This window comes from Rhodococcus globerulus NBRC 14531, from assembly GCF_001894805.1.
GTDB lineage: Bacteria > Actinomycetota > Actinomycetes > Mycobacteriales > Mycobacteriaceae > Rhodococcus_F > Rhodococcus_F globerula.
The window spans coordinates 286,899-343,854 of record NZ_BCWX01000001.1; the positions used below are offsets into that span (position 1 = coordinate 286,899).

General features: G+C 60.1%; 56 protein-coding genes and 1 pseudogene (2 of these 57 only partly in view). 24 read left to right on the forward strand and 33 right to left on the reverse strand.

The features are described from left to right. On the reverse strand, window positions 1-411 hold the 5' portion of the coding sequence (locus RG2_RS01195; RefSeq protein WP_033231620.1) for a PrsW family intramembrane metalloprotease. The gene continues 786 nt to the left of window position 1, outside the view; only the first 411 of its 1,197 coding nucleotides appear in the window; the start codon lies at window positions 409-411; its stop codon lies off the left edge, out of view. After that, on the reverse strand, window positions 408-968 hold the full coding sequence (locus RG2_RS01200) for a hypothetical protein (RefSeq protein ID WP_230589998.1): 561 nt from the start codon (window positions 966-968) through the stop codon (window positions 408-410). The genes RG2_RS01195 and RG2_RS01200 overlap by 4 nt, the downstream gene beginning before the upstream one ends. 354 nt (window positions 969-1,322) lie before the next feature. Here RG2_RS01200 and RG2_RS01205 point away from each other — a divergent pair, with 354 nt between their 5' ends. Beyond that, a complete protein-coding gene (locus tag RG2_RS01205) occupies window positions 1,323-2,231 on the forward strand; it encodes a hypothetical protein (RefSeq protein WP_033231813.1) in 909 nt (302 codons plus the stop codon). 33 nt (window positions 2,232-2,264) lie between these two features. On the opposite strand, the gene RG2_RS01210 is transcribed toward RG2_RS01205, so the two are convergent. Continuing rightward, window positions 2,265-2,723, reverse strand: coding sequence for a hypothetical protein (locus RG2_RS01210; protein ID WP_033231619.1), 459 nt, complete (start codon window positions 2,721-2,723; stop codon window positions 2,265-2,267). Window positions 2,724-2,890: 167 nt separating this feature from the next. On the opposite strand from RG2_RS01210, the gene RG2_RS32145 reads away from it, so the two are divergent. Next, entirely contained in the window at window positions 2,891-3,880 is a 990-nt protein-coding gene (locus RG2_RS32145) for an AarF/UbiB family protein (protein ID WP_255285209.1), read from the forward strand. After that, entirely contained in the window at window positions 3,768-4,850 is a 1,083-nt protein-coding gene (locus RG2_RS32150; RefSeq protein WP_255285220.1) for an ABC1 kinase family protein, read from the forward strand. The genes RG2_RS32145 and RG2_RS32150 overlap by 113 nt, the downstream gene beginning before the upstream one ends. 62 nt (window positions 4,851-4,912) lie before the next feature. Here RG2_RS32150 and RG2_RS01220 read toward each other — a convergent pair whose 3' ends face one another. Beyond that, window positions 4,913-5,167, reverse strand: a complete 255-nt coding sequence (locus RG2_RS01220; RefSeq protein WP_116538712.1) for a hypothetical protein — start codon at window positions 5,165-5,167, stop codon at window positions 4,913-4,915. Window positions 5,168-5,430: 263 nt separating this feature from the next. Between RG2_RS01220 and RG2_RS01225 the strand changes: the two genes are divergently transcribed. From RG2_RS01225 to RG2_RS01240, 4 genes are all read left to right on the forward strand, one after another. After that, the gene (locus RG2_RS01225) at window positions 5,431-6,867 is read left to right on the forward strand and encodes an MFS transporter (RefSeq protein WP_095886958.1); all 1,437 of its coding nucleotides are present in this window, start codon (window positions 5,431-5,433) and stop codon (window positions 6,865-6,867) included. 143 nt (window positions 6,868-7,010) lie between these two features. After that, window positions 7,011-8,708, forward strand: a complete 1,698-nt coding sequence (locus RG2_RS01230) for a 3-ketosteroid-delta-1-dehydrogenase (protein WP_033231617.1) — start codon at window positions 7,011-7,013, stop codon at window positions 8,706-8,708. Between the two features lie 325 nt (window positions 8,709-9,033). Beyond that, window positions 9,034-9,486 (forward strand): SPW repeat protein, encoded by a 453-nt coding sequence (locus tag RG2_RS01235; protein ID WP_174557321.1) that lies wholly within the window; start codon window positions 9,034-9,036, stop codon window positions 9,484-9,486. Window positions 9,487-9,691: 205 nt separating this feature from the next. Then, a complete protein-coding gene (locus RG2_RS01240; RefSeq protein ID WP_033231615.1) occupies window positions 9,692-9,883 on the forward strand; it encodes a hypothetical protein in 192 nt (63 codons plus the stop codon). Window positions 9,884-10,163: 280 nt separating this feature from the next. Here RG2_RS01240 and RG2_RS01245 read toward each other — a convergent pair whose 3' ends face one another. Continuing rightward, entirely contained in the window at window positions 10,164-10,370 is a 207-nt protein-coding gene (locus RG2_RS01245; RefSeq protein ID WP_033231614.1) for a hypothetical protein, read from the reverse strand. Window positions 10,371-10,734: 364 nt separating this feature from the next. Here RG2_RS01245 and RG2_RS01250 point away from each other — a divergent pair, with 364 nt between their 5' ends. From RG2_RS01250 to RG2_RS01275, 3 genes are all read left to right on the forward strand, one after another. Further along, window positions 10,735-10,929, forward strand: coding sequence for a CsbD family protein (locus RG2_RS01250; protein ID WP_033231811.1), 195 nt, complete (start codon window positions 10,735-10,737; stop codon window positions 10,927-10,929). Window positions 10,930-11,857: 928 nt separating this feature from the next. Next, window positions 11,858-12,289 carry a MerR family transcriptional regulator gene (locus tag RG2_RS01265; protein WP_371851288.1) on the forward strand — a complete coding sequence of 144 codons (432 nt, stop codon included), beginning with the start codon at window positions 11,858-11,860 and terminating at the stop codon, window positions 12,287-12,289. Window positions 12,290-13,751: 1,462 nt separating this feature from the next. Continuing rightward, on the forward strand, window positions 13,752-14,654 hold the full coding sequence (locus RG2_RS01275) for a peptidoglycan DD-metalloendopeptidase family protein (protein WP_230589997.1): 903 nt from the start codon (window positions 13,752-13,754) through the stop codon (window positions 14,652-14,654). Window positions 14,655-14,778: 124 nt separating this feature from the next. Here the strand turns inward: RG2_RS01275 and RG2_RS01280 are convergent, their stop codons facing one another. Continuing rightward, the gene (locus RG2_RS01280; protein ID WP_033231610.1) at window positions 14,779-15,282 is read right to left on the reverse strand and encodes a hypothetical protein; all 504 of its coding nucleotides are present in this window, start codon (window positions 15,280-15,282) and stop codon (window positions 14,779-14,781) included. 96 nt (window positions 15,283-15,378) lie between these two features. Between RG2_RS01280 and RG2_RS01285 the strand changes: the two genes are divergently transcribed. Further along, window positions 15,379-16,599 (forward strand): DUF6461 domain-containing protein, encoded by a 1,221-nt coding sequence (locus tag RG2_RS01285; protein ID WP_133637937.1) that lies wholly within the window; start codon window positions 15,379-15,381, stop codon window positions 16,597-16,599. 147 nt (window positions 16,600-16,746) lie between these two features. On the opposite strand, the gene RG2_RS01290 is transcribed toward RG2_RS01285, so the two are convergent. After that, window positions 16,747-17,382 carry a cysteine hydrolase family protein gene (locus RG2_RS01290; protein WP_033231608.1) on the reverse strand — a complete coding sequence of 212 codons (636 nt, stop codon included), beginning with the start codon at window positions 17,380-17,382 and terminating at the stop codon, window positions 16,747-16,749. A 146-nt stretch (window positions 17,383-17,528) separates the two neighbouring features. On the opposite strand from RG2_RS01290, the gene RG2_RS01295 reads away from it, so the two are divergent. Then, window positions 17,529-18,527 (forward strand): GlxA family transcriptional regulator, encoded by a 999-nt coding sequence (locus RG2_RS01295; protein ID WP_051730261.1) that lies wholly within the window; start codon window positions 17,529-17,531, stop codon window positions 18,525-18,527. Between the two features lie 507 nt (window positions 18,528-19,034). Here RG2_RS01295 and RG2_RS01300 read toward each other — a convergent pair. The 4 genes from RG2_RS01300 to RG2_RS01315 form a co-directional block, all read right to left on the reverse strand. Continuing rightward, window positions 19,035-19,931: an SDR family oxidoreductase gene (locus RG2_RS01300; RefSeq protein WP_033231606.1), complete on the reverse strand. Its 897-nt coding sequence runs from the start codon at window positions 19,929-19,931 to the stop codon at window positions 19,035-19,037. 87 nt (window positions 19,932-20,018) lie between these two features. Then, window positions 20,019-21,509: an alpha,alpha-trehalose-phosphate synthase (UDP-forming) gene (locus RG2_RS01305; RefSeq protein ID WP_051730260.1), complete on the reverse strand. Its 1,491-nt coding sequence runs from the start codon at window positions 21,507-21,509 to the stop codon at window positions 20,019-20,021. Further along, window positions 21,506-22,018, reverse strand: coding sequence for an STAS domain-containing protein (locus RG2_RS31220; RefSeq protein WP_165826236.1), 513 nt, complete (start codon window positions 22,016-22,018; stop codon window positions 21,506-21,508). Before RG2_RS31220 ends, RG2_RS01305 begins: the two co-directional genes overlap by 4 nt. Window positions 22,019-22,086: 68 nt before the next feature. Further along, entirely contained in the window at window positions 22,087-22,578 is a 492-nt protein-coding gene (locus tag RG2_RS01315) for an SRPBCC family protein (RefSeq protein WP_051730259.1), read from the reverse strand. 442 nt (window positions 22,579-23,020) lie between these two features. Here RG2_RS01315 and RG2_RS01320 point away from each other — a divergent pair, with 442 nt between their 5' ends. Further along, the gene (locus tag RG2_RS01320; RefSeq protein ID WP_033231604.1) at window positions 23,021-24,019 is read left to right on the forward strand and encodes a DoxX family protein; all 999 of its coding nucleotides are present in this window, start codon (window positions 23,021-23,023) and stop codon (window positions 24,017-24,019) included. Between the two features lie 64 nt (window positions 24,020-24,083). Here RG2_RS01320 and gad read toward each other — a convergent pair whose 3' ends face one another. The 4 genes from gad to RG2_RS01340 form a co-directional block, all read right to left on the reverse strand. Beyond that, the gene (gene gad, locus RG2_RS01325) at window positions 24,084-25,463 is read right to left on the reverse strand and encodes a glutamate decarboxylase (RefSeq protein WP_033231603.1); all 1,380 of its coding nucleotides are present in this window, start codon (window positions 25,461-25,463) and stop codon (window positions 24,084-24,086) included. A gap of 84 nt (window positions 25,464-25,547) precedes the next feature. After that, window positions 25,548-27,533: a YhgE/Pip family protein gene (locus RG2_RS01330; RefSeq protein ID WP_033231602.1), complete on the reverse strand. Its 1,986-nt coding sequence runs from the start codon at window positions 27,531-27,533 to the stop codon at window positions 25,548-25,550. A gap of 3 nt (window positions 27,534-27,536) precedes the next feature. After that, entirely contained in the window at window positions 27,537-28,274 is a 738-nt protein-coding gene (locus RG2_RS01335) for a hypothetical protein (RefSeq protein WP_230589996.1), read from the reverse strand. A gap of 100 nt (window positions 28,275-28,374) precedes the next feature. Further along, complete coding sequence (locus tag RG2_RS01340) at window positions 28,375-29,655, reverse strand: metal-dependent hydrolase family protein (RefSeq protein ID WP_033231600.1); 1,281 nt, start codon at window positions 29,653-29,655, stop codon at window positions 28,375-28,377. 178 nt (window positions 29,656-29,833) lie between these two features. Here RG2_RS01340 and RG2_RS01345 point away from each other — a divergent pair, with 178 nt between their 5' ends. Further along, the gene (locus tag RG2_RS01345; protein ID WP_033231599.1) at window positions 29,834-30,475 is read left to right on the forward strand and encodes a hypothetical protein; all 642 of its coding nucleotides are present in this window, start codon (window positions 29,834-29,836) and stop codon (window positions 30,473-30,475) included. 165 nt (window positions 30,476-30,640) lie between these two features. Here the strand turns inward: RG2_RS01345 and RG2_RS01350 are convergent, their stop codons facing one another. Then, window positions 30,641-31,630, reverse strand: a complete 990-nt coding sequence (locus RG2_RS01350) for a linear amide C-N hydrolase (RefSeq protein WP_033231598.1) — start codon at window positions 31,628-31,630, stop codon at window positions 30,641-30,643. Between the two features lie 874 nt (window positions 31,631-32,504). On the opposite strand from RG2_RS01350, the gene RG2_RS01355 reads away from it, so the two are divergent. The 3 genes from RG2_RS01355 to RG2_RS01365 all read left to right on the forward strand — a co-directional run bounded on the left by RG2_RS01355 (window position 32,505) and on the right by RG2_RS01365 (window position 35,507). Further along, on the forward strand, window positions 32,505-32,672 hold the full coding sequence (locus RG2_RS01355) for a LapA family protein (RefSeq protein ID WP_230589995.1): 168 nt from the start codon (window positions 32,505-32,507) through the stop codon (window positions 32,670-32,672). 125 nt (window positions 32,673-32,797) lie between these two features. Further along, window positions 32,798-33,787 (forward strand): linear amide C-N hydrolase, encoded by a 990-nt coding sequence (locus RG2_RS01360; protein WP_033231596.1) that lies wholly within the window; start codon window positions 32,798-32,800, stop codon window positions 33,785-33,787. Between the two features lie 91 nt (window positions 33,788-33,878). Next, entirely contained in the window at window positions 33,879-35,507 is a 1,629-nt protein-coding gene (locus RG2_RS01365) for an MFS transporter (RefSeq protein ID WP_033231595.1), read from the forward strand. Between the two features lie 291 nt (window positions 35,508-35,798). Here the strand turns inward: RG2_RS01365 and RG2_RS01370 are convergent, their stop codons facing one another. Then, window positions 35,799-37,088 (reverse strand): MFS transporter, encoded by a 1,290-nt coding sequence (locus RG2_RS01370; RefSeq protein WP_033231594.1) that lies wholly within the window; start codon window positions 37,086-37,088, stop codon window positions 35,799-35,801. A gap of 39 nt (window positions 37,089-37,127) precedes the next feature. On the opposite strand from RG2_RS01370, the gene RG2_RS01375 reads away from it, so the two are divergent. Continuing rightward, entirely contained in the window at window positions 37,128-37,331 is a 204-nt protein-coding gene (locus tag RG2_RS01375; protein ID WP_033231593.1) for a hypothetical protein, read from the forward strand. Window positions 37,332-37,534: 203 nt separating this feature from the next. Here the strand turns inward: RG2_RS01375 and RG2_RS01380 are convergent, their stop codons facing one another. The 6 genes from RG2_RS01380 to RG2_RS01400 form a co-directional block, all read right to left on the reverse strand. Beyond that, complete coding sequence (locus RG2_RS01380) at window positions 37,535-38,374, reverse strand: MaoC/PaaZ C-terminal domain-containing protein (protein ID WP_033231592.1); 840 nt, start codon at window positions 38,372-38,374, stop codon at window positions 37,535-37,537. A 666-nt stretch (window positions 38,375-39,040) separates the two neighbouring features. Beyond that, window positions 39,041-39,202, reverse strand: coding sequence for a hypothetical protein (locus RG2_RS31675; RefSeq protein WP_155276675.1), 162 nt, complete (start codon window positions 39,200-39,202; stop codon window positions 39,041-39,043). Then, the gene (locus tag RG2_RS01385) at window positions 39,199-39,759 is read right to left on the reverse strand and encodes an HtaA domain-containing protein (RefSeq protein ID WP_080711605.1); all 561 of its coding nucleotides are present in this window, start codon (window positions 39,757-39,759) and stop codon (window positions 39,199-39,201) included. The genes RG2_RS31675 and RG2_RS01385 overlap by 4 nt, the downstream gene beginning before the upstream one ends. A 263-nt stretch (window positions 39,760-40,022) precedes the next feature. Further along, window positions 40,023-40,655, reverse strand: a complete 633-nt coding sequence (locus RG2_RS01390; protein WP_051730258.1) for a TetR/AcrR family transcriptional regulator — start codon at window positions 40,653-40,655, stop codon at window positions 40,023-40,025. A 134-nt stretch (window positions 40,656-40,789) separates the two neighbouring features. Next, window positions 40,790-41,464 (reverse strand): MFS transporter, encoded by a 675-nt coding sequence (locus RG2_RS32645; RefSeq protein ID WP_072782249.1) that lies wholly within the window; start codon window positions 41,462-41,464, stop codon window positions 40,790-40,792. Further along, entirely contained in the window at window positions 41,355-42,263 is a 909-nt protein-coding gene (locus RG2_RS01400) for an MFS transporter (RefSeq protein ID WP_084724314.1), read from the reverse strand. The genes RG2_RS32645 and RG2_RS01400 overlap by 110 nt, the downstream gene beginning before the upstream one ends. A 375-nt stretch (window positions 42,264-42,638) precedes the next feature. Here RG2_RS01400 and RG2_RS01405 point away from each other — a divergent pair, with 375 nt between their 5' ends. Beyond that, window positions 42,639-43,394, forward strand: a complete 756-nt coding sequence (locus RG2_RS01405) for a pentapeptide repeat-containing protein (protein ID WP_033231590.1) — start codon at window positions 42,639-42,641, stop codon at window positions 43,392-43,394. 437 nt (window positions 43,395-43,831) lie between these two features. Here RG2_RS01405 and RG2_RS01410 read toward each other — a convergent pair whose 3' ends face one another. Then, complete coding sequence (locus RG2_RS01410; protein WP_051730255.1) at window positions 43,832-44,458, reverse strand: NAD(P)-dependent oxidoreductase; 627 nt, start codon at window positions 44,456-44,458, stop codon at window positions 43,832-43,834. Between the two features lie 112 nt (window positions 44,459-44,570). Between RG2_RS01410 and RG2_RS01415 the strand changes: the two genes are divergently transcribed. Next, window positions 44,571-44,939 (forward strand): winged helix-turn-helix transcriptional regulator, encoded by a 369-nt coding sequence (locus RG2_RS01415; RefSeq protein WP_033231804.1) that lies wholly within the window; start codon window positions 44,571-44,573, stop codon window positions 44,937-44,939. Window positions 44,940-44,963: 24 nt separating this feature from the next. On the opposite strand, the gene RG2_RS01420 is transcribed toward RG2_RS01415, so the two are convergent. From RG2_RS01420 to RG2_RS01430, 3 genes are all read right to left on the reverse strand, one after another. Continuing rightward, complete coding sequence (locus RG2_RS01420) at window positions 44,964-46,628, reverse strand: hypothetical protein (protein ID WP_230589993.1); 1,665 nt, start codon at window positions 46,626-46,628, stop codon at window positions 44,964-44,966. Window positions 46,629-46,776: 148 nt separating this feature from the next. Then, window positions 46,777-47,388 carry a TetR/AcrR family transcriptional regulator gene (locus RG2_RS01425; RefSeq protein WP_033231589.1) on the reverse strand — a complete coding sequence of 204 codons (612 nt, stop codon included), beginning with the start codon at window positions 47,386-47,388 and terminating at the stop codon, window positions 46,777-46,779. A 143-nt stretch (window positions 47,389-47,531) separates the two neighbouring features. After that, complete coding sequence (locus RG2_RS01430) at window positions 47,532-49,973, reverse strand: glycoside hydrolase family 3 protein (RefSeq protein ID WP_230589992.1); 2,442 nt, start codon at window positions 49,971-49,973, stop codon at window positions 47,532-47,534. 212 nt (window positions 49,974-50,185) lie between these two features. On the opposite strand from RG2_RS01430, the gene RG2_RS01435 reads away from it, so the two are divergent. Further along, window positions 50,186-51,184 (forward strand): poly(ethylene terephthalate) hydrolase family protein, encoded by a 999-nt coding sequence (locus RG2_RS01435; protein WP_116538713.1) that lies wholly within the window; start codon window positions 50,186-50,188, stop codon window positions 51,182-51,184. A 74-nt stretch (window positions 51,185-51,258) separates the two neighbouring features. Here RG2_RS01435 and RG2_RS01440 read toward each other — a convergent pair whose 3' ends face one another. From RG2_RS01440 to RG2_RS32650, 6 genes and pseudogenes are all read right to left on the reverse strand, one after another. Further along, window positions 51,259-51,666 (reverse strand): nuclear transport factor 2 family protein, encoded by a 408-nt coding sequence (locus tag RG2_RS01440; protein WP_230589991.1) that lies wholly within the window; start codon window positions 51,664-51,666, stop codon window positions 51,259-51,261. A gap of 32 nt (window positions 51,667-51,698) precedes the next feature. Then, on the reverse strand, window positions 51,699-52,439 hold the full coding sequence (locus RG2_RS01445; RefSeq protein WP_051730253.1) for a hypothetical protein: 741 nt from the start codon (window positions 52,437-52,439) through the stop codon (window positions 51,699-51,701). Continuing rightward, window positions 52,436-53,371, reverse strand: a complete 936-nt coding sequence (locus RG2_RS01450; protein WP_033231587.1) for an ABC transporter ATP-binding protein — start codon at window positions 53,369-53,371, stop codon at window positions 52,436-52,438. The genes RG2_RS01445 and RG2_RS01450 overlap by 4 nt, the downstream gene beginning before the upstream one ends. Continuing rightward, entirely contained in the window at window positions 53,368-53,730 is a 363-nt protein-coding gene (locus tag RG2_RS01455) for a GntR family transcriptional regulator (protein ID WP_033231586.1), read from the reverse strand. The genes RG2_RS01450 and RG2_RS01455 overlap by 4 nt, the downstream gene beginning before the upstream one ends. A 165-nt stretch (window positions 53,731-53,895) precedes the next feature. Further along, window positions 53,896-54,492, reverse strand: a pseudogene (locus tag RG2_RS01460) (DUF5984 family protein); the annotation flags it as partial. Further along, window positions 54,390-54,731 carry a DUF5984 family protein gene (locus tag RG2_RS32650; RefSeq protein ID WP_371851289.1) on the reverse strand — a complete coding sequence of 114 codons (342 nt, stop codon included), beginning with the start codon at window positions 54,729-54,731 and terminating at the stop codon, window positions 54,390-54,392. The pseudogene RG2_RS01460 and the gene RG2_RS32650, both read right to left, overlap by 103 nt. 337 nt (window positions 54,732-55,068) lie before the next feature. Between RG2_RS32650 and RG2_RS01465 the strand changes: the two genes are divergently transcribed. The 3 genes in view from RG2_RS01465 to RG2_RS01475 are tightly spaced (at most 54 nt apart) and all read left to right on the forward strand, a layout consistent with a single transcriptional unit that may run on beyond the window. After that, window positions 55,069-55,869 carry a carboxymuconolactone decarboxylase family protein gene (locus tag RG2_RS01465; RefSeq protein ID WP_051730252.1) on the forward strand — a complete coding sequence of 267 codons (801 nt, stop codon included), beginning with the start codon at window positions 55,069-55,071 and terminating at the stop codon, window positions 55,867-55,869. A 54-nt stretch (window positions 55,870-55,923) separates the two neighbouring features. Beyond that, window positions 55,924-56,754, forward strand: coding sequence for a mycofactocin-coupled SDR family oxidoreductase (locus RG2_RS01470; RefSeq protein WP_033231584.1), 831 nt, complete (start codon window positions 55,924-55,926; stop codon window positions 56,752-56,754). A gap of 25 nt (window positions 56,755-56,779) precedes the next feature. Next, window positions 56,780-56,956, forward strand: the 5' portion of a protein-coding gene (locus RG2_RS01475; protein ID WP_033231583.1) for an aldehyde dehydrogenase family protein. 1,302 nt of this gene lie beyond the right edge of the window; 177 of the gene's 1,479 nt are visible here — the first part of the coding sequence; the start codon lies at window positions 56,780-56,782; the stop codon falls past the right edge of the window.

The following is a 56,956-nucleotide window of genomic DNA, read 5'->3' on the forward strand; positions in this document are numbered from 1 at the left end:
CGAGAGTCCGGCTTGCCAATCCTCCGCCCAAACCTGTCCGAACAGCTTCGAGTAGAGCGAACCGAGTGCGGAGTTACCGGAGATCGCGATGGTGAACGTCGCCGCGGAGGCTCCCCAGACGAAGCCGGTGAGTACCAATCCCACGGGTTGGCGTTCGTACCGGTCGATGTGCCGGAACCACCATGTCCACACCGCAGCACTGATGACGGAGACGACGCCGGCGACAAGGAGTGCTTGCCCGAAGTATCCCGAATAGGGCGCGAACATCTGCCAGGCTTTGACCACGCCGACGCCGCACATCCACAGGTATATCCAGAACACGACGTTGCGCGGCTGGATAAACCGGAACTTCTCGCCCCACGCCGTCGCCTCTAGTGCTTGGGAGCGTGTCTCGAGCAGGTCGGCGCTCACTTGGTATCTCCCTCAGTGGTGCCGAATGACGCGATCATATCGGCGATTTCTTGACTGTGACTTGCAATCTGGTCGGGCGGACCGACCACTTGCACCCGAATTCCCTTGTCGCCGACGACAAAAGTCGCCATCGAACCCGCGGCGCGGGGCGTATCGAAGCGAATCTGGACGCCGGTCAAGCCACCATCGGTGGTGACTGGCTGCGGTGGGCTGGAGATGGCGAGTACAGAGCTTCCGTTTGTCGCAAGACTTACGGCGTCGACCTGTGAGAGAAGTTCGTCGGCGGTGCCGGTGAAGTCGTCAGCGTCGACGACGAAACTCACGCTGCCACCGGTCAATTCCACCCTCGGCACGGAACCGGACGCACTGCGTTGGTCGATGAGGAAGCCGCTATCGATATTCCAGCCCGCGGGCACAGTGAACGACACCGACTCGGTCACAGCCAGGCGGTCGCCGGCAACTGTCGGATCTTCCGACGACACAGCGGAATCGATGGCCGGAACGATCACAACCCACAGCAGCCACACGGCCAGAATTGCGGCTGCGTGCGGAAACACGCGTGTGTCGAACCCGAGGAAGCGGTGATCGACTGGTGGCCGTCGTCGATGCGTTCTGTGTTCGTGTTTCGACGGGATACTCCCGATAATGCTCAAAATTCCTCGTTCCCATTGTGCCGAATGTGTATTGACTATCCCAGAAATGGGACGAATGGCGGGAACGGAGTGCGTGCCGTCACCTACCGCCCACCGAGAACGGCGGCACAGCGGGCAGTCCGGGTTATGCGATCGCGCATCTTGCGTGAGTCGACGTGCTCCTTGACGACGTGGTCCTTGACACAGCGTCAGTTACGGCGTTTGACTGAGATGCGCGCTCGTGTTGAATCGCCCGACAGTGTTCTGGGAGGTCGCCGCATGTATGGCATAGGTTTGACGAGTTCGGGACATCGATGCGGAGTGCGAGCCCGCCGCAAGGGCGTCTCGGTGCTGGCACTGGTCGGAGCCTGCCTCGTTTCTCTGGCAGTTCCCCAGACTGCCAGCAGCGAACCGGCCGCAGGAACCGTCGACACCGGGTTCGCGATCCCGTTTTCCGGGGCACCTGGCTACGAACACCTGGCGCCGATGCAGCTGACCAGTCCGGATCAGCTCAACCAGCCACTCGGTCAGCAAGCGGCGGACGAGATTGCCGCTCAGATCGGGCTCGACAGCGAGGATGCGTTGTCGGAGCAGCAGTATCGCGACCTCGTCACGGGCGGTGGGGTCGGCGGCAGTCGCGAGGCCGCCGAGATTATCGACGAATGCGCCCGGATCCTCACCAATACAAACGGGCGTCCCCTCTATTCCACAAACGACGGCAACGTCACGTCGTCGGTTCTGGCCAGCTACGGGCTGTACGTGAATTCCATTGGGCTGCTGGAGAGTCCGGCCAACGCGGACGCGCCGACGAGGCAGGTGAACTCCTTGATCGCTCCAGGCGGATTTGTGGGCACATGGATGAGGAACAACGGCGCAACACAAACCCTGGTTGCGCTCTATCAGTCGGCGTACACAGTGCAAGCGGTCTATGGCTTTGCATCGCAACAGATGTCGGGCACAGCGCAACTGGTGACCAACACCAAGGGAGGTGCGAGTTCAGAGGTCGGTATGTCGATGGCGCCGCCGCTCTGGATAGTGAACTTTGCGCTGCTCTACATATTGAAGCCCTCCCTGGCGGCTGCGATGCCTGCCCAGTGGGCTCCCATTCCTTCGGCGGTTGCCGACGCGATAACGTCGAGCCCTACCGGCCAGGTTTCTTTCAGCGACTATGCGTCCTATTTCGAGTGAACGCCAACTTTTTTCCGACGTTCCGAGTCGCCCTCAGGATTCGACAGTTACCTTGACGACGTTGTCGTCGCCGTTGAATCGGACCGCCGGCCAGTATCCGTCCATGAAGTGTGAACCGCACGTATCTGCCAGATCAAGGACGACTTCGTTGTCGGGAAATACCACCACTGCGTCGAGTGCCAGGTCTCGTAGTGCGTCGTCGAGTTCTTCCGTGGAAGGAGGGTCCTCGCTGAACTCGTAGACGACCGCTTCGACGGCCTGGTGATGGAGGCGTTGGAGTTGATCGAAGACGTGGTGCAGGCGGGGGAGCATGCCGCGTACGGCGTCGGAGTCGACGGAGTGGGCGATGAATCCAACGTCCCGCCCGTCGATGTTGCGGGTCAGGCTGAAGTAGTCGTCGTCCAATCGCACGCCGTCGGACAAGATGTGATGCCCGCGGACAAAAGTGCCGAGCGTTTCGTCAACGATTGCGGAGTCGGAGTGTGTCGTCACGAGATCAGCTTAAAGTGCCCGTGTCGCAGTGAGGCCGATCGATTCGGTACCCGAGCCTTCCGGTATTGGCGCGGGTGGAATCGACGCCACCGGCACCTTAATTCAAACTTGGTGGACTCGGGGTTTTCCCGGATGAAACGCAGGTGGTGAACCTCTACGCTACCGCCATGGACTTGATCGTCTGGATTATCGCGACGCCGATTCTTGCCGCAGCACTCGCGGTCGCCATGCGACGAACGCTGGGGGCGAAAGTCGGGTGGCCGCGAACACTGGTGGTCTCGGTGATAGCGCTCTCGGTGGGTGTTTCGCTGGCGAGCTACGTCGCAACGCTCGCCGGAATTGCGAGCCCGGACGGTCAACTACTGGTGAGCGAGGGAATTGCACTCACCTTCTTCGGAGTCGCCGCGCTCTGGGTTTTCGCGGCGTGCCTGGCTGCGTTGGTCTTCCTTGAAGTTGTCATTCCTACGGGGTCCGTACCCGGTGTGCCAGAAACGCTGCGGCGCAGCCGAAAATCGTGGCGCCGAACGAAGCGGTACGTCCAGATCATGAGTATCTTCATGCGAGCGGGAGGCGGGTCAGCTCTCCGCGCCGGACCGTCCGCACCTCAGTTCGGGAACGCGTTGGTGGAGATCGTCAGCCGATGCGGTGTCACTTTCGTCAAGTTGGGACAGATCCTCGGCACACGAGACGACCTGGTACCACCCGAGCTCGCTCGCGCCCTCTCGACACTCCAAAGTTCGGCGCGACCGGCCGATCCCGACCGCATTGCGGAGCTGCTGGCATCGGAACTTGGCGACGTCCCCGAAGCGGTGTTCGCGTCGTTCGAAGTGGAACCATTCGCCGCTGCCTCTGTCGCACAGGTACATTCCGCGCGCACCACTGAAGGCGTCGACGTCGTGGTGAAGGTTCAACGCCCCGATGCGAGCGCACAAGTGAGCGTGGATTGCGATATCTTCCTTCGCGTTTCATCCCTCGCGGAGACCCGTTTTCCCTGGGCACGCGATATCGGCGTTTCACCGACTCGCCGGCGGGCTCGTCACGTCGCTGCTCGAAGAGCTCGACTACCGTACCGAGGCAGCGAATACCGGCGCGATTGCCTCCACCATGGCAAACCGCCCGGATATCGTCGTTCCGCACGTCTACCTCGACCTCAGTAGCGGACGGGTGCTCGTGATGGAACGTCTTCACGGCACACCGCTTTCCGACGGTGAGGCCGCGCTCACCGGCCTCGACCGCGACACCCGCAGCAGAATTGCCACCGAACTGCTTGCGTCACTGCTCGACGGGATCTTTGTCCACGGGGTGTTCCACGCGGACCTGCACCCCGGAAACATCATGATCCTCGATGACGGCCGGGTCGGGCTCCTCGACTTCGGCGCAGTGGGCGTGCTGGACGGGGAGACACGGATACTGTTCGCCGTACTCCTGAACGCTGCCCTGGCCGGAGACCCGGTGGCGACCGTCGACGCGATGTTGATGGCATTCGACGTACCTGCCGATGTGGAACGCGGAGCGCTGCGACACCAGGTGGGCCGCGAGATCACCCTGCTCAGTGTTCAGCCCAATGTTTCCATGGCATCGTTCGCGCGAATGTTCACCGTGCTTCGAGATCATCGAATAGGAGTGCCGGGAGACGTCGCCGCCGCATTCCGTTCACTCGCGTCATTGGAGCGCGCCCTCCGACTCCTGGATCCGCACATCGACCTCGTCGCTGCCGTTCGCGCCGAAGTTCCCCGACTGTTGACCCAGGTCGCCAGTCCGACTGCGGCCGCGCAGGCGATCCTGTCGACGACGGCGGTCACAACCGCGGTAGCCAGGCGTCTTCCTGGTCAGCTCGACCAGATCGCAACCTCCCTCGCGTCGGGAAGTTTCACTCTCCGCACCCGTTCTGTCGCACATCCCGACGACAGGCGATGGCTCCGACGGTCGGCGAACAACGCCCTGGGAATGGCGGCTGGAGTTACCGCGCTGATTGTCGCGGCGATCCTGCTGTTCGTACCTGGCGGACCACAACTCACACCTCAGCTGTCGGGCTACGCACTCGTGAGTGCGGTACTGGGCTTCGTAGGAGTCGTTCTGTGCATGCGGACCGTGTTCCGTTTGTTCACACTCGACGGCAGGCGGTGAAACCTCACCTCCCGGGTTAACGTTGCCCAATTTCCCCGCAGGGCGAATGTGTTGCGGCGAAGTCAGTCCGGTGCCTTGTCGTCGGGATCGGTCCGTGTCGTGTTTTTCCGTTCGGCGGCATTGCCCGGCACCGCCGCCGCCTCGCGCTCGGCGGCGATACGTTCTTCGAGACCGTCCACCAATTCGGACAGTTCACGGTCACGTTTGGTGGGCGTGATTACCTCGCCGGATGAATGTTCGTCAGCGGGATTATGCGACTGTGACTCGTTGTCGGGATTGGTCGTCGTCTCGTCATCGAACTGTGCGCTCAACGTCATCGCCTCCTTGATCTCTGCCCGCGACTCTACGACTCCTACGACGCGTGAGCATCGGTGCTGGTCGGTGCTAGCGCGAAGGGATCGGGTAATGCCGCCGACCGAACTCTGCGACACATCCGAGCGGTTGTTCCGCTGCAGAATGGGTACGTTCGCGCACGAGACGTATACACCTTCGAGGCAGTCTCACTGATCGGAATGGAAAAGTTGTATCAAGAGTCACATTGTTACCGTTTTCGAGCGATATCGACCCAAGAGGAGCATGAATGCGGACAACGGTGAGACCAACTAGGCCGCTGGCAGGCTACGCCGAACGTCGATACGAACGGTCCCGACCGGTTTGGCTCATACTGACCGTGCTGATCACGGTCGAGGTGATCAGCGCATTCGAGACTTCGATGATGTATGCGGCGCTGCCGACTTTCGCCGAGATCTTCGACGCCGACGCTTCGGCTGTGGGATGGTCCGTCACCGCGTTCCTGCTGGTCGCGGCATCCTCTGCCGCAGTATGCGGCAGGCTCGGAGATATGTACGGGCGCGAACGCGTGCTGATGGTCGTACTGGCATTCGCCACAGTCGGCTCGATTGTGAGCATGGCGGTCGGAACGCTCGAGGGCATCATTATCGGGCGTGCCATCCAAGGCGTCGCGGGGGCGATTCTGCCGCTGTGCATCGGTTTGGCCCGCGAACATCTGCCCGTGGAGAAGGTTGCGATGGCTGTTGCGCTGATCGCCGGATCTGCCATTGCCGCCGGTGCGGCATCGCTGGTCGTTGCGGGTGTGATCATCGACCTCGGCGATTGGCGGTACATCTTTGTCGTCACTGCCGCCTACGCCGTCGTCTGCATCATCTTGGTCGAAGTTGTATTGCCGTGGCGCCGTCGGACTTACCATCGACAGCCCGTTGATTTCGCTGGGGCAGTGGCGCTAGCCGTCGCAGTGGCGTCCATCTTGTTGGGGCTCACGCAAGGAAAGTCGTGGGGCTGGGACGATCTTCGGGTACTCAGCCTCCTGGTCGTCGGCGCCGTCATCTTTGCTTGGTGGGTGAGGTGGGAGTTGAACTGCGCATCCCCAATTGTCAACTTGCGCTTGCTTGCTGAACGCAACATCGCTTTGACCATGCTCAGCACGATCGCTCTCGGGCTCGGTCCCATCGGTGTGGTCACCATGCTCATTCCGATCATCATGCAATCTCCGAAAACCTCACCGTTCGGGCTCGGGCTTTCACCCACCACCGCCGGTCTCCTGTCGTTCATCGGCGCGATGGTCGGCATGTTGTTCACACCGCTCGCCGGAAAATTGGCAGCGTCGGTCGGCGCACGCACCGCGTTGCTGATCGGAACCGCATTGTTCCTCGGGGCATGTTCCGGTTTTCTCGTGTTCCACGGTTCAGTGGTCGGAATGACAATGCTGATCGTGGTCGTCTCGATCGCAACGGCCTTTGCATACACGGCGTTGTCGAATCTCCTCGTGGAATTCGTTCCCGAACACAGCACCAGCGAGACCGTCGGTAGTCAGTCGGTTGTGCGAACTGCAGCGATGGCCGTCGGAACGTCGATTACGACAGTTCTACTCGCATCTCTCGTGGTTCCCGGAACGTCGACACCGACGGTTGCCGCGCTCGGTGCTGTCTGCGCGATGCTCGTGGCTATGTGTGTCGTCACGATCATTCTTGCTCTCGGGATCAGGTACGAAAAGCGCTGACATGCAGGTCGTGATTCGGCTGTGACGGCCGCAACGCGCCAACAATCCGCGTAAAAAATCCCGCTGACTGGGCATCCGGACCATCTCGCGCTGCGCCTGCCCTAGCGTTCTACCTCGATAAACCACGTGAAGGGATTTGTTCAATGGCTAAGAATCAGGCACCCCCCGCGACACGGGCCGACGACATCACAGTCGACCTGCTGGTAATCGGGTCCGGTACCGGCATGGCTGCCGCCCTCACCGCAAACGAGCTCGGCTTGTCCACGCTGATCGTGGAGAAGACGCAGTACGTGGGCGGTTCGACGGCGCGGTCCGGTGGGGCGTTCTGGATGCCTGCCAACCCGGTACTTGCAGCTGCCAATGCGGGCGACACCGTTGAGCGCGCGAAGACGTATGTGCGTGCGGTGGTCGGTGATACGGCACCAGCCGAACGTGGCGAGGCATTTGTCGACCATGGTGGCGCCACGATCGACATGCTCTCCCGCACGACGCCCATGAAGTTCTTCTGGGCCAAGGAATACTCCGACTACCACCCCGAACTGCCGGGCGGTAGCGCTGCAGGCCGCACCTGCGAGTGCCAGCCGTTCGACGCTTCGGTGCTGGGAGAGGAACGCGGCCGTCTGCGCCCCGGGTTGATGGAAGCCGGACTGCCGATGCCGGTGACCGGTGCGGACTACAAGTGGATGAACCTGATGGCGAAGAAGCCCACCAAGGCTTTCCCGCGCATCATCCGCCGCTTGTCGCAGGGCGTTTTCGGTAAGTACGTCCTCAAGCGTGAATACATTGCGGGCGGTCAGGCGCTGGCCGCCGGTCTGTTTGCCGGTGTGGTCCAGGCAGGTATTCCGGTGTGGACGGAAACGTCGTTGGTTCGGCTGATCACCGAAGGTGACCGCGTAACCGGTGCAGTAGTCGTGCAAGACGGACGTGAGGTGACTGTGACGGCCCGGCGCGGTGTCGTGCTGGCCGCCGGCGGCTTCGATCACAACATGGAGTGGCGCCACAAGTACCAGTCGGAGAGCCTCGGTGAGCACGAGAGCCTCGGCGCCGAGGGCAACACCGGCGAGGCTATCGAGGTCGCGCAGGAACTGGGCGCAGACATCGGCTTGATGGACCAGTCGTGGTGGTTCCCGGCGGTCGCGAGCATCAAGGGACGACCACCGATGGTGATGCTCGCCGAGCGTGCGCTGCCTGGCTCGTTCATCGTCGACCACACCGGTCGACGCTTCGTCAACGAGGCCACCGACTACATGACGTTCGGTCAGTGTGTGCTCGACCGGGAGAAGGCGGGCGACCCCGCAGAATCCATGTGGATCGTCTTCGACCAGGAGTACCGCAACAGCTACGTGTTCGCCGGCGGCATCTTCCCGCGCCAGCCCCTTCCGCCGTCGTTCTTCGAGGAGGGTATCGCGCATCAGGCGAGCAGCCCGACCGAACTCGCCCGTAAGGCCGGTCTGCCCGAAGATGCGTTCGCTGAGGCGTTCCAGAAGTTCAACGATGCCGCAGCAGCCGGTAGTGACGGCGAATTCGGCCGCGGCGGAAGCGCATACGACCGGTACTACGGCGACCCGACAGTGTCCCCGAACCCGAACCTGAGGCCGCTCGACAAGAACGCTCTCTACGCGGTGAAGATGACATTGAGTGACCTCGGCACGTGCGGCGGCGTGCGCGCCGACGACCACGCCCGAGTCCTCCGCGAGGACGGCAGCTCCATCGACGGGCTGTACGCGATCGGCAACACCGCTGCGAATGCGTTCGGCCACTCCTACCCGGGCGCGGGCGCGACGATCGGCCAGGGACTGGTTTACGGCTACATCGCAGCGCATCACGCAGCGAAGCGGTAGTTCAACCAAGCAATAGAACCACCGAACGGGAGATCAGCGCACGTTTCCGACGCCGGAACGTGCCCTGGTCTCCCGTTCGGCATGCAAGGCTCCGAGCACCGTCATCTTCTCGATTATTTGATTCGATTGTTGCTTGGCAGACGCCCGATTGGGTACGTATGTGGTGGTCCAGTGCACTCACCGATTTCGGCGGCACCGACAATGCTCGAATTCGCCAGGCAATCCGGTGACGACCGAATCGGAAAGCGTCTGTACCCCTGCCATACATACATACGGATCGGAAGGGCAACCTTTGCCCTCCGCTCCGGTCGAGGAGATGAATCACATGTCATCATCTACCCACGCACCGATGCACACTCACCCTGACATCATTGCACTGCGCGAGCGCTACGATCAGGCCGCCGAACAACCAACCGCCCAAGTTGTCGAAGGGCTGATGTTGTTGTCCGGACTGTACGCAGCGGCGTCCGCGTGGATCATCGGTTTCACCGCTCAAACCAACCTCAGTGTCACTAACTTGATCTGTGGTGCTGCGATCGGGTTGCTTGCGGTGGCTTTCGGATCCGCTTACGGCCGCACCCACGGCATGACATTCGTTGCACCGTTACTCGGGATTTGGCTGATCGTCTCGCCTTGGATCGTTGCGGGTGTCGATACCAGCACTTCCATGATCTGGTCCAATGTGGTTGTGGGAGCGCTTGTCTGCGTTCTAGGTCTCGCCACAGCTGCACTGGGAATGGGGCGCGGTCTTGCGCGACGCGAACCGAAACCGCAGTGACTACCGACACGGGTATTTCGCCAGGGCGAAAGTCACGAAGTGCGGTGTCGTTGATTGGTTGAACGACGAACACGGGTTCGGGTCGATTTCGCACACCCACCACAGGCTCGGAATGTCCGTATCACTGACGTTGCCGGCTCGGGTAATGGTCGTCACCCGAGCCGGGAGCGCAGGATCGAAGGGAGTACGGGTGTAGGTCGTCCAGGTGTCGGAACTGATCTCTCTGGGCGTTGAGGCAAGCGACACGTCGAAATGCCAAGGGGCCGTTGCTGTTGATCGGGCAAGCACGTATACCGATGTGGTGGCCGGATGTGATGTTCAGGCAGGCGTCGCGAGTGCCCATCTGACCTTCTCGCCGGCCTTGGCGTCGGGCATCGAGCTGTTCAGTCGGGCATGAGCTGTCCATAGCGATGAACGACCGTACATTGCACCCCGGAAGTCGGATATTATTGGTGCACAGTCTGATTGGTGGGTAGTTTGGTCTCGCGGTCGCTGGTAATGTGCCGTCGACATCGACGGACGTGGGAGTAGGCATGAATCCAGACCCTTTCTCGATTTTCCACGCCCCTCTGAACCCGACAACTTAATGCGGTGGTTCCCTGTTTCCGAGATGATTCGGTGATGATCGCCGGGATCGCACAGGATGAACACAATTTGTGGAAATCGTGTGGGCAAGCCTATGGAAGGTGCATCAGCTGCCTCGCAAGAGTGAAGAGTCGGCGACCGAGCCTGATGACGGGGATCCCCAGAGGAATCAGAATCACCGTCACGCACAGTACGGCACCGACAAGCCACACCACGGTCGCAAGGATTCCGAGCACTGTGCCGAGCACAGCCATGACGATCCCTAGCAGCGCGTCGAACAAACCACGGAGCACACGCATGATGACCTCCTGTCTCCAGTCTCCGCTTTTCCGGACCTGGACGCACTGTCGCCGCAGGTTCTTTTGTCAGCCAACTGGATTGGACGCGATCTCGCCGCGAAGTCAACCCAATCGCGTATGTAAGCGCGCACCTTCGAGTGGTCGGGCCGTCGTCATTCGCTCGTGTCGCGAGCTTCTCACCTATGGCCCACCGTTCTCGGTTCATTGCTTCGATCTACGGTGTTGACGCGCAACGGAATGCCGCGTTGACTGGGCATTACTCTCTGGCCGGGAGGCCAACATGATCATCGTCTTCATGTACGTTCCGGCGGAGGCGCCTGGCGAAACCCGTTCGACCGACGATCATCGAGAAGAAGGAACCGCCATGAGCATCGTGAAGAGAATCAGGCACAAGGCAGAAACCGCCGAGGGGGTCATCAAGAAGACCGTCGGCAAGAGCTTGGGAAACGAAAAGATGGAGGCCGAGGGAAGGTCTGAACAGGCCAAAGGCCAGGCAAAACAGACCGGCGACAAGCTCAAACAGGCGGGACGAAAGTTCAGGGACGCCTTCAAACATTGACCCACCCCTCTTTCGAAGTTTGCTACCGGGGTACATCAGTGGTGCGAAGGTGAGGCGACTGGTGCGAGTACCTGTGAGTGGGCGAAAAGTATGAGTGGACAACAGAATACGAGCAGCCGAATCGCTACCAGTGCAACACGAGACGCACCTCCTCGTTCAGCGGTGCGGTCTCGCGACAAACGCGACATGCGCAACGGAGAGATACACATCCGTTGCGGCGCGGACTGAGCGCAAAAACGAAAGTCACTCTCATCGTCCTGCTTGTCCTTGCGCTCATCCTCGGGCCAGTGCTGCTCGTCGTTCTCTTGCTGGCACTCATTGTTACGGGGTTGGTCGCGGCGGTTCGCGCCGCTGGATAAAGGGTGATGTTCGAGATCCATGGGCGGAGGTGATCGCCGATGCCAACACCCCTGCCGCAGAGCGATACCGGACATCAATCCTGTCGTGGGTGCAAGGCCTCGTTCATGTTCTCCACCCCGCGCGCATGCGTCGACAGATCCGCCCGTGCGGTACGCACCGTAGTACCGCGACTTCGCGATCCTGGCCCCGTGAAGTCCTCATCCGACCTCGATACGTCACGGTCGAGACCCTCCTGAGACGCTTCGAACTCCTCCCTGTCCAACTGGGCGCGGAGCAAGGAGTCGGATTTCGGGGTATTTCGCATAGGAGCATTGTTCCAGACGCCACTGGAAAATTTCTGTAGCGACGAGGGTAGACATTTGGTTCAAGTCGTTGTAAGTTTTCTCTTGCAAGGAAGAAAGAACCAAGAAGTGCGGGAGAAATGAACTACCCGCAAGCGGTACCGCAGGGCAGGGTCGCGTCGAGGCCGTTGGTTGTGTTGTCAGTGTGTACGACCTCGGCAGCCCCTTGAGAGCGGCTACCGGACAGCATGTTTGGGTCCGGGAGCTCGAAAGAGTGCAGTTGTGTAATGGAAGTTCAACCCCGACCCCCGGCGGCCTCTACGGCGCCGGGGGTCCCGTCCGTTAACAGAAAGAGGCCACTCATTCCGGCTGAGCTCCCTGACAGTGCGCTGTCCGACAAGTTCGACGACGAGGACTATCCGGCCTACAGCATGGGCCAGGCCGCAGATATCCTCGGTGTCAGGCAAGCTTTCCTACGCAGTCTCGACGCCGCTAAGCTCCTCGCTCCGCAACGGTCCGAGGGAGGGCATCGCCGTTACTCTCGCTACCAACTCCGGATCGCTGCGCGCGCTCACGAGCTTGTCGCCAATGGCACTGCTCTGGACTCGGCGTGCCGCATCATCATCCTCGAAGATCAACTTGCCGAAGCGCGTCGTATCAATGCCGAACTCCAGCAAGCCCGGCACACCGAGAACGACACCGGCACCGCGCCCGAATAACACCGCGCCGGACTGCCGCCGGTCAGCTCGCGGCGATGTCCCAGATCTGGCCGTGCCGTCGTTGCCGGTCGCTCACGTGGATGTGTTCACGCCCACTCTGCTACAGCTTTTGTGTCGAGGTCGGGAGCGTTGCGCTGCCGTCGATTCGTCCTTCGTCCCCGTCCTCTGACGTTCATCCACGCATTCCGTCACGTTGGTGCAGGGTTTCAGGAATTGTGGGATGGGTAACAGTGGGGAAGGTGGGTTGAATAATAGGAGTGACATGGATCCAGTTGTTTGGACGGAATCCGACGAACGCGAGTCCTGGTGGCGTGAAGTTCTGGGAATCGACAGATGCGGGCAGGAGTAAGCGATCGCGGGCATGGTCCAGCGTTCGCCGCGTAGCAGACGACATTTAGGGGGAGACCGCTCGTGAACCGTCGCGTCGGCATCCCAGTCGAAAGAGATAAGTGCAGTTGACGGCATTATTCGAGAAAAACCCGATTGTCCGCTCTGGTTCTCACGCAGCAGTGTGACGCGCATCGACGCAGCTGAAAACGGGTACCGAAACAGGTAATTCAACCGGTACGGGTAGGTACCCCCTTGCCTCGCTGAATCAGCAACGAAACCAAACAGCGGGTTTTAATCGGCGTCTTCGCTTGACTTCCGAACTCGGGGCACTCGCCGAGCCTTCCGAGGGTGCAGTCTTTGGAGCAGAACGCGTTGCTCGCCGCGAGTAGCATCTATGTCGCGGCGTCGCTGCCCGGTGTCATCCGAATTGAATTGGCACGCATCAGATTTGGATTCTGTTATGAACGAGCCCAGCTGATGGAGCTTTCGTTATCGGATTGGTATCACGGTGAGCTGGAGCAGTGGTAAAGGCCTCCCGGCATTGCGTATTCCGATCGCACGGATCTGCCTAGAAATCGTGCTCAGTTCGAGGTCGTGAGCGATCGTTGAGTCGCGATATCGACCGGTCGGGTCGAAATCACCAAGTCAGGTATGCGCCTGGGTAATTCAGCCGTCGCACGCAGCTTCTGGAAGCGGCATCGTATGGAGTGCTTCCGTCCGCAACGCAAGGATCTGCATGTTTCACCCCCTGATTCCCGACAACTTGGGTAGACACCCGCCCGCCGTTGAGCAGTCTTCGAAGAGCTATCGGTTTGGTGATGTAGCTTCGAAGCCCCCGACGCAGGATCGGGTCCAATGCCGTTTCGCTCTGGATCCAAGTTCGGTCAGGGCTGTCGCCAGCAGATAGCGAGTGTCTCGGACCGACCGTCCTCCCGCGCGGTTTCACGGCGCAACAGTTGGACGTTCGCTTGATACCCATGCGTCCGTGGTCGTGAGAGTCCTAAGTGCACTTCTCGCCATGGCGTGTCTCCAAAAGTCATCCCAACGGGGTTGGTGCTGAAAGCCACGCGGCTCAGCACGCACTGAGTGCCGCCTGCATGCACCTGCTCCGACCACATCAGTCAAGGAAAATATGAGTAAGCACAACAAACGCAAGACCTCCACCACAATTCGTTTCATCGCCGTAACTGCAGGAGTGGGCTCTCTCGTGGGCGCCGGGGCAGTAGTGAATTCCGGTATGGCCGGTGCACAAAGCTGGTCGGCGAGCTGTAACTGGGAGTGGCCGGTAAATGGCTCGCTCTCGCAGGGCTACCACGGAGGGCACGACGGCGTCGACTTCGCCGTTAACGTCGGCACGGTGCTCCATGCGCCTACGTCGGGCACGATCTCTGTTGCCGGACCGAACGATCCGGGTGGATACGGCACGTACATCCAGTTGGAAGCAGATTCGGGTGAGCAGATCCAGATGGGTCACCTCTCCGAAACGTGGGTCGGTGTCGGACAGCGCGTTGCGGTCGGCGACCAGATCGGCGCAACGGGCAACACCGGTAGCTCCACCGGGCCACACTTGCATCTCCGCATTCACAGTGGCGGGGCCGTCGATCCCATGTCCTTCCTGAGTTCGGTCGGCGCGTGTGAAACTGGCGTGAGCAGTGCACCTGCACCTGCACCCGAACCTGAACTTGCGCCTGCACCCGCACCAGAACCGGAACCGGAACTCGCGGCCGCGCCTGCACCGGAACTCGCGCCTGCACCGGAACTCGCGCCTGCACCGGAACTCGCGCCTGCACCGGAACCCGTGCCTGCTGCGGATCCGGCTCCGGTTGTCGAGTCTGAGGTATCCGAACCCGCACCGGTAGAAAGCATTCCGGAGGTAGAGGCTCCCGTATCGGGCGAATCGGTGGTTGTTGCAGCCGGCGATACTTTGTTCGAGATCGGTGCAGAGCGAGGCCTCACCTGGCAGGCGGTCTGGGACATGAACCCACAGATCGTTGATCCTGACCAGATCTTCGTTGGTGACGTAATCAACCTGTAAGTCCATCGCGTCCATCTGGTTCAGCAGCTAGGCGAATTCAGAGTTCAAGTTGATGCGCGTGAGTGCTGCAGCCGGGCCGTACATTACGGCCCGGCTGCTGTCGTGCTCGGCGGCGAAACGCAGTTCAGATATTGCTGAAATCAGAGATCACTTGATCAAATGCACCCGTGCGCCCGGGTGTCACGACTTTTTCGAAAATCGTCAGTACGCACTCGTCGAGAGCGTCCACTACCGCGAGCGATTTTCGGGTGATGGTGTTTCTGCGGGACCAGCGTCCACGTTCCATGCGCGCCAAAGGGATTCCGTCACGCAGCGCCGTTGCCTTTCGGCCTGATGTGTGTGCGAAGAGATACGTCCGGTCTGCGATCGCGACTTCACATCGTTTGTTTCTCCGGCGCATCGCCTTTGGCTTCTGATCGAGGAATGTGCCGATCGTGCCGTCGGGCAAGCGGAGTACGGCAGGATGGCCTTTGCGGAGCGTCAGCGTGTCGCGATCGATCCCGTCGACAGGGGTCGGAAACAACTCGCCACGCAGGATCCCCGCGGGGTCGAATATCGTTATTGTCGAGTCCTCTTCGGCAACTTTGACGAACCACCCGGTTTCTGTGGGCCTGTAATTCCAATTCATGCGGGGGATTATTCCTTCTCCCTTCAGGCCTGCCCCGGGTTGGTGACGTTGCCGAAACCGTACGTCGTTTGACGGGCGTTGTGGCAGCGTGTGACTGTGCCTACCTATCACGACTATTTATGGCTTCAGCCGTACCTGGACAAGCGATTCGCCTTCGGATACTGCGCTGCTGTCATCCCCGGTCGCTCTCCGGCAGAGGTATTGAGTCTTCTTGGTGCCGCGAGTTCGCACTCGGACTCGGACGTGCACTTGGAGGCAGTTGGCGTTGCCGAGGTCGGCGAGGTGGAGCTAGACCTCGCGGATCAGGCCGTCGCAAGCGGACTTGGCAGTCTGCATGTGATCGCGGTTGCAGCGATAGACGGCGATGACACGTTGTTGATCCAGCTCAACGGCGGGTCCTTCGCTGTCACCGAAGCGCTGATGCGGCCGCTGCTACCCGATCGCGAGGTGGTAGCGCACTCTCTCAGCGTCAATGCCGACAGTCAGTTCATCTGGTGGTCGAACTGCGAACGTGTGGCCGCGTTCGAACTGTTTGGATCCGGCCCGGTGATCGGGGACGAGCGAGTCGTGGATCTGATCTGGGAAGTCGGTGGAATCGGAATCGACGACGATGCGCTCAACGAACCGGGCGAGCATGCCATGGAAGGCGCTTTTGCTTTGGCCGAGCGGATCACCGGTGTGGCTGTAACCGCCGAATTGTTTGAGGCAGGACCATTTACGGTCGCAGTTGTACCCGGCGAGGGGAGGACCCTCCAGGTGGATCGTCGCGCTGCCCCGACACAGAACCCACCCTCGCAGTGGCGCGAGGTAGCGCGACACTACAAGGCTGCGGAGCGGATTCCGCTGCACGGAATGATGTTCAAGGAGAGGCCTCCTGGCGGTCGCCCCAGCGCGGAACTCGAATTCTGGTTCAAACCTCGCACCTGTATCCGTCTGGCTGACGACGAAGGAGTGCTCTTTCTGCAGAACCGGCAGAAGCAGACATGGTTCCGCACCGACGGTGTGCTCGAAGTGCGAAGTGGTGGTTACAGTCTCGATATTCACATCACGCAACTTCTCCAGATACACAGGACTTGGCCGGACGCTAGATTCGCCGACCTTCTTCCGCCAGATACGGCCGGCCGGGCAGTAGAGGTCAATGGGCGGCGCGCGTGGGAGTTCGAGATGCCGCCGGACTGGGCAGGTCTTGATTCCACTGTTGCGTTCGACGAGGAAACCGGAATTCCGTTGCGGTGGAAAAATAAAACGTGCACCCACGAGATATCGGAGCTGGAAACCGGGATCGACATGGGCGACGGCTTTTTCACCGGTCCGTGACAGCATATGTTGGCGAGCATGGAGGGCGAGGGACGTATACCGTGTCTGGCGAGCAATCAACAACTGAACCGGTGCCGACCTGGTGTCGGTCGGCACCGGTGCGGAGTCGGAAAACCGATCCGATTGTCGCCCTGTGCTATTGGGATGTCAGCTTGTCACGGACTCGCGCCCTTGGATCGCCGAGACCACAAGATTGCTCTTGGGTAGACTCGTCCCGGAATCTACGGCGTCGGCCCACTCGGTTGTCGTCGTGACCGCTGCGAAGTTCGATTGCAGAAGAACCATGAGTGTCTCGTGCAGTGACTGGGCCGAAACCTGTCCCGCCTCGTTTGCCAAATGGATCGCCCCGGTGGCGTCGGAAAGAATCTCTGCGGAGAACCCGAGTGCCTCGGCCTCCACTGCGGTGCCGAGGTCGCAGTTGTTGGTCATATAGCCGACGATCGTGATGGTGTCGATGTCTTTCGCGCGCAGCCATTCTGCTACATCGGTGCCGGCAAATATGCTCGCGTACTGCTTGTGCACTCGCTTGGTCGCCGGGTCGATATGCCCCTCGAGTTCCGGGTGAAGTGACCATCCGGGTGTCCCTTCGACAAAGACCGGGGCGCCTTCGGGCATCTGGTGCTGAACGACGACGACGGGAACGTCGTTGGCACCGGCAACCTTGACCGCGCTGAGGATGTTGGCCAGCGATTCTTCACGCGGCGGGTACTGGATCTGCAGAGGCCCGTCGAAGTACTCCTGCTGGACGTCGACGACAATAAGGGCACGGCGGGGTGTAGTCACAGTTCATCACTCCTGATGGCAGTTCGGATACAGTTCCGGATCGGCTATCCGGATGATCGTGTTCCATTCTTCGGTAGGTTTGTATGCATCCGTGAGTGGCACGGGTGCATACTTTCGATGATTTTGCGCCACGTCTGGGAGAGCCGATGCGAATCGCCGTGTACGCGTTTGACGATGTCACGATGTTTCACCTTGCGGCACCGATGATGGTGTTCGGTGAGGTGGGTCGCCTCGGACTTGCACACGGCTGGGAAACCCGGCTTTGGTCCGACCGAGCGGGCGCGGTTCGGACCACCGAGGGGTACTCGATCGGCGAGGTAGCGGGACTGCGGACGCTCGACTGGGCCGACATCGTGATCATTCCCTCATGGCCGCTACCACTTTCGCCGATCAGCAAGCTCTTGCGAGCCGAACTTTCCCGAGCGCACTCCCGCGGCAAGCCGATCGTAGGGCTGTGCCTCGGCGCTTTTGCTCTCGCTGACGCAGGACTCCTCGACGGTCGCTCGGCTGTCACACACTGGGACATGATGCCCACGCTTGCCGAACGCCACCCCAGCATCCGCTTGGACGAATCGGTGCTTTACATCGATCATGGCGACGTGATGACGTCCGCCGGGACGGTGTCCTCGGTCGATGCGTGCCTGCATCTTGTGCGGAAACACCTCGGATCCGCAGCGGCCACCCGCGTGGCGCGAAACCTTGTTGTTGCACCGCATCGAGAGGGTGGCCAGGCTCAGTACATCGAGAGACCACTTGCGGAATCTGCCGGCGACACAGCTGTTGCAGACGTGCTGGAATGGGCGCTCGGTCGGCTTGACGAACCGCTTTCCGTCGACCGCCTCGCGGGTCAGGCGCGGATGAGTCGGCGAAACTTCATCCGTCAGTTTCGTCTTGCCACAGGGACTACGCCGGCACGGTGGGTTCAAGAACAACGACTGGGTGAGGCTCGAGTTCTCCTGGAGACGACAGACTGGAGTATCGATGCCATTGCAGGCGCGTGTGGGTTCGGGAGCGCTGTCACCTTCCGGCAGAACTTCGTATCCGCGTTCGCAACCACTCCTTCCTCGTACCGGAAGCAGTTCGCCGACCACTCTGGCAATGGTTGTGTCGACGCAGTCTCAACGTCGGCTAGGCGAAATGAGTAACTGTCGCGGTCAATTACGACAGCTGTCACGGACAGGCTGGAACTGCGCCGGTAAAACAGTTTCAGTTCCTGGTAGGCGCTGTCGGCGCATCGCTCGGATGTGAACTAGACCACTCTGCGTTTACGTTCAGGCACGGTGGGGCGGTTACGGTTTGGTCCGCCGACGAGATGTTCACACCTGAGGTCGGCGGACCACCTGAGTTGCGCACTGGCCTACGTTCCCTGCAGTCCGCTCGCTCGAATGTCTGAACGCTTTCGGCCCATATGCGGGACCAAGGTCTTCAACTCGGGTTGGTTGTGGCACACTTCCAGCTATGTGGTGGATTGTCGGAATTGTCGTAGTTTGGATCGTCCTGGGAGCATTAGTGGGGCTCTGGATAGGTCGGTCGATCAGCCACACCGATCTCGAGGAATCGGCCGCCGAACTGCGCCGTACAGCGAATCACGACAAGCAGCCGAATCGTTGCGGGGACTAGAGGGGGCAGGTGAGTGCGAACGACGGCGGTCGTCAGGTAAGTGGCTTACCGCCGGTAACTCCGATGACTTCACCTGTGGTGTAACTGGATTCGCCGGACGCGAGGAACACGTAGGCCGGTGCGAGTTCGGCAGGCTGGCCGGCTCGCCCGAGCGGTACGTCGTCCCCGAATGTCTCGAACTTCTCCTTGGGCATCGTCGCCGGAATCAACGGGGTCCAGATCGGCCCTGGAGCAACGGCATTGACTCTGATCCCTTTCTTGGCGACGTCGGCGGCCAGTCCTTTCGTGAAGTCGATGATGCCGGCTTTGGTGGTGGCGTAGTCAAGGAGCTCAGGCGAGGGAGCGGCGCCTTGGATGGATGATGTATTGACGATCGTTGATCCTGGCTTCATCACGGCAATCGCATTTTTGCAAAGCCAGAAGAGTGCGTAGAGGTTCGTTTTCATCACGCGATCGAATTGTTCGGTGGTGATGTCGGCGATCCCGCCGAGCTGCACCATCTGAAAGGCCGCATTGTTCACCAGGATATCGAGGCCGCCGAGTTCGCGGACGGCAGTCTCCACAAGTGCAGCGCAGTGCTCTTCGGATCGGAGATCGCCTGGGACTCCCACCGCTTTCCGGCCCGCCCGCTCGACCCAGTGGGCTGTTTCCCGCGCATCTGCTTCTTCCTCGTCGAGATAACTCAGCACCACATCTGCACCTTCACGAGCGAAGGCGATCGCTACTGCTCGCCCGATTCCGGAATCTGATCCCGTAATGATCGCGCGGCGCCCCTCGAGACGTCCGGTACCGCGGTAGGTGTGTTCGCCGTGGTCGGGGGTAGTGACCACCTCAGCCGTGAGGCCGGGGTGCGTTATCTCCGGTTGCCGGTCGCGTATCGGCGCGGGATATTGAGTGGTGGGATCCTGCATTGCGTACTGGTCAGGCATGTTGAACCTCCGCGTGCTTTCCGGTTAATCAGGCTCTGGATCGAGAGCCCTGCCTTTCGTCGATGTCGTCGGATGGTCGTTCGCCCGTCATGCATTGACGGCGAGGTCGTGTTCGGTGTCGGTGAGATCGCGGACGGTGCCGTTGGCCGCAGAATCTGTGAGCGTAGTGAGAAATGAGTGGGCCCACCTGTGGACGTCGTGGGACATGACTTGACGGTGCAGGGCGGACATGCGGCGTCGTCCTGATTCTGCATCTTGGTGGAGCGCCGTCATGATCATATTCTTCACACCGTCGAGATCATGAGGGTTTACCAAGTAGGATTGTCGCAATTCCATTGCAGCGCCGGTGAACTCACTCAAAACGAGTGCACCGCCAAGGTCGCCGCGGCAGGCTACGTACTCCTTGGCAACCAAGTTCATTCCGTCGCGTTTCGGCGTGACAAGCATGACGTCGGCAGCCACGAACAGTGCGATCAGCTCGTCTCGTGAGACCGGTTGATACAGATAGTGCACGATCGGGTGACCGATCTGAGCATGGTCACCGTTGATATGCCCCACGTGTTCCTCGATGACACCGCGGAGATCGATGTAGTGCTGCACGCGTTCGCGACTGGGGGTGGCCAGTTGCACCATGACCGTGTGCTCGGCATCGAGACGTCCTTCGTCGAGTAGTTCTTTGATCGCTTCGAGTCGAAGGTCGATGCCTTTGGTGTAGTCCAGCCGGTCCACGCCGAGAAGGATTTTGTCGGGGTTTCCGAGTTCCCGCCGGAGCTCGATGGCGCGAGCAACAATCGTGTCTTCCTTGGCTGCGGCTTCGAGTTCGTGTGAATCCACGGAGATGGGGAAGGCGCCTATATTGACGATTCGATCGTGGGTGTGGACCTGTCCCAGAACGCTCCCTACTTCCGTTCGGGTGGTCTCCAATTCGAGAAGTCGGTGTGCGAGAAAAAGGAAGTTGTTGGCGCCGCCGGGTAGATGAAAACCGATGAGGTCGGCACCGAGCATGCCTTCGATAATTTCTCGGCGCCACGGCAGCTGCATGAACAGTTCGACTGGTGGAAAGGGGATGTGCAGGAAGAACCCGATCTCGAGATCGGGGCGCAATTCGCGCAGTATCTTCGGTACGAGTTGCAGCTGATAATCCTGTATCCAGACCGTCGCTCCGGGAGCGGCGCATCGTGCAGCTTCCTCGGCAAATCTGCGGTTGACTGCAGAGTACGAACCCCACCAGTCTCGATCGTAGGTAGGCGGTACCAACACGTCGTGATACAGAGGCCAAAGGGTGTCATTCGAGAAACCTTCGTAGTATTCCGCAACCTCCTGCGACGACAACGAGACTGGGTACAGCGCCAAGCCGTCTTCCGTGAAGTGCTCGACGTGTTCGTCCGGCACTCCGGGCCAGCCCACCCACGCACCACTTTTTGCTCGCAAAATCGGTTCCAAAGCCGTCACCAAACCGCCAGGACTTCGTCTCCATGATGTGGTGCCGTCGGGACGGCGTTCCAAATCGACAGGTAGGCGGTTGGCGACCACGACGAAGTCCGCGTGGCCCTCGCCATTTTGGCGAATGTTGTTCATGAGGAGGTTCTTTCCGTTGCGGAAGCGGATACGAAAGCTCCAGCTTCCGATAGGGAGCTGAAGACATCGATCCTGGTATCGAATTCCATCAGTTCGAGTAACCGTATGGTCCTGTGATCGGTTGCGAGCGCCCAGGTGATGCCGAGTCTGTTCACGCGCGCTGCCAGAGCGCTCAGGATGGACAGTTCAGCAGTGCTGCGAAAGTGGCAGTTGGTGCAGTCGATGACAAAGGGGCGTCCTTCATCGCTGATGTCTTGCAGGTGAGCGCCTAACGAAGCCAGAGACGTTGCGTCGATTTCGCCGCGAACACAGAGGGCGGTGACCCCGTTGATCTCGGACAAACTGGCAAACAACACGTCAGAGGGGTATGCCGGGTCATGTGAATTTCCAAGCGCACCGGCAAGGCTTGTCAGCTCTGGGCGATGCGTAGCATCAGCTCGATCGTCCGAGGCTCGGCTTGCGGTGTCACGCCCGCCATCGTGTCCGGATGGGATGTCTGTGGTTGTCATGCTGCCCCCGAGGTGAGAGTGTGTCACCGCATTCGTGTGCATTTCACCCCTGCGGTGGCATCGACGCTTCAGTTCTGTTCACTCTTCTCTTGCCATTCTTCGACAGGAACGCCGAGATGGTCGGCTAGACGGTTCATCGTTGCGGCAATCTGCTCCTCCGTGACCCTTGGGAATTGCGCCGCTTGGCGGAACTCCGCGTCCTTGACGCCGGACCAGTCGTATACCTGGGTGAGGCCGGTGCTGCCTTCCGACACGACGTCGAGCCGCCACGACCAACGCGTGCCGCGAGGCTTCATGCCTTGGCGGTTCGGAATCCAGCCGATCTCTTCGTTGACTCGGTATACGAATACGGTGTTCTCCATGACGTACTCACCGAGTGCCGGCTGATACATCTGCATCGTGAACGTGTCGCCGACACCGTTCAGCGGCTTCGGATCGATTGCTCCTCTGAGCATGTCGGAGCCATCGATCGTTGCCTGTACCTCGGGGTTCGCCAGCGCGGCGAATATAGACGAGGTGGGTGCGCCGATGACGCGCCGGACGATGAGTTCGTCGGGCATGTGGGACTCGCTTTCATTGATAGACAAAGGTTTTCGTGCTCTATCGCCAGCCGAGGCGTACGGCTCCTTCGTGAAGTGGGTGCCGTTTTTTTCGCGGTCGTGTCCTCCAGCTTCCCGCCACCCGCACGCGTCGTCTTTCTGTCTGTCTGTCAACTACCAAAATCTATACCAGCACGCATAGATAATTGGCAATACTGCGATCGTAAATGACCATCTGAACTGGCCTCGGAACGCCGAACTGGGCGGAAAATGTCGACTGGAACGCCCAGTGACGGCTCGACTGCCCAACTTCTTCGCACAAAATCTGTATTGTGGCGGTTAGATTTACTGTGCGCGACGAACCGAGCGGTCGACGACGAGAGCCTGGCGAGTACGTAGTCGGATCGAACTCTTTCGTTGATCGCTGTGGTGAATTACGAATCTATATCGGGAGGCTTGAAACATGTTGGTACGCAGAATCGCTCGTCCGTTGCTCTCTACGTTTTTCATCGCAGGAGGAATCGATGCGCTGCGTGATCCTGCCCAGCGAGCAGTTCAAGCGGCGCCATTGATCGACAAATGTGTCGCGACGTTACCCGAAGCGGTCAAGCAGAAGATCCCTGCTGATCCGGAAACGCTCGTCAAGATCAACTCTGCAATCCAGATCGGAGGTGGTGTGTTGCTGGCCAGCGGCAAAGCGCCCCGCCTTGCGTCGATAGCCCTCGCTGGCAGCCTGGTGCCCACCACGCTCGTCGGTCACGATTTTTGGAACGAGACCGATCCCTCGGTGCGCGCGATGCAGCGTACGCAGTTTCTCAAGAATGTCAGCTTGCTCGGTGGGTTGATAATCGCATCCGTCGACACCGAAGGAAAACCATCTCTGGGGTGGCGCGGACGTCGCGCCGCAAAAAAGGCGCGGGCATCGGTTGTCGCTGCACTTCCGCTGGTCGCGGCACAGGGCCATAACGCTGGTTCTCGTGTCGAACATGCAATGGCTGTGGCATCGGAGCGTGGCTCCGAACTCGGCGACACTGCCAAAGCGCACGGTACGGATTGGATCGAACTGGCCAAGGAACGGGGTTCGGGGATTGCGGAGATCGCAAGCAAACGAGCAGCGGAACTTGGCGAAGCTACAAAGGAGCGCGGGCCGGATCTCTTGGAGGTCGCGCAGAAGCGTGGCTCCGAACTGGCAGAGATGGCGCGCGAGCGAGGCTCCGAACTCGCCGATTCGGCTTTGGAGCGTGGCACCGAACTCGCCGAGACCGCGCGCGAGCGTCGGGCTGAACTGGCAGACTTGACGCGCAAACACAGTGCCGAGATCGCAGAACTTGCACGCGCGAAGAGCAACGACTGGGCCGAGGTTGTATCCGAACAAACCGAGGTGCAGGGAAAGCGCGCACGTAAACGTGCGGAGGCAGCACTCGAAAAGGTTCGCGCCAAGAAGGACGAATTGGCACACTGAATATGTTGAAGAATAGGTCAGGCCACCTTCGGCCGGCCTGACCTATTCAGGGTGCATGTGGCGGTCAGTGTGCGAATGCCTTCCTCGCAGGTCGGTCGGCTGCGCTGTTCCTGAGTTGCTGGACGACTTCGTTGATCGCGGTTACCAGTTTGTATGCGAGGTCTTGACTGAAGCCTTCGCGTAACACGATGCGCAGGACGGCGACATCTTCGGCATCTGCGGGCATCGTGTACGCGGGAACTTGGAAGCCGCGTGCTCGCAGTTCGTGGGAGATGTCGAAGACGGTGAAGCCTGGGTCGTCGACGACTTCGAAGGACAAGACCGGGATGGCGGTGCCATCGGTGATGATGTGCATGTTGTCTATTTTCGAGATCGCCGCGGACAGCATCAGTGCGGTATCGCGTAGAGATTCCATGATCTGGGTGTAACCAGCTACTCCGAGGCGGATGAAGTTGTAATACTGCCCGACGACCTGATTACCTGATCGGGAGAAGTTCAGGGTGAAGGTCGGCATGTCTCCGCCGAGGTAGTTGACGCGGAACACCAGATCTTCGGGTAGATACTCCTTCGAGCGCCAGACCACGAACCCGATGCCCGGATAGGTCATGCCGTACTTGTGGCCGCTGACGTTGATCGATACAACACGTGGAATCTTGAAGTCCCACTTCAGTTCCGGGTGCAGGAACGGGACCACGAAGCCACCACTTGCCGCGTCGACATGCAGCGGTACATCTGGGCCGCCGTTGGCCGCGATGTCGTCGAGTGCTGCGGCGATCTCGGCAACGGGTTCGAGTTCGCCGGTAAACGTGGTGCCGAGAATCGCGACCACACCGATGGTGTTCTCGTCGACAGCGTCGCGGACCTGTTCGGGGGTGATCACATAGCGGCCCTTGGCCATGGGAAGGTATTTGGGTTCGACGTCGAAGTAGCGGCAAAATTTTTCCCACACGACCTGGACGTTGCTACCAAGGATGAGATTCGGTTTCGTAGCGTCTTTGCCTTCCTGCTCGCGGCGTTGGCGCCACCGCCACTTGAGGGCGAGTCCACCGAGCATGACGGCCTCGGAGGAGCCGACCGTGGAGACCCCGGTCGCGGAGGCAGGGTCGGATGTCAGTCCTTCTGCGTGGAAGAGGTCGGCAACCATGTTGACGCAACGAGTTTCGATTTCCGCCGTTGCTGGATACTCGTCCTTGTCGATCATGTTCTTGTCGAACGTTTCGGCCATCAGACGATCAGCCTGAGGGTCCATCCACGTGGTGACAAAAGTGGCGAGATTCAGTCGTGAACTACCGTCGAGCATCAACTCGTCGTGGATGAACCGGTATGCCGCTTCGGGATCGGATTCGGCTTTGGGTAGTCGTAGCGCGGGAATCGGATCCGTGCCGAGCCTGCCGGTGTACGCAGGTGCGAGGGTTTCGGTGGGAGCTGCAAAAATATCTGACATCTTTCTCCTCCAATAGTCGAACGAGCGATTGCGGATCAGTCGGACAGTCCAGAATCGAGTCGGAAGTTGTAGCGCCGCAGCGCTCTACACTTCGATCGACGGGTACAGACGTTCCATCGTGTAGCGGCGATTGCGGCGTACCGAGAGTGCGCTGATGCTCATCGATACGAGCAGAATGCCGGAAAGGACGGCGATTGCTGTCCAGAGTCGCGAATCGACGTGTTCGGCGGTGATGAGTTGCCGGAGTCCGTTGACGGTATACGTCATCGGGTCGAACGGATGGATGTATTGAAATGGCGTAGCTGTCGTCGGTACCGGATAGATTCCGCCGGCGGAGACCAACTGCAGCATCAGGAAGGCCAAGGTCACCACTCGGCCGACTGCAACTCCGAAGAGAGCATTGAACATCTGAATCATCGCCAGATAGGTCGCCGAGACCAGCATCAGGAACAGGATCGTTCCTGGAACGTGTTTGACGTCCAGGCCCACTCCGATGTGTACCACTGCGTACATGGTGATCACTTGGAGGATGCCGATGAGCAGTGCCGGCCAGTACGAGGCCAGAACTGTTCGATACAGGCCAAGATTGCTGATGGTTGCGCGGGATTGCAACGGGGTCAACAACATCCAGGTGATAATGCAGCCGACGAACAAGGCCAACGACAGGAAGAACGGTGCGAATCCCGTACCGAACGTTGGCGCCTCGTTCGTGTAGTCCTGCTTGAGTGCGACTGGAGTGGACAGGGTGTCCGCGGTAGCTGTGCGTTGATCGTCAGTCCAAATCGGTACCTGCCCGGCGCCCTTTGCGAGTGCGTCGGCCAGTTCATCCGAGCCCGATTGCAGTTCCACCATTCCCGAAGCGAGCTGATCGGCTCCGCTCGCGAGCGCGATACTGCCATCGGTCAATTGGATCAGCCCGGAGTTCAAAGTCGTGGCTCCGGAACTGAGCTGGTCGGCGCCGTCGCGTAGTTGCCGCACGTCTGAAGCCAGTCCACCGTTTTGCAGGAGTGCGAGTCCGGATTGCAGGGGACTGGTTGGATCCGTCAACTGGTATTCGAGTGCGCGTGCGTCTTCGCTGAGGCGACTGATTTCCGCTTGTAGTGCGGCAGTGTCACTTTGGGGTTGTGCTGCAGCGAGTGGGGTGAGTGCTGCAACGGCCTGTTGTGCGAGAGGATCTGTGCTGGGCCCGAGAAGGTCGAGCACCCGCTGGACCTCTGGTGAGACGGTGACTTGTGGCGGCTGGGGGAGGCGATCGCCGAGAGCAGTGAGGGACTGCCTCAGCTGTGCCGCTTGGGCTCCGAGGTCGGGCACGTTGCTGGAGTCGAGGGCGTTGAGCAATGGATCCGCGACACCGTCGATCGCCGTGGCAAGCTGGCCGGCGCCTGCTGCGAGCTGCGCAGACCCATCGCGTGCGGTGACCATGTTCGTGGAGAGCTCATCGGCACCGGAGCTGAGTTGATCCGCTCCGGCCTTGGCTGTGTCGATACCGTTCGCGAGGGTCTTTGCTCCGTCGGCAGCCTGGCCCAGGCCCGAACCGGCGGTCTGTAGACCTGTCAGGACCTGGCCGACGCCTTGGGCGCCGATGGTCGAGTTGACCTGGTTGATGACCTGTTCGGAGGCGTCTTGACCGATGATGGTGGCCAGATAATTATTGGCGTCGTTGAAGGTGAAGGTGAGATCGGCCTTCTCGGGGTTGTCACCGTTGGGTGATTCGACAGCGTCGCTGAAGTTCTCGGGCAAGGTGATCGTGAAATAGTACTTGCCACTGGAGAGCCCGGCTTGGGCTTCTTGATCCGAGACCTCCGCCAAATCAAGTTGTCCGGAGGCGATGAGCGATTTGACGACTTGATCGCCGGCGTCGACTTGTTGTCCTGTCGATGTTCGTCCCGAGTCGTTGTTGACAATCGCCGCGGGGATTTTGTTCACCTCGCCGAAGGGGTTCCAGAAGGCCCACAAGTACATCGCGCCGTACAGCAGCGGCAACAAGATGATGGTGACGATCGCGATTCGTGGCAGGGTGCCGCGGGAATAGCGTTTGACATCGCTGCCCAGAGATATACCTGCGAGCATCAGTCACCTTCCTTCGGTCATAACGCCGATATCGCCGGCTCCGAGCAATCCGTGCATGTTCACCACGGCGTGGACGCCGGTATCAGGCGGGAGTGCGTTGACATCTGCAGTGATCACCGACTGGTGCTCGCCGAGTGCAACAAGCCGTTGCAGCAAGGCGGCTCTCTCGAGGTCGTCGGCGATTTTGTCGATGCGCCCGACAACGAGCAATGGCGGGCGTTTGGTGTTCGCGACGGCGATCCGCAACAACAATTGTTGGATTTCGGGAAGGTCGTCGACGAAGGCATTGAGCGGGGGTAATTCGATGTCACCGAACGTGTCCGCGCACATGTTCGCGACTTCTACCTCGCTCGCGCGGGGAACGATTTTGTACCACGGAGAATTCCATCGCAGTTGTTCGGTCACCATGTCACGTACGGTCACCGACGGTCGGACGTCGTCGAGTTCGTTCAGACATGCGATCGCCGAGATGGCCAAGATTCTTGTCGGATTGTCGTAGCCGAGTACGGCTAATGTCCCCGCGGACAATCGCATTCGTCCGCACAGTGTCATCAGCAAGGCGGTTCGCGCGGCGCCGGCCTGCGCAGCCAGCACCGTCACACCGCCTGCGTCGATATCCATATCGAGTGGACCGAACACGTGGCCCCACGGTCCGTGTAATTCGATGCCCCGAGCGGAGACCAATGTCCCCGCCGCTGCTTCGGCGGGTAATTGCCAACTCTCTGAACTGGTTTCAACCAATTTGAGGCCTCCCGACCTTGGTGCGGCACGGCGGCGCGGAGCTACGCGAGAGGTCCCCGGTGGGTTCGTCTCGTGGAGGATCACGCATCGACGAGAGATGTCACAAAGTGTCTTTCACTACCTGGCCGTTCTTGACGATGACCCTTAGGCTCTTGCCTGGCTCTGCGAGCAGGTTGAGGTCCTCGAGTGGATTTCCGTCGACGAGTAGGACATCTGCCCAGGCGCCCTCGGTGATTACTCCGAGTGGTGCCTGCCTGTAGGGATCCCGCTCGCCGGCGAGCCGGAAGAGTTCGGCATTTCCGGAGGTGAGCATCCGAAGGGCGTCGACATTGCTGTAATGGTCGCCGAGTCGGGCGGCCATCTCGCTCTGCCGGGGCGCGATCTGCGGTTCGAGCAAAAGATCTGTGCCCCAGGCTGTTTTGACGCCGTGTTTGCGGGCCCAGCTGTATACGTCATCGGTACCGGTGCAGATCTCGCGGTCCTTTTCTGCACGGCTAGGGTCGGGGTAGTGATGATCGCCCAAGGCGAAGGGCTGCATCGAAAGCCAAATGTCCTTCTCGGCCATCAGCGCGATCGTCGCCTCGTCGGCGAGATGGCCGTGTTCGATGGACTTCACGCCGGCATCGATCGCGCGGCGAATGCCGGTGACGTTGTAGACATGGGTAGCGACGTAGGTTCCGTAGTCGGTGGCGGCATTCACCGCTGCACGAAGTTCGGGATCGGTGAACTGGACTGTGTAGAGAGGGTCGTACATCGACGCTGCGCCGCCGCCGACCATCATCTTGATTTGTGAGGCACCCTTTTTGAGTTGTTCGCGAACTGCGGCCAATACTCGCTCCGGACCGTCTGCGACGCGCATGAAGCCGATTTCTTCGGCCCGACTTTGCTTTCCGCCCAAAGCGGTGGGGCATTCGTAGACGAATCCGAAGTCGCCGTGCCCGCTGGTCTGCGAAATAGCGGCCTGGGAGGGATAGATTCGAGGTCCCTCGAACAGTCCCCGGTCGATGACCGATTTGATGCTACTGGTGTCGCCGGCCATGTCCCGGACCGTGGTGAACCCGCGGTGGAGCATGTTCTTTGCCTCGGCGAGGCCATTGAGCGCGATATGCGCTTCGCTGCCCATCACCATATCCATGTATGAATTGGCGTTGCCGACCAGATGCACGTGAGCGTCGCTCATACCCGGCATCAAGACTCGATTTCCACCGTCGATGACGGTGGTCTCTCGGCTCGGGTCGTCTCCGATCGGGGATTGCGAGACTCCCGCAATCGTCTCTCCGTCAATCAGCACGTCACCCGAAACTACTGTCGCAGCGACGCCGTCGAAGATACGAACATTGCGGAACAGTAAACGATGTCCAGCTTTTGAAGGGGCTGTCATAACTCGCACGCTAACAGTGAAATTCGGACATTGAGGGCAAATAACGAAAAATCACCCTATTGATTCGGTAACGATCAGACCTGGCGAACCGATCCGGAGATGCCGTCGTAGACGGGGGGTATGCGCAAAATCTCGGATCCTCGAAATATTATGTCGGAGTTGAACTACACTGCGGCGCATGCTGATTCACCCGACATTACGGATGCAGTCCTGGGGCTTCGTGATCGGATCGACTCTCTTCGCGCTCGGTTCGGCACCCTTCCTTTCGTCGCTCTTCGGCGCCGCCCTCGCGAACGTTTTCTTTTTCGCCGGGTCCTGGTTTTTCACCGGCGCCGCGTTTATCCAGTTGATACTCAGTGGATCGGCCACTACTTCCGACTCCGGTAAGCCTGCAATCCGTGCCGTGTGGTTATCGGCAGCAGTGCAGCTTCTCGGCACGATACTGTTCAACATCAGTACCGGTTCAGCTCTGCACGACCTCAACGTGCAAGGAGAAATGCACCTCGTCTGGAATCCCAACGCGGAGGGCTCCATCGCATTCCTCGTTTCGAGCGGTCTTGCTGTGCTTATCCTATGGCGCGCGAAGACGTACTGGGCGCCGCGATCGACGGAATGGCAAAGCGTCTGGCTCAACACATTCGGATCCATTGCTTTCGGCGTATCTGCCGTCGGATCGTTCATACTCCGTGACGGAAATACACTTGATCCCAATATGGCCAATATCGGCACCTTCGTCGGTGCGTTGTTCTTCCTGTTCGCCTCCGCGGTATTCCTGGGAAAAAGCACCCGGCCAGTGTCGGCAATGGCAGAAGCGGTCTGAGTGCACCAGTTTCATCACCGTGAGGAAACAGCGGTGCGTACGTGAGGAATCGTGAGACACGATCGAGCAATGTTTATCGCGCGATATGATCGCGCGAATACCGGCGGTTATGTGCGCTGCCCATATCTTGCAAGCGCATATAACCACCGATGATTCGGGTACCGATCAGGACGGTAGGGCGAGGAATTTCAAAGGTGCGGTCTCATCGAAGCGGCCGGTGACATTTCCGGCCAGCCCACCCTCGAGAGCGGTGTCCCCGATCAGGTCGAGCTTGCCGGCGGGAGCGCCCTCCTCGAAGTTCAATTCACTCAATTCGACCCAGACGACATTGGGTCGAGTTGTCGACTCGAAGACGTACCGCTTGTTGGTGAGGTCGGAGACGGTCTGCCAAATCGTCTGCGACGCGTTCGGCTTGTCGGGATCAGGGATGCGGAACGGTTGCGCGGTGTTACGGATGACGCTGAACATGCCGGCGATTGCCTCGAGTTGGCTCTTGGGTTCGGGAAGGCGTCCGACGTAATACGCTGCGCGCGCGAACCTGTCGGAGGCCACTGTGGTTCCGGGAAGTGGCCTGTCTCCACCGAACCCTTGGACCTGCTTCAATAGTTCGATCTGCTTGTCGTAGGTGGGGGAGTTGGTCATCACGCGGTAGTCACGGCTGTGCCACACGTTGGGCTTTCCGTCGATGTACTCGATGACTACGGAGTCGCCGTTCCCATCGACCAACGCGAGGTGCACCGCGGGTACTTCACCGGTGCTCGGGTCTCCCAGCGGGACGACTTGGACACTGGTGTCCTCGATCCAGGCCACTGCTTCGTCGACGGTTGCGAAGTTGTCGAGGAAGTACTGCATCCAGACCGCCATGCTCAAGGCGGGTTTGCTTTTGTCGTGCTCGCCGTACGTTGATTCGGAGAGCCAGAGGATATGCCCGGCGAGGCCAACTTCGTTCATCCCGTCGACGGTCATCATGTCGTACGCGCCTGCCACGACGCTGCCGTATCGGGCTACCCAGGACAGTTGGCCGCCGACGCCGTCGTCTCGTTTGATCCCCCGAGGCATAACCCACAGGTTCGTGGCGGTATCCCGGTGGTAGTCCATGTTTCGACCGACGAGAACCGCTCCGCCGGGTTCATTCCAGATGACGCGAGTGCACATACTTTCACCTTCCCTGGATCAGATGTGGGACGAATCAACTGCTCAGGCAATGGTTATTGGAATGCCCTCCGATTTTGGCGCACGAGGTCCGCAACTCGGCAGGCGAGCGTACGATTCATCTGCGTTATCGGTGGATAGTCCGTAGTCGCTGTGAACAATCGAGTCCAATGACCAGCAGCGCGAATTACCCCGCCGGTCTTCATGAGGTATCTGCTTTTCACCTCCGTGTACAGGCGCCTCGCTGCCGTTTTCGACGTATGTCGCGGATCAACGCGTTCCAAGAATTGCCGTCTGGTAAAGGGTCTGAAAGAAGATGTGTGCAGGCAACTCTCCTTTGTTTTGTATCACGAGTCACGTGTTTGCATGGGCATACGGCACATTGGCTAGGGGTGAAATCGTGGGTGAATTTCGCGATTTAGTGCGTGATGTACACGCATGATGTGTCAGGCGAACGGCACCTGCCGCATGTAGCAAGTGGTCGATCGGCCGGCCGGACAAAGGCAGTGACAAGGAGGGTGGTTAGTCTAAGAATTCGCCCTAATCGACCATCGCGCTGCGTCTCACGTGTTAGATTTCGATTGTTCCAATCTTTGTCGTAGCGCCCGCCGAGTCCGGCTCGGATTTCTCGGGCAAGTTTTTGTGACTGTGCCGACCAGCCGTCCTCGTAGACACGGATGTCTGGATCAATTCCTCAATGGTCGGCGAACCGTAACCGCGGGCAGTCTCACGCACGCGAAGTTTCCCGCTCGGAAAGCACGCATCCTCGCAGACCGATTACTCACCGACTGCGGCGACGAAAGGTAGCTCCCATGAGTTCAGGCGCCCAGATCGACTCCGCCCCATCGTTACTCACCCGCGTAACATCCTCGCTGCGGTGTTGGTGGTTCTGACCCTGATCTTCATCTTCCAGAACCGGAGCGAAACCACGATCAAACTGTTCTGGGTATCCGTGCAGTCACCGCTCTGGCTCACCCTCGTCGTGATCCTCCTACTCGGCTGGATCGCCGGCCTTCTCACCCGCCGTAAAAAGCCAACCAACTGAATTCGCAAACGAATAGCTGTCGGTGGCCGGGATCGGCTGTCGCGGAAAGGTCTTCATAGTTCAGGTGCGTAGCAGAAGAATATCGGCAAACACTGGTTCTCTCGAAATCTACAGAAGGTGAAACGATGTGTACCAGAGTAATTTGGCCTGATGCCGCGGGGTCTGTTCTCGTCGGCCGCAACATGGACTATCACCGCGACACCGGGACAAATCTGTGGTTGCTTCCCCAGGGGGTTGAACGCAACGATGGCGTCGGCGGTTCCCTCAGTTGGACAGCCGAATACGGCAGCGTCGTGGCTGGCGCATTCGACATGATGTCGGTGGACGGCATGAACGAGGCTGGACTGGCGGGCCATATCTTGTGGCTCGCGGAATCGGATTACGGTAGTCGTGACACATCGAAGCCAAGTCTGAGCATGGCGATCTGGCTGCAGTACTTCCTGGACAACTTTGCCACTGTTGCGGATGCCGCCGCCTGGATCGTCGATTCCGACGTCCAGGTTGTACCGCTGGGCGATCCGGCGACTGGCGAGGTGCCCGCCGTTCACCTTGCGTTGGACGACGCGACCGGCGATTCGGCGATCATCGAGTACCTCGACGGCAAGGCGACCGTCTGGCACGACCGTGACTACCGTGTGATGACCAATTCCCCGTCCTTCGACAAGCAAATCGAACTTCTCAAAGAGGTCGACGGGTTCGGTGGCACCAAGCCGCTACCGGGGACCACGCTTGCGTCCGACCGGTTCGCTCGCGCAGCATATTACGTGGGCCGGCTGCCTGAGCCGAAGAGCGAGGTCGAGGCGGTGGCGGGAATGTTCAGCGTCATCCGCAATGCTGCGCAACCCTTCAGGATCCCTGATCCCGACAAACCCTATGCCTCGCAGACGATTTGGCAGACCGTCTCCGATTTGACCAACAAGCGGTACGTCTTCGACTCGACTACGCGACCCAATGTCTTGTGGGTGGACTTCGACAAGCTGGACTTCAGTGTGGGCGCGCAGGCAGGCAAGCTCGACCTGATGGGCGACACGTCCCTCGAAGGCGGACTCGCCGGTAACGTCTCTCGCCGCTTCGAGGAAACGCCGCCTATGCAATTTCTGACTCTGCCGGCCTGATCGACAGCAGCCAGCTCTCCCTGCGTGGGTGGTCAGCTCACCGTCGGTTACGCCATCGCCGCGACATCATCGATCCCTGAGGGGTGTACATATGGATACTGCGGATCAGCTGCCTTCCGTTCCTGTGGCAACCGAGCGTGCGGTCGACGCTCAACTCAGGGCGAGTTGGTTGCCGCTCGTGCTCGTGTGCTGCACCGGTTTGGTCTCGGTATTCAACGCTACGGTGTTGCCAATGGCGATCAGTGGGATCGTCGACGGGCTGGACACCACGATCTCAAACGTGCAGTTGGCCATCGTCGCGTACGGCGTGTTCGTCGCAGCCTTCACGATCACCGGCGGCAAGATCAGCGGGGTGCTGGGTGCTAGAAACACTCAGCTGCTCGGCTTGAGTGTCTACGCCGCGGGAATGCTGTCTTGCGTTCTGGCACAGAATGTCTCGGTTCTTATCGCAGGTGAGGCGATCGCCGGACTCGGTGGTGCTCTTCTTGTGCCCAACGCGCTGGCGATTCTCGGTCAGACATATTCCGGCACGCAGCGCACCGTTGCGGTGTCGGTGCTGGCGGGTACAACCGGAATCGGTGCGGCGCTCGCTTTGCTGGTCGGTGGATTCCTCGTGCAGGCCTGGGGTTGGCGAGCACCCTTCGTGCTGCTGCTCGTCGTAATTGCAGGAACGAGCGTCGTCGCGTCCCGTCTACGGCTTCCCCGGACTACGTTCCGAGGGACCATCGACAAGACGAGTATCGCGCTTTCGGCCGTGGGCGTGCTGATGTTGGTCGCCGCCATCAATCAGATCGGATCGTGGGGGCTTGTCCTCGCCGCCGAGGGTGCTCCCTTGAGTGTGCTCGGCCTCTCTCCCGTGCTCGCGTTGGTAGTGATCGGCGGCCTGGTGCTCCACACGTTTGTCGCGCGCCAACACGAGTTGCTCGACGCTGACAGGACACCCCTGCTTGCCCCTCAGGTGTTCGGCTCTGGGCTCAACCGTGCGTGCCTGAGTGGGCTGGTCGCGGTGAACCTGTTGATGGCCGGCGTGAGCTACCTGCTGCCGCTCTATACGCAGATGGTGCTGGGCAAGAGTCCACTGGGGACGGCACTGATGCTGATACCGATCTCCCTTGCCGCACTCGCCTCCGCTGCTGCCACACCAGTTCTGATGCGACTGTTTGCGTGCCGATGGTTGTTGACAGCAGCCCACGTGCTGGCTGCCGCGTCGGTGATACTGCTGGCAATGACCATCTCCAACCAATGGTCAGGTGCGTGGACTTTGATCAGTGAGGTCGCCTTGGGCCTCGGTATCGGAGTGGGACTGAGTGCGGGCAGTGCATTGCTCATGGAGACCAGCCCACCGTCTCTCTCCGGAGAGATCGGCAGCGCTCGGGGAATGGCGAACTTTCTCGGCCTGTGCACGGGTACCGCCGTCGCGGGGGCCGTGCTGATGTCCGTGCTTGCGCAGTCTGCCTCGGTCCGTGTCGCCGAAAGCTCGGATCTACTGTCCAACAGTAGAATCGAAGTAACAACCAGTTCGGTTAGCTTCGTCGAGAACGACGACCTCCGAAGCCGCCTCGCGGGAATGGAGTTGACCTCGGCGCAGCTCGACCGGGCGGTGGAGATCAATGTCGAATCCAGGTTGGTTGCGCTGCGTGCGAGCCTCTGCGTGCTCGGGTTGGCGGCGTTACTCCCGATCGTGACGTTCAGGCACCTGCCATCCCGGCGGGAAGGGTGACGATCGCGACTCTGCGGTCGAGAGATTTCGAGAGCAAGCGTTGTCGAAGTGATGCCCGCGACGAACCAGAAGAACAGCTCGGCAACGAAATTGGTCGAAGACCAGTGAATACAATCGTCAGGCCGCGCCGAGTCGAGCTATTCACTGAGACAGCGCACTTCAGCGAGGTTCGCTTCGACAACCATGAGACCGTCGACCACAGCTCCGACGTTTGTCAGGGATGGGTACGACGGTCTCCTGGCGGCGTGAGTGCGACTCTCGGACCAATTTCAAATTGTTTGTGGGAGCTGCTCAGTCGCTGCTGTGAGCTGTCTTGGACGGATTTTCGGTCCTGACCCGGGGAGACGGCTCGCCTGGGGAGGGTATTCTCGGTTTTCGGGGTATGCACAGGCAGGCAATGAGGGCGGCAGCCAGGACACCGGCGCTCGACAGGAACGCTACGGGGGCGCCGGCCGCATCCAGGAGAGCACCTGTTGTGTACGGTCCCAGAATCGCGCCAACGTCGAACGCGATCCAAAAGGCGGCCACCGCTAGACCGCTGTCGCCACCATCCACCTCTCCGAGGAGCGATGGTGCCGTGGTGGAAGTCAGTCCGTGAGCCAGCCCGAGTCCGACGAAGGCAGCAACGATCAGCTGTATTTCCTCGAGCTCACCAAATAAAGCGGTCACGACCAGCGCTACAACGAGAGCTGTGACAGTGACCGTTCGAAAACTCAGCCGTCCGGTTACAGCGCCCAAGCTGCTTGCGGCAATTTGGGCGACGGCCGCGACTGTCAACAACATGCCTATTACCCCAATACCGAACCCGAGGTCATCAAGCCGGACCGGCATGACCACGGTGCGCACGCCGTACAACACCCATCCCGTCGCAAACTGAAGCAGCACTACCGCTACGAACGTGCGGCTGCGAAATAGTTGTCGGAGGAGATTCCAGGTCGAGACGGGCACAACATCTTCGGCACTAATGCCGTCACTCGTGCGGAGTCCTCGCACGCTGCGCAGCGCGACCAAAGCAACCAGCGACCCCACGCCGAGAAGCACGCCGTAGATGATCAGCGGCAGGCGCGGGTCGATCGTTGCCATCAACCCGCCAATCGCCGGTCCTGAGATCATTCCCAACGATGTGGCTGTGAAGTAAACGCTCATCGAGCGGGCGCGTTGCGCCGAAGTCGTGACGATGAGCAACAATCCGGTACCTGCGACGGTGAAACCGGCGCTGCCTATGCCGCTTATCGACCGAAATGCAACAAAGAGTTCAAAGGTCGGCGATAAGCCGGCGACGACACTGCATACAGCTTGAATGGCGAGTCCGAGTACGAGGACGTTCCGCAGACGGAATTTTTTCAACAAGCCCGTCAGGGAGACGTTTGCGATCAGTCGGCCCGCCGCGAGTCCACTGACGGCAAGACTTACGCTCGCTGCTCCGACGGAGTAAAGGTCAGCCAGCGCCGGCAGTGCCGGCCCTAGCATTCCGTAGCCGAGACCGGACGCGACAGCGATAAACGAGAGGACCCACACGGTTGACGGCACACGAGCGTTCTCGGTGACTTCTGTCGCAGGATCACTTACGGTGCGCGTCATCGGTAGAGCGCTTTCGGCTGGGCTACTGCTCGACTGCCGATGACCACGCGATTATTTTCTCCCGCAACGGAAATCGTCGACCTGACGCCGAAATGTATCTCCCTGCCGAACGGACGCGAACGTGACAATATCTTCATTGGTACTCCTGGCAACATGGCTGGTAAGGCAGGGAAACATGAGATGGCCGACGCGGGTGTGGTCAACCGTGGTGAGCGCAACAAACAGATAGCGTTGCCGGACTGAGTGACAGCGAGCTTCGCTATCTAGTGGAAAGTTTGGTCAGTATCCGCGGTTCTGGGTCTCAGTTCCCAAGTCGGAGAGAGCGTGCTGACAGCTGCTGCTCCGATACTTCGCCCTGATCCCGTGCAGATCGCTTCGCTGCTCGCGGGAGATCCCATGATGTCGTTGTCCGCCTGATTGTTTCGGAAATTATGTGTGTCTTACGGTCACACGATGGTGGCGGTGCCCTGGTCGATGACGGGTGCACCTGCTGCATCTGTTGTCTGGAATCGCACGACCGTACCGTCGATCCACATCGAGACAGTGAGGCTCTCGCCGGGGAGAATGGGTTTCGTGAAACGACCCTGCATCGCGCGGAATCGCTTCGGCTCCGAGTTGGCAGCAGCATGTAACAGCGCACGGCCGGTGAACCCGTACGCGCACATACCGTGCAGGATTGGTCGTGGAAATCCGCCTCGGGACGCGAACGAAGGGTCCGTGTGCAGAGGATTTCGGTCACCAGTCAGTCGGTATAAAAGTGCCTGGTCCGTGCGAGTGCGGTAGGTGACCTGATGATCGGGTTTGCCAGCGGGTTTCTCCCATTCCGAGGCCGGTCCCCGGCTGCCACCCCACCCTCCGGATCCACGGAAGAACATAGCGGATCGAACGACGCTCAGCAGACGTCCCGTATCGTCGCGGGCTTCGGATTCGACCTCGACGAGTGTTCCGGAACCCTTGTCGTAGACGCCCGCGATGGCACTGGACGTGGTTACCTCACCCTCGACGGGGAGTGCGTCGTCGATGATGAATCCCTGCTCGGCGTGGAGCATTTTCGACAGGTCCACACCGTCTGGCAACGGAATGAGGCCACCGGAGAGGGCGACATTCGCGAATGTCGGCAACACCTTCTGCGGCTTTGCCTCGCTGTTTTCGGTGGTGAACTCGAGTTCTTCCAACGGGTGGCCCTGCCCGGCACCCACTGCAAGTGCATACAGCAACGCATCCTTGGACGACCAACTGCGTGTGATCGTCTCACTTCGCCGACCCACCCACGACTCGTCGAACATCTAGTACCTCGTCTTATCTCGAGAGGTCAGCGGTATCGGTCCGCGACCTGGCGTGCTGCCTGGGGTGTCCTGCGGCGCCGACAGTAGGGCGCAGCACTCCACAGGTTCAGGGAAGACCCGTTTGCCTAATCGGATCCTGTTCTCTTTATACCTGAGCATATCGAGTGAATATTTTCAACAGGAGCTTCATTTCTTCGCCTGATCGAAAGATTGCGATTCGATCGCACTGGCCGGTGAAGTAGTGAGGGGGACTTGACAATACGTGGAGCGAGGTCCACGCTAGCTAAGCGTAACACGTTCCGATTGTTGGACGATGATCCAGGTTTAGCGGACAGGACTCACCCGATGTGAGCCACGTTCGAGGTCTTTCGTGTGCCGAGACGGTTGGTTTGTGTAGTCAGAAAGGAGCACCCCGTCCGGCCTAGTTCCACAAACAACACCCGACGCGAAGAGGGGCTACGCATTCGGTTCTGGGCCGTGGGTACCGAATGCTTGTTCTGCCCGCGCAATCTGTCCTCTCTGCGGGTCCGATGACGCGCAGTGGAGCAGTGGAGCAGTGGAGCAGTGAAACAGGGAATGCGAAGGAGGACTGCGGATGGTGTCGAATATCGTGCTGTTGCAGACCTGTTCAGCCGCGCCATCTGCTGCGTCGTCATGTTAGGCGTCCTAGGCTCGAACGCGTCCTCGTAGTGGCAGGGGAACTCGCGCCAGTCGGCTGCTACGAAGGTGTTCACATTCGAGAAGTGGCAATGCCGGCTCAGCGGCGCCTGTGTCGAGGACCGGCTCCGCGTCGCTGCCCGACGGTTGATCGAGCCGGTCGGTACTCACAGCGAAATTGGAACGTCACCATGAAAATCGTCCAGCGTCGCTTTGGTGTGACTTTTGTCGAGGTTGACGAGGGATCGGCGGCATGCAAGAAAGAGCGTTCGGTGTCTGTCACTGTGGGCCAACCCGATGGTCAACAGCGAAAGCTTTTTTCCTGAAGGACAATTGGAGCCGAAGAGCATAGAGCCGGCGGTGGTCACCCGCACTTCGGCGCGCACACCTGATGCTGAGTTGTCTATGACATCGAGGGTTGCAACAACGACGCGTTCAGATCGTTCATTGGATGCCGCTACGCTCAATTGCCCCTGCACCCCGGTCAAACGAACCTGGGGATCGGCGATGACGATATCCAGAAGTCCGTCGTGTGCCCGGAGATGGATCCGGCCACGGTACTGGGCAATCCGAGTTCCGTCGGGCTTATGATGATCGGTGACGAGTGGCCAGGCCAGTTCGTTGCCCCGTTCGACGATGGCAGAATCATATGAAATCTCGCCAAGTGCTCGAACGTATTGCAGCAATGACTCTTTCACTGACCATCTCAGTGACGTGGAAGTATCGATCTATGGCATTTCCATAGTGTCTCGTTTCTCTACCTACGCGCATCAGGAAGTCGCGATCCGATTGAACGCAACCAAGGATCGGACCCGTCGCTGCCGACCATCGTCGGCCAGGTCCGTCGGTTATAGACGCTCGATGTATATGTACGTCAACAACTTTCGCCTAAACAGGCGAGTCGGTCGTTCAATGGCTCAGCCTGCCGGTGCACCGCGAGAACAGAAGTTGAGCGCTTGATTCCCGGTTGGTCGACAGGTGATACTCGTGATTACTTGTCGGCAGAATTACTGTGGCAGTTGAGGCCCGCGAGAACGAGGTCGACGACTGATTCGATGTATTTCTCGGCCCCGGATTCGAACTCTTTGAGTTTCGACATCGGGGTCATCAAATAATGGTGCTCGATTGTTCCTGTGACAGCATCGAGTACCAGGGCTGGCGACGTACCCTCTATGATTTCACCGCGTTCGATTGCGCGAAAGATAATTCCACGACCGTTGGCAATAGTTTCACTGCGCAAATCGGCTATTTCGCCCTCGAATAGTTCGGGATAAATCTTTGCATCAATCATGGCTCGCATTCGCACTAAGCCGTAATCGCCTAGTAGCCAATCTGCCGTCGCTCGGCCAAGAGTAAGAAGGTCGCCACGAAACGTTCCGGTATCGAAGTCGACCTGGGGACCTTGGTGGGATCGCAACGCGGCTGACATTATCTGTTCTTTCGTTTGCCATCGCCGGTAGAGGGCCGCTTTTCCAACCTTGGCGTGTCGCGCAATGAGATCGAGATTCAGTCTTGCCCACCCCAGATCTCCGTACAATTCCAGCGTAGTGGACAGAAGACGTGCTTCTATGTCTGGATCGATCGGGCGCCCGCGGCCGGATGGTTGCTGGATGGCGCGTGACATTGGCCCATCATGCCACGCGCCATCCGGCACTTTCTTCAGGACATCTCGTCAGTTTCTGGTCAAGCCCGATGCAGTAGCGAGGTACGGCCCGCTCACTGCTCAAAACTGGTGTTCGAAAGATCTCGTACGCAGTCTCACGATGATTCTCGGACCGGATGATTGATCACTTGCTCCGGCGACTCGGGTTGGTAGGCCTTTCCGCCTAGCTTGTTAAGGAACGGGACGAGCATGAAAATTAGAACTCCCGCTCCGATACAGCCGGACCAAACTGTGATGAATGCACCTTCGTTTGGTATTTTCGACCCACTGATCAACATCCCGGACATGATCGCGGCGCATATCGCTCCAGCGGTTGCCCCAGCCACCGTTCGCGCGGTGTTATATAGAGCGCCCGCGATTGCGGAGTCTTCCGGACGTGCGCGAGAAATCACGAGTGCGGGAAGGATTGCGACGAATAGACCAATTCCGGTGCCGCCAACGAATCCCATTGAAATGAAGGCGGACAGTGTGTGTCGAAATACAATTAACCCACCAAACCAAGTGGAAATCAATGCAGCAGAAATCTGCAGTGCCGTTCGTGTACCGAATCGTCGCGCGAATCTGTCGGCGAGCGCCGCCGAAATCATGAGGGCAATGGGTACTGGGGTTATCGCAAACGCGATGCCCATCGAATCGAGACCAAATCCGTATCCGACGATGTCAGGTTTGGATGAATAATACAGTGTAGAAACTGTAACGGCTCCGTAAAACTGCAATCCGAATACTAATGTCAAAACTAACAGGAATCCGACTCCTCCCTTCGTCAACAAGTTGAAGTCGACTAGGGGGGGTGCTGATTCTTTTTTCCATCATGACAAAGGCGACAAGTAATGCCACGCCGCCGCCAACTGTCATCAGGGTTGTAGTAGAAATCCACCCTAGGTTGCTTCCATTGCTTATCCCGATGAGAAAGGCCCCGAGGCCGGTGCCCAGCAGTGCAGCACCCGTCCAGTCGATGGAACCTGTTGCACGAGTGGAGGTTTCGGGCACGAAATATGCAATGCAAACAAGGCTTGTCAGTGTGAGTGCGGCGGGAATGAAGAGGGCGAGAGTCAGGTCGACTGTAGTTCCGAGTATCCCGACCAAAAGTGTCCCCGCCGCGCCTCCGGCGCCAAGGCACCCTACAAGTATTCCGATTGCGCGTCCTGCGTCAGCGCCAGCGCGTTCTCGGAGAATTGCCAACTCGAGAGGGAGAAGCGCGCCCAGCGTTCCTTGGATGATTCTGCCCAACAAGAAGATCCCGAATGAGGGTGCCATCGCGGTAAGGGTCGTTCCGACGGTTACGGTGCCAAGCACGATCAATACCATGCGACGGTGGCCGTATTTGTCTCCCAGTTTGGCCAGCAAAGGCACGCAAATTACGGTCGAGAGGAGGTAGGAAGCCAACACCCAGTTGAGTTGTGCCGGGTTGACACTGAGCTGCTGTCCAATGTGCGGTAAGAGCGGGATGTACCACGACTGCAGCATTCCGCTGATGACTTCGGAAAAAGCCAGGAATCCAACGGCTGCGAGTCCTCCGGCTTGATGTGGAGACATCGCTAGATTTGACTGAATGCTTGGTTCGGTCACTGGCACGCCCCGTTGGAATATTCATCATGAGTTGAGTTGTCAGGCATGGGTTCTCGTGTCCTTCTCGTCAAGGGTTACGGGTCGACCGAATAAGAGACGACTATCGTCCGCTGAACTGTATGGAGTGACGAATAACTGTGTCAAGGGTCACATTTCTTTGCTGGAGGATTGCCGCCGTCGGACGAAACCGGTTGCGGCCCAACGTCCACGTCCTACATTGTCAAGTTGCCTGCCGCTTCGAAGGCGGGGGCTGCGGACCGTTGATCTCGAATCCGAATCGGTGGAGTTCTGCGCAGCTGACTGCAATCGCATTTCCAATCGGGTCTTCGGCAGCCACCGCCAGTTTCTGCCGATGTAAGCGATACGATCGGGGCTGTGAAGAGGTCGGAGATCAGCGCTCTGCGCCGCCGTTGGTCAGTAGAGGACGTCGAAAATCTACGGGCGCAGCTGCTCGATCAGTCGCGAATCACCAAGCCCCCTCACACGCTCACCTCCCCGTGGCCCGCGACCGAGAATGAGCTGCTGGATTTGTGTGGTCTGACGGTGGGTCGCTATGGATTGGACATCAGATTCGTCACGCTGGAACATATCGATCTGAGTTTCGTGCGCGGTGCGCTCACGGCGTTCGAAGCCGAATTGTTCGACTGCCGCTTCGATTTCGCCGCATTGACCGGCCAACCACGCTTGAACCGCAGATTCGAACGATGCAGTTTCCGCGGCGCCACCCTCTCTCGTCTGGCGCTCGGGCCGAAGGTTGTCGATTGCGATTTCACTGGAGCGAAAGCCCACAAGCTACGTTCCGTGCCCAATACCGTGTTCGATCGGTGCACGTTCGACGACTCGGACCTCGCAGGTGCGCAGTTCTCCGACACCTCGTTCGTCGATTGCACCTTCGGTGCCGTGCGGTTCTCCGCGTCGACGAGCTTCGTGCGGTGCTCGTTCACCCGTACCATCATCGATTTCGGCATGGCACAGGTCTCGCGAACGACGAGCGACGGCACAGCTGTGCCTGACCAATGGAAAGGTGAAGACGAGGCAAGCGTCGCACTGGAGCGGTATGCCGCACGCTACGCCCGAGCCATTGTCGCGGAGGATGAGGATGGGCCGCCGTCAAGTCCGAAACTCGAGTGAAGAGCTAGCTGACGTTGACCTCGGCTGCTTCGTCCTCCTGCCCGTCCGGCGGCGACGGTCAGGCGCGTGGTGAACGCGGAGACGCTCGAGGCTCTGCACTCCGCTATCTGCTCTCCGCTATCTGCTCTCGAATGTCGTTGTACGTCGACGCGTCAGGGGTTACCAGTCGTACAGCGTCGTTGATGCCCTCGATTCGCTGCGCCTCAACTGTTTCGAGTTCACCTCGGTTGATTCGGCCAAGAAATCGGAAGTCGACGAACAATTGGATCTGTTACAGGCCGGCACCGCCGAAAATCGCAGACGGATTGTTCGTCGTGAAGGACGACGTGTCGCTGTTCGACAGCTTCGAGCCTCTGGATCGGCATCTCGATGCGGGCGTAGCCTACGTCCAAGTGGAGTTCGACTCGTTGATCGATCCACGGCTTCCCAATGGGGATTCAGTTTCTGACCACGGCGATCTGTGTTCGGTGGTGCGTCGGATTGTCGATTTCGTCAACCGTCGCGACAGCGAGGTCGGTATAGGTGAATGCGGGATCGGATGAATGCAAGAGTTCCGGGCCGGCGCTGACTAGTAGTGGGCCGGTTTCGGCGTGCTCTGCGATGACCACAGGAGGGGGAGTGATTACCACCCAGTCGAGTTCGCTCGGGCTCTGCTGGAGGAGTTCGAGTTCGAGGGCATGACCGACGGTGAACGGCTTCGCTTCGTCGGGGAAGTCAGGTGTATCCACCAGTCGTATTCCCGGGGTCGGTTCGAGGGTTGTTCCGATCCCGATCACGAGTAGACGCCTGGTCTGCAGTCCTCCGATCAATGCATGCGTGGATGCGGAAAAGAACTGGTCCGGTGGTACATCCATGCTAGCGCCGGCATTGATCACCGCATCGGCCCCTGCTGTGAGTCGGCGTACGTCAGCGACATCGGTGACGTCGCCCGTGACGCCGTCGATGTCGGGGTGCGCATGTGGGTGGCGCATCACGGCTAGTACGTCGTGGCCCCGGGCGCGGGCCTGTGCCAAGATTCGACGACCCGCGCGGCCGCCAGCTCCGAACAACACAATCCGGCTCATGCTTTCCTCCGTTCACTGCGTCACCGAGATGGCGACGGGGACGCGTTCACGGTAGAACGCGCCCCCTCGGTTACCGCAACGTAAGCGACCCGACATCCGTAGTGTGGATTCCATGACTGGACCTCTGGATTCAGAACTATTCGCCTCGTGCGGGACGGTTCGTCCTCCGGTGCAGGTAGGCGGTAAATGGGATGCTCAGATCATCTTCTGCCTCCTCGGTGGGGCCCGGCGGTTCTCCGAGATACAAGTCCCGATGCGGCACGTTGCGCCGAAAGTCCTCACCGAATCTCTGCGAACTATGGAGCGTGACGGGTTCGTCAGTCGGACAGTGCATTCGGAATCACCGCGTCACGTCACCTACGCTTTGACCACGCTCGGATACACGCTCACGCAGCCGCTGCAGGCTGCTTGTGAGTGGTCTCAAAAACACCTTCCGGAGGTGATCGAGTCGCGTCGTCAGCACGAAGCTGGGCTCGCTTGACGGGTCGCGCGGCGGGGTTTCGTGTCAGCGAATAACTAGGTCATGGTCGGTGGCGCTGAGGGTGATCGCTGCAATGTGGTTGCCGCGCATCCAGTCTCGGACAAACGCGTCCAGTGCGGGGTTCGATTCCCGAGTCGCGTACGCGTCCACCGGGATTTCGATTGCCCCGACGAGGTGGCGGGGGTTGGCGTCGAGGCCGGGCCCGCGAGGTGTCATTCGGAGTCCGTCGGCGGTGTGCAGGATGACTGGAATGCAGGTGCCGTCCGGTGCGGTGACTGTCGCGGTCCGGGTGGTGGCGACGGGATCGAAGTGTTCCACGTCCAACCGGTAGCCAGAAGGCTGTGCGTGCTGGCCGATCGCGTCGAGCATGCGCGGGTCCACCACGGTGTACGGAAAACCGATGTCGATCAGTGCCTGACCGTCGATGGCGCCGTTGCGGGCGGGCAGCGTTGTGGACAGGTCCCAAGGGGCCGCGGGGGCAAGGGTATCTGTCGAGCGGTCGATCGGTGTGTTCTCGATCGGCGAGCCGAGGAGGTCCGCGCCCGTTGGTGTGAACTCCCACAGGCCGCCTACGAGATCCTTGTGCCAGAAGCCGGATTCGGTGCCGTTACGGCCCTCTACGCGCAACTCGCGCCGATTCGGGCCGGGGCCGAGGGAGTGCACACTGATCGCGGATGTGATCTCGCCGGGAATCTTGGGTTGGTGCACCCAGTCCGGAGCCGGCAGTTGGATTGCGGCGGTGCTGCGGTCGAGCGTTTCGGCGACGAGGTTGGGCGCGGACGGTTTATCCGACTGGTCGTCCCAGCTGTAGCGGAAGAAGATCGAGTCCGATCCCGACGAATCGAAATCGAATGTGCGGGTGTACATGTCGCCGTACTTGTTCATCACGAAGGTGGTCGATCCGGCCGCCGACAACGAGTCGGCCTGGAACCGCCCGCCGAGCGGCCCGCCGATCTCGTAGCTGTCGTCGTTGGGGAGCCACGGGTCCGCGTACGTGATGCGGCTGCCGTCCCCGGTCAGCGCGGGGAGCATTGTCATCTTGCCAAATCCGACGAAGTGGATTCGTCCGGCGATGTCGGTGAAGGTTTGGTTGTCCCACGGCGACGACACGCTCAGCGCCCATCCGTTCGGCCGGTCTCCTGGTAGTTGGCGGCCGGGGGCGCTCCACAGGGGTGCGCCCCACGCGGAGGTCCAGTTCCAAGCGAGCGGGTGCTGGGACGCGTTGTCCATCGTGTAGATCCAGCCGTTGTCGTCGACCGCGACGAGTTCGTCGTCGTCCAGCGATATCCCGACCAGTCGGCCGCGCAGGCACTCGGGCATCGGTACGAATCGCCAGGGTTCGGTGGTAGACGCGTCGGCTTCCCGTGGCCGAGTGAGCAGGTCGTGGCCGACAAGCGCGAAGTCCCAGAATCGGTTGAATTGCGTTGTCGGCGTGCGAACCTCGATAGATTCCGGGGCGGTCGAGCCGGTGAACGTCGGCAGTTCGGCCAGCCCGATGCGCCCTCCGCCCGATGGAGCGCCCGGCGGCAGCTGGGCGGTCCCGAACGGTACGCAGCTCGCTGGTCCGGCCTCGGCGGGTGCGGCCGCGGCGAGGGGAGTGGGCCACAGCAAGCCTGCGGCGAAGAGGACGCCGACACACAGAAGTCGCGTTGGGCGCGGGTGCAACACTCTACGGCTGGTGTCGATCATTGTCCGATTCTCGCATGCATCGACATGTCCACCGCGTTGCTGGTGAGGACGGTCCATCCGTGTCGAATGCGGCGCAGCGTGCTGATTGTGGCCTTGGACGTAGGTAGCGGATGCGTCGCTGCTCCACAGTGACCAGGAGCCCGTCCAGTCAGGCGGTCGGGTGCTCGGAAGGCGTCATCGCGGTCAGTAGCGCGAGGAAGTTCCGGAATGCGGCAGGCATGTCCACCTCGTCCGGCGCCAAGAGCCACTGGATCTGTATGCCGTCGATGACAGCTATGAGTAGTGGTGCAGCTTGCTCGGGTGTGAGCCCGCCGGCCAATCGGTCCCCGAGCTCCGCGCGCAGCAATTCGGCCATGCCCTCTCGCACGGACGCATAGCGCTCGGTGAAGAACTCACGCGCTGGGTGCTGCCCGGTCGCGCTTTCGGCGGCGAGTGCGGTGAAGGTCTGGACGACTCCGGGCCGGTCGGCATTGAATTCCACGATTTGTTCGAGGTGCGACAGGCGCACATCCGTCGAGTTCGCGAGAAGGGCTGCGGCGTCCCATCGGTCGCGAGCGTCGAGCACTCCGATCAGGAGGTGCTCCTTGCTGGGAAAGTGGTGCAGCAGTCCGGGTTGCGTCAGGCCGACGCGCTCGGCGACGGCAGCGAGAGTGGTGCCGCGGTATCCGCGTTCCGCGATCTCGGCCATCGTCGCATCGAGAATGGCCTCGCGCCGGGCCTCGGCCTTGACCGCCCGGCCACCCCGTTGTCGCTCAGTCATGCAGTGAGCCTATCGACGGAAGCGTTTCTCATCGCGCCTGGGTGAGGATGACGGCCATCAGTCCCGCGTCCTGGCTCTGGGTCGGCGCGAGAGCATTGCCAAGGTGACGGCCCCCGCGATGACGCGAACGGTGTTCAAGGACTTCAATTTCGAGTCTCGATGCGCAGGGTGAGAGGGCAGTTGGCCGACGAGGCACCGACGTGGAGATCGTACGATCCGGGTCGGTAGCACCAACTACGGCTCTGCTCGTCCCAGACCTCGAACGCACGACGCGGCAGAGTGATTGTTGCCGTTGCGGTTTCGCCGGCCTCTGCCACCACGCTCGCGAAGCCGGCAAGCGCACGGGCGGGTCTGGACGGGTCGATGTCGGCGGTAGCGAGATACACCTGCACAACCTCGCGTCCCTGCCTAGATCCAGTGTTGTGGATACGAACCGTGACGGTGTCGCCTTGCCATTCGACGCTCTCGTATTCCCACGTGGTGTAGCCGAGACCGTGTCCGAACGCGAACGCGGGTGCGACATCTGTTCGGTCCCAGGCGCGGTAGCCGATGAACAGGCCCTCGGAGTACGTGAGCTTGCCATCGACGGGTGTGACATCCGTGACCGGGCAATCTACAAGTGTTGCGGGCCAGGTGGTCGGTAGCCGGCCACCCGGCTCAGTCAGTCCGACCAGAACATCGGCCAGTGCGGCGCCGGCTTCCTGGCCGGGGAACCAGCTCAACAATACCGCCGAGACATCGTTCCGCCAGGGCATCTCCACCGGCGAACCCGAGTTCACGACAACGACAGTTCGCGGGTTAGCGGCAGCTACGCGGGAGACCAATTCGTCTTGACGCCCCGGCAATTTCAGTGTGCTGCGGTCGAAGCCCTCGGACTCGACCTGGTCAGTTGTCGCGACGACAACGACGGCGACGTCCGCCGCCTTCGCGGCATCGACCGCCTCGGCCAGCAGCTCTTCCGGGTCTCGTTGCGGCTCCTGGTGTCCCAGACTGAAACTGAGGATGTCGATCGGCGAACCCTCCATTTTCATCGGAGTGTGCTTCAGGACCACTTCGACAGGTTCTCCGGCAGTCAGTTCGACGGAGCCGCGGTCCTTCGGAGCACCGAAGAACAGCTCGAACGGATCGAAGCTTTCCAGGGGTTGGTCACCGTCGAACAGAGTTTCACCGCCGACTGTCAGGGTGAACATGCCGAGTCCCTTGGTGCCGAATCGATGCGAACCGCTCTCACTGGGTGTGAAAGTGCCGAGAAGCTCGATTGTGTGCAGCGCTTGGAAGTCGAGGCCTTCCGGGAGGATTCCCATCCATGTGATCATTCCGTTGGGCAGGTCGAGTTCTCGAAGCAGCGTTCCCGCAGCGTCGTAGCACCGGGCGCGTAGATCGAATCCTCTTTCGGCGGTACCCATCTGGTCGGTCAACGTTGTGCCGATGCTGTAGCTGAGCGAGCCCTCGGGCAGTGCTGCCGTCAGTCCGTCGAGTGGGGACACGACGGACTCGGGAAAGACCATTGCGGAGCCGCCACCGAGGACGCGGGCGTCGCGGGCGGCCAGTCCGATCAGTGCGACGGTGGTAGTGCTCGGGTCGATCGGCAGGATCGTCTCACCGCCGATGGGAGCATTGCGGGTCAGTACGAAGGAACGGCTGGCGATCTCGTGGGCCAGAGCGCGGCCGTCGACCGGCGCGGGGAGTTCGGTCACCGCAGGATTGGCGTCCTCGAGGAGGCCCGCGCGCGCCGCGAGCAGTAGGACTCGGCGCACTGCGTCGTCGACTACCGACTCGTCGACCTCGTCATTCCTGACTGCCTCGGCCAGTAGCTCTCCGTAGACGGAGCGGGGGCCGGGCATCGCGATGTCGAGGCCACCCAGAATCGCGCCAAGGGTCGAGCGCGTTCCCATCCAATCCGAGACTACGCAGCCGTCAAATCCCCACTCGCCCCGCAATACTCCGTTCAGAAGTTCGTTGTGCTCGCTCATGGTGGTGCCGTTGACGCTGTTGTACGCGGACATGATTGCCCAGGGTCGGGAGTTCTTCACGATGTCCTCGAAGGGCGCAAGATAGATCTCGCGCAGCTCATTCGGGGACACAATGTTGTCGACGGACATGCGGTCCGTCTCGGCGTCATTGGCTACAAAATGCTTGACGGTGGCGCCGACGCCACCGGACTGCACCCCGCGGACGTAGCCGGAACCGATTGCGCCGGTGAGCAAAGGGTCCTCGGAGTAGGCCTCGAAGTGTCGGCCGCCGACCGGGGTGCGGTGCATGTTCACGGTCGGAGCGAGCAACAGGTGCACGCCCTTGCGCCTGGCTTCCTGCGCGAGCAGAACTCCAGCACGCGCGATCAGGTCAGGATCCCAGGTCGCGGCCATTGCGGTGGGCGACGGCAGCAGAATTGACGGATCGTCCGGTCCCCAGAAGACGCCTCGCACACCTACCGGTCCGTCGGACATCACCAGCGACCCGAGCCCGATTTGCGGGAGGGCAGGAAGGGTCCACATGTCCTGGCCCTGGAGGAGTCGTGCCTTCGCATCCAGGTCGAGCTTGGCGAGTGCTGATTCGACGGCCTCGTAAGTTGCTTCGTCCCGCAATGTGCACTCCTTCGACATGGTGTGGGTTGGTTGCCCGTCCGATGGAAACTCATCGTGCCATCAAACTTAATAAATGATAGGTGTTGTTACTAAAACGTTATATCATGGCGGGATTGGTGTCGAAGGTGGCTCTCCGGCAAGCGAACTCGCAACTGTAACGATTAAATAACAAAGCCTAAGTTGAATTAGGTCTCGTCGTTAGGGTGCATCACATGAAAAGTCTGATGAGCAAAAGCGTCGTGCTCCTCGCAGCTGTAACTCTGGTTCTGCTGGGATCCGGCGCCACAGCGCAGGCGGGTGGAACCAGTGAGCCTGTCGCGAACGGCAGAACCGTCGACGCCACGTACTCCGAGCGAGGTCCGTGGGAGGTGACCAGTCGGCAAGGTTTCGGTTGCTGCGACTCCTCCGGTAACAAGTTCGACGTCTGGTATCCCACTGACCTGGGCGCGAACGGAGATCGGCACCCGATCATCACCTGGGGTGACGGGACGTGGGCGCACCCCTTCCAGTACGACTATCTGCTCTCCCATCTGGCATCGTGGGGGTTCGTGGTGATCGCGGCCGACAACACCAATACCGGCACAGGTCAGGAAATGCTGGAGGCAGTGGATTTCCTCCGACATGAGGACAGCGATCCGTCGAGCATTTTCTATCAGAGTTTGGATACCGGCAATGTCGGTGCGATGGGGCACTCTCAGGGGGCGGTCGGTGCCCTCAACGCGGCGATCAGCTCCGGCGGCGAACTGAAAACCGCTGTCCCCATAGAGCTTCCGGGCCAGTACATGTGTGGCCTGCCCAAGGCTGATGCGGCGATGAACGTCTGCACGGATCCGCGGGCGCTGACCACAGGTTCTGTGCTGTACGTGAACGGCTCCAACAGCCCCATTTCGCAGTCGATCCAGCCGTTGCCGTGGGACTTGATCGGAGCGCAGTCCGCGGAGGGCTATTTCGGTGCCACCCCGGACTCTGTGCCGAAGGTGCGCGCGACTCTGAACGGTCCTAACCACAACGACATTCAAGGTCAACCCGGTTGCCCGGCAAACGATCCGGGCTGCGTCGACGGAGTGCAGGGGTTCCTTGGTGTTCTCACTGCGTGGAACATGGACAATTTGCGCGGAGACGCGCATGCGCACAGTGCCTTCATCTCCGGGGCCGGTGAGCTGTTCAGTCTGCCGGCGTGGAGTAACCAAGCTAGCAACATCATCAGCTGACAGGACCTTCTCGGGCACCCCCGAGTTGGCCTACCCAGCTGGACGAATTCGCCGTTAACCTGCAGGATCGAGAGTCAGGGAGTGGCAGCTGCGGTGATATGGCTCAACACGCATAGCCAGCGGCCATTCCGTCGAACGAAGACATCGGTAGTCCACTCGTCGGCGTCGAATTGTCGGCCGCGGTAGTGCGCCGTGTTCGTCAACCGCGCTGTCAGAACCGCGGTGTCACCGTAGGTGCGGACTCTGGCGTCGTTGACCCGGTCGAACGTCGAGTGGGTGAGCTCGCCAGACTGGATGATAGACAGGAATTGTTCTTTGGACGTGATGCCTGAATAGGACACGATCACCCAGTCGTCCGCCATGAATCTGCCGATTCGTTCGGCATCGTTCGAGACGATCGCCGTGGACCACTGCTCGTGGATCGCGAGTATGTCTGCCTGCACGTCATCACCCGTGCCTGTTGTGACGTCCTTGCCCATCATCGCTCCTCGGCGCCTCTAATTGATCGTGGCCGTCACGGCGTTGCGCGCCGCAGTGTCGCCCAGGCGCCGGCGATGCACGCGATGGTCAGGACGAGAGGGAGCAGCGCCATCGGCACCACCCGTGGGACATCGACAAACCACGAACCGATCGCCGGCCACCAGCGGGCCCAGGTGATTACGATCGCTGACAGGCCGAGCGCGCCGAAGAGTCCGGTGAGGGAGGCAAGCAGACCGGTGATCCGCCACCGCTGGTAGATCGCACCCGTCAGCATCGCGATCGAACTGGTCAGCAGCAGCGTTGCGAACAGCGCCGACAGCTGCACGGCCGTGCTGTCGGTGAAATAGCGTGCGATGCCGAACATACGCATGTGCACACCCCAGCCGTTGGTAGCGGACTCCACCACTGACAGCAGCTGCAGCGCGATTGCGAAGACCGCGGACTGCGCCAGCGCCATCACCGTTGTGGCGGTGAAGAACTCGCGGCGAGTCACGCTCAGTCCGAGTGCGAACGGGAATGTCTGGGCCATCGACTGGAGGTAGAAAGCGAGCACGAAACCGTAGACGGAGAACACGCTGCCGGTGAAACCCTCGTCCTGCTCGTTCCTGACGATCGCGTAGATGGTGAAGCTGATCAGGAACGAGACCAGCAGAATGCCGACCGGCCAGGCGATCAGCAGCGGCCATGCGACCGTATGCAATTGGAGGACGGAACCGATCCGGGACCGGGTGGGTGCCTTCGGGATCGTCCGGGGCGCGGTCGTTGTGATGCTCATACGGTGGTCTCCCTGCGCTGTGTGGTGGTCGCGATGACAAGTTCCTGCAAAGATGCCGGCTCCAGTTCGACCCCAGCCTCCCGCAAACGGTTCCGCTCGGTATCGGTCACGCCGGCCTGCACCGTGATTCGGGCGTGGGAGCCGAGGGACTCACGGTGCAGAACCGTGCCGGACGCGGCAAAAGCATCTACAGCAGCGAGGGGACCGGTTGCCACTACTGCGCGGCTGCGCAGTGTGTCCGCGTCCTCGTCGAGCGCGATTCGGCCGTGGTCGACGACGATCACGTGCTCGAGCAGATTGGCTACCTCGTCGATCAGGTGAGTCGAAAGCACCACGGTACGTGGATGTTCGGCGTAGTCGGCAAGAAGTCGGTCGTAAAACAGTTGGCGTGCAACGGCATCGAGACCGAGGTACGGCTCGTCGAAGAGCGTCAGCGGCGCGCGGGATGCGAGCCCGATTATTACCCCCAGTGCCGATCGCATGCCGCGCGAAAGCTTCTTTACCTTGCGGCCCAGAGGAAGTTGGAAGTCGTCGAGCAGTGCCTCGGCGAACGTGTGGTCCCACTTCGGCAACAGATGGCTCGCGGCGGTGAGTACGTGCTTGACCCGGAGGTCTTCGGGGTATGTCTGGCTTTCCTTGACGAAGCACACGTTCGCCAGCACGTCAGAATTTTCGAACGGGGCGGCGCCGAATACCTCGACCTCGCCGCTGGTGTGCAGGTCCTGCCCGGTCAGGATCTGCATGATCGTCGTCTTGCCCGCGCCGTTACGGCCAAGCAGGCCATAGATCTTGTTGTGCTCGATCTCGAAGGAGACGTCGGAGAGCGCGTCGACATCCCCGTATCTTCTGTTCACTGCGCGCATCGAGGCGGCGAGTTCGAAGTCGGTGAAACGCCTGATGTCGGACTCGGTCGTTGTCATGCTCGCGTTCATCGGGCCACCTTCCTGTCGTCCAGCATGGATTTGAGTTCGTCGAGGGGGATCTGGAGTCGTTCGGCCTCCGCTACGAGCGGCTCGATGTACTGACGTGAGAATGCTTCTCGGCGTCTGAACCTGAGTGCGTCGCGCGCACCGAGAGTGACGAACATTCCGATTCCTCGTTTCTTGTAGAGGATCCCCTCGGATACGAGCTGATTGAGGCCCTTGGCTGCCGTCGCAGGGTTGATCCGGTGGAACGCCGCAAGTTCATTGGTCGAGGGCACCTGCCCGTCTTCGGGCAGTGAGCCGTCGATGATCGAGCCTTCGATCTGCTCGGCGATCTGCTGGAACAGTGGTCGCCCGTCGTCGATCACGATGATCCACGCCCGGGGCTCACTGGTTCATTACTCATGTAATGAACCATAGAACTTAGTGAGGGGTGTTGGCAACCCCCGGTGACGTCGTGCCCGTTCCAGGTGTGGCCTGAGAATTCTTGCAACATCGGTTCGTTCAGCGACGTGAATGGCGCGAGCCGGAACTCACCTCGAATGCCGAGTCAGGAACGACGCGCCTGCCCGTACCGCATCCCAGTCGGTGTTCACTTGGTGCGCCATCGCTTGCGAGAGCCAGGTCCGACGCTCGGCCTGCTCCCGGATCAGACCGGGGATGTCGAGGTCGAACCCCGAGAGAACGTCGGTCGCGGCGATCGTGTCCACCCTCACTTGCATGGCTTCGAGGAGGAGGTAGTCGAAATCCGTTATTGCGGAGACAAATTCGTTGGTGCTGCCCGATGCCCGGCCCGATAGCGGCGCGGTGAACGCGACATCGCCGTCGGGGTCGACAGGGAACCGCCAGTCCACGTTGACGGTGTCTACCGGTTCGAGTGTGCGCCACCACTGTAGTTCGGGCCCGAAACGCAGATAACCCGTGTCGACGCTCCGATCACTGTATGCATCGATGGCCGCGTCGATCTGCGTATTGTCCAGGAGCTCTGCGTCGTCGATGTCATCGAAATCGATTGACCACCCGGCAGTCACGAAATCCACCAGGTCATTCGGTACTGGTTCGAGGATGTAGGGCAACGCTTGCAGCATGTCTTCCCGGAGGCGGACCACGTAATATTCCGCGCACGGGGGACGGTTCGCCCGTCCGTGGGGGAGCGCCTGGCCGTTGTCTGCTCGCTATTGCGCAACAAATCGACTCCACCCACATCGAGGCAATACCAACCCTCGGTGAGCCCGAACCAGTGCAGGTTCCGGTTCTCTCCCCACGGTTCGACCTCGTCCACCGGTACCAGCTCGAACTGGAAACGCACCATGCCTCGATGTAACTCTATCGCCGCATATTCCGTCCACAGGCTTTCGCGCGAGAGCATCTGAGAAGGTGGGTATCTCGGTCGTCGACGTGCAAAAGTCGATGGAAACAAGAAGCGGGGCAATGTACTTCGCGCGCGATCCCTTTCCGAAGGCCAACGTCGTAGTGCGGAACGACCCGTAGTAGTCGCTGCAACCGACGTGACGAACCCAATCGCCCTGAGTTGCGTGCCACGGACTCGGGGTGAGGTGCGCGGAGACTGTGATGAAAAGGCGGCCTCCGAGTGAGCGGCCGAATTCAGTTCGGCAGTTCGGGCATGGCGCGAGAAAATCCATGCTGGACATAAACAAGTCCCACGACTTAGAGTTCAGTCCAACGACTGAAAGGTGAGTACAGGGATGGAAAATCTAGGTAAGGAAGCTGTATACGCGGTGATGACGACTCGGCCCGCCGAGATCGGTTCGGCGTTCGATGAGGCAAACCAAGACTTCGTGTTCGGCGAGATCTGGTCCCGCCCTGGATTGAGCCGGCGCAACAGACGTTGGGTCACACTGACCTGCGTTGGGGCTGCTGTTGCGCCTCGTGCCATAGACGAGCAGGTCTATGGCGCGCTGAACAGCGGTGACATGACCGTCGACGAGATGCTCGAGTTTGTCTTGCATTTCGCTGTGTACAACGGTTGGCCTAAAGCTTCACATCTCGAAGGCGTCGTTCGCCGCCAGTGGGCCCGGATAGAGAAGGACCGAGGTCTCGAGCGTTCCCCAATTGAACCTGCGAGCAATGACACTCTCGGGCTTAATGATTGGGACGATCGGATCGAACGTGGTGTAAAAGAATTCATGGACGTCAATCTGATCGACGCTCCATCGCCCGATACTCCCTATATTCACGCCGGGATCTTGAACTTCGTCTTTGGACACGTCTGGCAGCGCCCGGGTTTGACGAGGCGGGATCGACGGTTCATCACTGTTGCATCCGTGGCGGTGAACGATGCAGTGACGCCGCTGCAATCACATGTCGGCTCGGCCTTGGAATCGGGCGATATCACCAAGTCGGAGATGGATGAAGTAGTTCTCCAGCTATCCGCATACTCGGGATTTGCCAAAGGTGAAGCCCTACAGACGACTGCCGACGAAGCATGGGATCGACTGAGCCTGGCCCGGACTGCCGTTGGCGGCGTCCGACATGAGAGCGCCTAGTACGTCGCCAGAAATTACATTCGAAAAGTTGATGTCTAAAGGAGAACTTCGAACATGTCAGGATTAGAAGGCCGCGTCGCTTTTATCACCGGAGCCGGGCGGGGACAGGGCCGAGCGCATGCGATACGGCTCGCCCGTGAAGGCGTCGACATCATTGGCGTTGATATCTGCGAGAACGTGGACTCGATGACCTATCCGAATGCCAGCGAAGCTGACCTCGAAGAGACAGTGCGGTTGGTGGAGAAGGAATCTCGGCGCATGGTCGGCCTGAAAGCTGACGTGCGGAACTATCGACAACTCACTGCCGCCTTCGAGGAGGGGTACGAGCAGTTCGGTCGCGTCGACATCGTTATTGCCAATGCAGGCATCATCCGGATGGGGGCAGAATCGGAGGATTTTCTGGCGGACTGGAACGATGTCATCGACACCAATCTGACCGGGGTTTATCACACGGTGCGAGCGGCGCTGCCTGCCATGCGCGAGGCTGCGCGCGGCGGGTCGATCGTCATCACCAGTTCGACTGCCGGTCTCAAAGCTTCCTCGTCGTTGTCAGCCAGCGGCAATGCGTACGCGTCTGCCAAACGTGGCGTTGTGGCTCTGATGCAGGGTTTGGCAGCACATCTCGCCCCGGAATGGATTCGGGTCAACACCATCCATCCCACCGGAGTAGCCAGCGGGATGACCCAGAATGCCGCGATGGACGCCCTCATGGCGCATGCCGCTGCCGGCGGCTCGAACTCGATCTCCGGGATGCAAAACGCTTTACCGCTGCAAATGCTCGAGTGTGGAGACGTCGCCAATGCTGTCGCATATCTCGTTTCCGATGAAGCCAAATTCATCACCGGCATCCAATGGCCACTCGACGCCGGATTCATGATTCGCTGACAGTCATTCGAGACAAGGAAGTTCTATGACTGCAACATATGGTGCTGCAACCGTTTTCGATGAACTTCCCAGCGGACTTCTCATCGGCAGTGACTGGGTTTCGGGCTCCTCGGGTGGATCGTACGAGCACGTGTATCCGGCAAGCGGCCGACGGAACGCAACGATCGAGATCGCCGGCGAAGTCGAAATCGACCGTGCAGTG

Bases quoted from the DNA above. Each gene is read 5' to 3' on its own strand.
- RG2_RS01205 (WP_033231813.1), top strand. From the start codon at position 1,323: ATGTATGGCATAGGTTTGACGAGTTCGGGACATCGATGCGGAGTGCGA.
- RG2_RS32145 (WP_255285209.1), top strand. From the start codon at position 2,891: ATGGACTTGATCGTCTGGATTATCGCGACGCCGATTCTTGCCGCAGCA.
- RG2_RS01220 (WP_116538712.1), bottom strand. From the start codon at position 5,167: ATGACGTTGAGCGCACAGTTCGATGACGAGACGACGACCAATCCCGAC.
- RG2_RS01225 (WP_095886958.1), top strand. From the start codon at position 5,431: ATGCGGACAACGGTGAGACCAACTAGGCCGCTGGCAGGCTACGCCGAA.
- RG2_RS01230 (WP_033231617.1), top strand. From the start codon at position 7,011: ATGGCTAAGAATCAGGCACCCCCCGCGACACGGGCCGACGACATCACA.
- RG2_RS01235 (WP_174557321.1), top strand. From the start codon at position 9,034: ATGTCATCATCTACCCACGCACCGATGCACACTCACCCTGACATCATT.
- RG2_RS01245 (WP_033231614.1), bottom strand. From the start codon at position 10,370: ATGCGTGTGCTCCGTGGTTTGTTCGACGCGCTGCTAGGGATCGTCATG.
- RG2_RS01250 (WP_033231811.1), top strand. From the start codon at position 10,735: ATGAGCATCGTGAAGAGAATCAGGCACAAGGCAGAAACCGCCGAGGGG.
- RG2_RS01265 (WP_371851288.1), top strand. From the start codon at position 11,858: ATGGAAGTTCAACCCCGACCCCCGGCGGCCTCTACGGCGCCGGGGGTC.
- RG2_RS01275 (WP_230589997.1), top strand. From the start codon at position 13,752: ATGAGTAAGCACAACAAACGCAAGACCTCCACCACAATTCGTTTCATC.
- RG2_RS01280 (WP_033231610.1), bottom strand. From the start codon at position 15,282: ATGAATTGGAATTACAGGCCCACAGAAACCGGGTGGTTCGTCAAAGTT.
- RG2_RS01295 (WP_051730261.1), top strand. From the start codon at position 17,529: ATGCGAATCGCCGTGTACGCGTTTGACGATGTCACGATGTTTCACCTT.
- RG2_RS01300 (WP_033231606.1), bottom strand. From the start codon at position 19,931: ATGCCTGACCAGTACGCAATGCAGGATCCCACCACTCAATATCCCGCG.
- RG2_RS01305 (WP_051730260.1), bottom strand. From the start codon at position 21,509: ATGAACAACATTCGCCAAAATGGCGAGGGCCACGCGGACTTCGTCGTG.
- RG2_RS31220 (WP_165826236.1), bottom strand. From the start codon at position 22,018: ATGACAACCACAGACATCCCATCCGGACACGATGGCGGGCGTGACACC.
- RG2_RS01315 (WP_051730259.1), bottom strand. From the start codon at position 22,578: ATGCCCGACGAACTCATCGTCCGGCGCGTCATCGGCGCACCCACCTCG.
- RG2_RS01320 (WP_033231604.1), top strand. From the start codon at position 23,021: ATGTTGGTACGCAGAATCGCTCGTCCGTTGCTCTCTACGTTTTTCATC.
- gad (WP_033231603.1), bottom strand. From the start codon at position 25,463: ATGTCAGATATTTTTGCAGCTCCCACCGAAACCCTCGCACCTGCGTAC.
- RG2_RS01330 (WP_033231602.1), bottom strand. From the start codon at position 27,533: ATGCTCGCAGGTATATCTCTGGGCAGCGATGTCAAACGCTATTCCCGC.
- RG2_RS01340 (WP_033231600.1), bottom strand. From the start codon at position 29,655: ATGACAGCCCCTTCAAAAGCTGGACATCGTTTACTGTTCCGCAATGTT.
- RG2_RS01345 (WP_033231599.1), top strand. From the start codon at position 29,834: ATGCTGATTCACCCGACATTACGGATGCAGTCCTGGGGCTTCGTGATC.
- RG2_RS01350 (WP_033231598.1), bottom strand. From the start codon at position 31,630: ATGTGCACTCGCGTCATCTGGAATGAACCCGGCGGAGCGGTTCTCGTC.
- RG2_RS01360 (WP_033231596.1), top strand. From the start codon at position 32,798: ATGTGTACCAGAGTAATTTGGCCTGATGCCGCGGGGTCTGTTCTCGTC.
- RG2_RS01365 (WP_033231595.1), top strand. From the start codon at position 33,879: ATGGATACTGCGGATCAGCTGCCTTCCGTTCCTGTGGCAACCGAGCGT.
- RG2_RS01370 (WP_033231594.1), bottom strand. From the start codon at position 37,088: ATGACGCGCACCGTAAGTGATCCTGCGACAGAAGTCACCGAGAACGCT.
- RG2_RS01375 (WP_033231593.1), top strand. From the start codon at position 37,128: ATGACCACGCGATTATTTTCTCCCGCAACGGAAATCGTCGACCTGACG.
- RG2_RS01380 (WP_033231592.1), bottom strand. From the start codon at position 38,374: ATGTTCGACGAGTCGTGGGTGGGTCGGCGAAGTGAGACGATCACACGC.
- RG2_RS01390 (WP_051730258.1), bottom strand. From the start codon at position 40,655: ATGTCACGCGCCATCCAGCAACCATCCGGCCGCGGGCGCCCGATCGAT.
- RG2_RS01410 (WP_051730255.1), bottom strand. From the start codon at position 44,458: ATGAGCCGGATTGTGTTGTTCGGAGCTGGCGGCCGCGCGGGTCGTCGA.
- RG2_RS01415 (WP_033231804.1), top strand. From the start codon at position 44,571: ATGACTGGACCTCTGGATTCAGAACTATTCGCCTCGTGCGGGACGGTT.
- RG2_RS01420 (WP_230589993.1), bottom strand. From the start codon at position 46,628: ATGATCGACACCAGCCGTAGAGTGTTGCACCCGCGCCCAACGCGACTT.
- RG2_RS01425 (WP_033231589.1), bottom strand. From the start codon at position 47,388: ATGACTGAGCGACAACGGGGTGGCCGGGCGGTCAAGGCCGAGGCCCGG.
- RG2_RS01435 (WP_116538713.1), top strand. From the start codon at position 50,186: ATGAAAAGTCTGATGAGCAAAAGCGTCGTGCTCCTCGCAGCTGTAACT.
- RG2_RS01440 (WP_230589991.1), bottom strand. From the start codon at position 51,666: ATGATGGGCAAGGACGTCACAACAGGCACGGGTGATGACGTGCAGGCA.
- RG2_RS01445 (WP_051730253.1), bottom strand. From the start codon at position 52,439: ATGAGCATCACAACGACCGCGCCCCGGACGATCCCGAAGGCACCCACC.
- RG2_RS01450 (WP_033231587.1), bottom strand. From the start codon at position 53,371: ATGAACGCGAGCATGACAACGACCGAGTCCGACATCAGGCGTTTCACC.
- RG2_RS32650 (WP_371851289.1), bottom strand. From the start codon at position 54,731: ATGCTCTCGCGCGAAAGCCTGTGGACGGAATATGCGGCGATAGAGTTA.
- RG2_RS01465 (WP_051730252.1), top strand. From the start codon at position 55,069: ATGGAAAATCTAGGTAAGGAAGCTGTATACGCGGTGATGACGACTCGG.
- RG2_RS01470 (WP_033231584.1), top strand. From the start codon at position 55,924: ATGTCAGGATTAGAAGGCCGCGTCGCTTTTATCACCGGAGCCGGGCGG.